Genomic DNA, 56,472 nt, shown 5'->3' with positions numbered 1-56,472 from the left:
GGTGCGGTGCTGCTGCTCGTGCTCGGGCAACTGGCGGTGTTGTCGCCGGCCTTGCGCGCTGCACGTGTGCCGCCGGTGGTGGCGACAAGGAGCGTGTAAGGCATGGCCAAGGCATGCTATGCACTGCATCTGGCCTGGCGCGGCATGCGCCGGCATCCGCGCACCAGCGTGATGGTGGTGGCCGTGATGGCACTGGGGCTGGCCGCATGCATGAGCGTGCTGGCGATCTTTCACGCCCTGACGGCCGACCCGGTGCCGGGGCGGAGCGGGCAGACCCAGACGATTATCTTTCCCGCCAAAGGTCAGAAGCTGGAGTCGATCGAGGCGCTGATGCCCGTTGGCCCGGTGCAGCAAGTCGTCGATCGCCTGCCGGATCTTCCGGTCGCGGCGGTGGCGAGCGGCACGACGCGCGTGCGACCGTCGTCCGATCCGTCCAGAAAGAGTGAGTCGGACACGGCCGTGATGTTCGCGACGGCGCGAATCCCGAAGGTCTTCGGCATCTCGTTGCTGCGTGGGCATTGGTGGACCGCCGCCGATGATCGCAATGGCGCGCCGGTGGCCGTGATCGGTATCGATACCGCGCGGCGTTTGTTCGGTACGGACGATGTGCTGGGCAAGAGCATCCGTCTCGACAAGAAGCGTTTCCGAGTGATCGGCGTGCATGCCGCGTGGCGACCTGCGCTGAAGTTCTACTCGCAGCGTGGCGGGCAATATGCGCGTGACATGGCGGGAGTAATGGTGCCGCTATTGTCCGGGGATGGCGTCGACGTGCAGATGTACGGGATGAGCTGCCCGCTGTCGCAGCTCACCGACAAGTGGAAACAGTGCCGTTTCAGTCAGCTGTGGTCGTACGGACTCGACGCCGGGCAGCGACAGCGATTTCTGAGTGTTGCCACGCAGGTCGTGCAGGGCTTCTACAAGCCGCCGCCGGGCGTGACGCCGATCGCGTATCAATCTCGTTTGCTGAATGTGCGTGAATGGTTGATCCTGCAGCACACGGTACCCGACAGCGTGCGCGCCTACGTCTGGGTGGCGCTCGCGTTCCTTGCGCTGTGCCTGCTCAATGCGGCCGGCGTGCTGGCTGCTCGATTCTTGCGTCGCGGTGCGGAGCTGGGCGTGCGGCGTGCGCTTGGCGCTTCGCGCCGCGACGTGTTCGTTCAGCACCTGATCGAGTCCGGCAGTCTGTCGATGGTGGCCGGGGTGATCGCGCTCCCGCTGATGCTGGGCGCGTTTTCGCTGATGCGCGCGCAGAACATCCCGTACGGCGATCTGATCCGTTTCAACGTGAGCACGTTCCTCGCGTTGTGCGTCGCCACGCTGGTCACCGGCCTGGCGGTCGGCGTGTACCCGGCATGGCGCGCCGCGGTGGTGCCGCCGGCGCTTCAGGTCAAGCAGAACTAGGAGGCGGTATGAGCGGAATGCTGATGCTCAAGACCATGAAACGTCATGGATTCATACCGCTGATCGTGATCGCGCAGGTGGCGTTCGCGCTGGTGGTTCTGGTCAATACGGGCAGCTTGCTGCGGCAGCAGTTCGCACCGATGCTGGCCGCTTCCGGCGTGCCGGCCGGCGAAGTGCTGATCACGCATCAGCTGAATGCGCATGACAGCGATCGATCTCACTGGTCGTATGCGGACCTGCGCACCGCCGAGCGTGCGATACGCGCGATGCCGGGTGTGATCGCCGTCAGTGGCGGCATGGGAACACCCATGACGGTCGATCGCATGTTCCTGCACAACACGCTCAGCAACGCCCGGACCGGCCAGAACGCGGGTGCGGACATGTTCGCGGGCGATCATCTGGTCGGCGCGCTGGGCCTGCGTGTCGTGCGAGGTCGGGATTTCGATGAGTCCGACTACGTGACCGGCGGATTCATGGATATTTATCGGCAAGTGCGCACTGTCGTGATCACGCAAACGCTGGCGCACCGGCTGTTTCCCGGAGGGCATGCGGTAGGCCAGGGGCTGTGGTTGTCGCGCAAGCCATCCAAGGACAGGGACCCTCTGCGCGTGGTCGGCGTCGTCAATGACACGTTGGACAGCAATATGGCTGGAGGCCATGCACATAATCTGCTGCTTCTGCCGTTCCGCATGAATGGATTCGGTCAGGTGAGTTTTCTGGTGCGCGCCAAGCCGGCGCAACGTGACGCCGTGATGAAGCGGCTGCCCGCCGTGCTCGGACAGGCGTTGGGCATGCACGGCGCGCAGGCCGTCAAGGTCGAGCGTTACGAGGACGCGCGCGCGGCGAGGTTGCATGGCAACGCGGTGACTTCCTGGCTGCTGTTGGCGGTGCTTGCGACAGTTTCCGTCGTGGTGGTGCTTGGCATCACTGGCCTCAGTGGTTTCTGGGTGCAAAAGCGCACGCGTGAGATCGGCATCCAGCGCGCGCTGGGCGCACGGCGCGGCGACATCCTGCGGCAGTACCAGTTCGAGAATCTGCTGGTGGTATGCGTCGGTGCGGCGCTGGGCGTGTTGTTGGGGCTGATCGTGGCCGAATGGCTGCGTATGCATTTCGAGCTGACCTCGCCGCCGTTGATGGCATGGACGGTCGGTGCGCTGGTGCTGGTGATGTTCGGTCAACTGGCCGTGCTCGGACCAGCGCTGCGTGCTTCGCGCGTGCCGCCGGTGGTGGCCACCCGAGGCGCGTGAGCCGTCTACGCTTTTTTCTCATGCTTTTGGAGCAACCATGAAAATCCTGATTGTCCTGCTTGCGGTCGTGACGACTCTGGCGTCCGGTACGACTGCATACGCCGCCAGCGCCGCGAACCAGGCGGAGGCGTCGACGATGACGCGAGCCAGGGCCGTCGCCATCATCGCCGCCAATCAGAAAATCGTGTCGCCGCGCGGTATCGATGAAACCGTGAAGGTGCACATCGGCGGTATCGATCAGTGGCTGTCGATTCACGGTCGTGACACCCGCAACCCGGTGCTGCTGTTCCTGCATGGCGGGCCGGCGTCGCCGGACATGCCGCTGGCGTGGACGTATCAGTCGCCGTGGTGGGACTACTTCACCGTGGTGGACTGGGATCAGCGTGGGACGGGCAAGACCTATGCCTCCAACAGCGAGGCGAAGATGGCGCTGGGCATGAACATCCAGGATATGACCGACGATGCCGCGCAGGTGGTGCAGTACCTGCGCAAGCGGTTCGGCAAGCGCAAGATTTTCCTTCTGGGGCACTCGTGGGGCACGGTGCTGGGCGTGCGTCTCGCGCAGCGACATCCGGATTGGTTTTACGCGTACATCGGCGTCAGTCAGGTCGTCAATGCCCGCTCCAACGAGCGCGAAGGCTATGCATTCGCGCTGCGCGAGGCGAAGAAGCACGGCAATGCCGAGGCGGTGAAGGCGCTGCAGGCCATCGCACCGTATCCGGGGCCGGAGCTGACGCTCCAGCGGGTCGCGCTGCGCAGCAAGTGGGAGTCGTATTACGGCGGCATGGCCTGGGGACGGAAGAATTTCGCCTATGACGCGAATGCCTGGCAGTTGTCGCCGGACTACAGCGAGAAGGATCTGGCCGCGATCGGAAAAGGCAGCATGTTTTCGCTGAAATACCTGCTCAAGCCATTGCTGGGTGTGAATTTCGACGCAGTCACGCAGTTCCGCTGCCCGGTGATCCTGTTCGTCGGCGCGCACGACGAGACCACCTCGCACATACTGGCCGAGCAGTGGTTCGCCAAGCTGCATGCGCCGTACAAGCGCATGGTGATCTTTGCCGATTCGGCGCACATGGTGATGGAGGAGCAGCCGGGACGATTTCTGGTGCATTTGGTCGACGATGCTTTACCGCTGGCGCGGAAAGCCGGTGACGCCGCGCCGGCGGAAGTCGAGACGGGAACGGGTGTGTCGGCTCGATGACGCGAATCCGGGTGCGATTGCGCGGTAAGATGGCAACGCTTTCGCGCTTTGGCGCATCCAACCAGGTATGCATCGGAGCAAAATGAGAACTGTCCTTATCATTGACGACAATCCGGCCGTCGGCGAGGCGCTGTCGCTGCTATTGTCGCTGCACGATATCCGCCCGCTGACCGCGCTCAATCAGCGTGAAGGACTGGCTGTGCTGGCCCGCGATCGCGTGGATGTGGTCATCCAGGACATGAATTTCAGCGCCGACACGACCTCCGGCGAGGAGGGGGTGGTGCTGTTCCGCTCCATTCGCGAGCAGCACCCGGATCTGCCGGTGATCCTGCTTACGGCCTGGACGCACCTTGAGACCGCCGTCGAGCTGGTGAAGGCCGGCGCGGCCGATTACATCGCCAAGCCGTGGGATGACAGCAAATTGCTGACCACGGTCGAGAATCTCCTGGAATTGTCCGAATCCACGCGTGAGGTCAAGCGCACGCGTCATGAGCGACGTCGCCACCAGGCGCAACTGCTGGATCGCTACGACCTGGATGGCATGGTGTTCGCTTCCGAGACCACCGGGCGTACGGTCGAACTGGCCTGTCAGGTGGCGCGCTCGGATGTGCCGGTGCTGGTGACTGGCCCCAACGGCGCCGGCAAGGAGCGCATCGCGCGTATCGTGCATTTGAATTCCCCGGTGCGCGAAGGTCCGTTCGTGGCGGTCAATTGCGGTGCGCTGCCGGGCGAGCTGATCGAGGCCGAGCTGTTCGGTGCGGATGCCGGGGCCTATACCGGCGCGACCAAGGCGCGCGAGGGCCGCTTCGAGATGGCGGACGGCGGCACGCTGTTCCTCGATGAAATCGGAAACCTGCCGCTTTCGGGACAGGTCAAGCTGCTGCGCGTGCTGGAAACCGGGCAGTTCGAGCGGCTGGGGTCGGGCCGCACGCGAAGTGCACAGGTACGCGTCATCAGCGCCACCAACGCCGACCTGAAATCGATGATCGCCGAAGGTCGTTTCCGCGAGGATCTGTACTACCGCCTCAATGTGATCGAAGTGAATCTGCCACCGCTGTGCGAGCGCAGTGACGACATCCTTCCGCTCGCCGAGCATTTCCTCGACGGTCGTGCCGAGTTGTCCGACGAAGCACGCGAAGCGCTGACTCTGCACAGCTGGCCGGGCAATGTGCGCGAACTCAAGAACGCGATCGATCGCGCCTGTCTGTTGGTGCATGACGAACCGATCACCCCCGGGCACTTGAATTTGCCCGAGATGGATGATGCGGTACCGACGTGGCGCAATCTCGACGAACCCAGCCGCGACGCTGTCAAGGACGCGCTGGTTCAGCATGCCGGCGTGATCAGCCGCGCGGCGCAGACGCTGGGTCTTTCCCGTCAGGCGCTGTATCGACGCATGCAGCGCTACGGAATCGAGACGTGATGGCGCGCTTCATTCAGAGCACATGCGCATGCAGATGAAGTCGCTGCAGGGTCGAATGGCGTTGCTGGCCGGCCTTGCCACGCTGACGGGAGCACTGGTGTACGCGGGGGTGACGCATTGGCCGTTGCCGCAGTTGATCGGCGCCGCGGCCGCATTGCTACAGGTGCAGATCGAAACAGGTTGGCTGCGTACGCCCTGGGGCGGTTTGCTGGCGACGCTGCTGCTGCTGGTGCCGATCGCGGTATGGCTGGGCAGTCGTCTGACGCGCCCTTTCCTGCGGCTTCTGCGCGCTCTGGAGGGAGCAGTGGTCAGTTACCGCGACGGTGATTTCGGTTTCTCCATCGCCACGCGCCGCCAAGACGAGATCGGCGACCTCATCCGCATGCACAATCAACTGGGGCAGACGCTGCGTGAGCAGCGCCAGCATCTGGTGCAACGGGAGCTGTTGCTTGACACAGTGGTGCAGAAGACACCGGTGGCGTTGATTCTCACCGACAATCATCGGCATGTGACGTACGCCAACATCGCTGCACGGCAACTCTTCAACGAGGGAAAGTCGCTGGAGGGCGAGCATTTCGACAGTCTGCTCGATAGCGGCTCGGAGGTCTTGCGCGAAATCGTGCAGAGCGGTCGCGATGCCTTGTTCCCGATCGAGATGGACGGGGCCGAGGAGACCTTTCACGTCTCGCAGCGCGCGTTCCGTCTTCAAGGGCGACCGCATCATCTGTATCTTTTTCGCCGCATGACACGCGAACTTTCGCGGCAGGAAGTGGCGACCTGGAAGCGCGTCATCCGCGTCATCAGCCATGAGTTGAACAATTCGCTGGCGCCGATTTCCTCGCTGGCGCACTCCGGTGCCGAGCTGGCTCGCCGTGGCGATCATGGGCGTTTGCCGGGCGTGTTCTCGAGCATCTCCGAACGTGCCAAGCATCTTCATCATTTCATCAGCGGATATGCCGACGTGGCGAAGCTGCCGGCACCGCGCATCGAGTCTGTGGCCTGGGCCGGTTTCATCGAAGCGCTGGCGTTGCACTGCACTTTTCGTTTGCGCGGCGAACTGCCCGAGCGAGATGGATATTTCGATGCGGGGCAGGTCGAGCAGGCGCTGATCAATCTGATCAAGAACGCACACGAGTCGGGTACGGATGAAGATGAAGTGACGTTGTCCATCGCTGAGGTCGGTTCTTACTGGCGCATCGAGGTGGCCGACCGAGGTCCGGGCATGAGTGAGGCCGTGCTGTCTCAGGCGTTGTTGCCGTTCTATTCGACCAAACGTTCCGGGACCGGCCTGGGACTGGCACTGGCTCGTGAGATCGCAGAGGCCCATGGTGGGCGATTGAGCCTGAATAATCGACGTCGGGGCGGTTTGCGGGTCACGCTATCGTTGCCGATGAACGAGACCTGAGGCGGTATCCGCGACGACGGATTCCATACCCGGTCGCGTGACACGATCCCCTATACTCCGCCAATTACGGGGTCGATCCGAAGGTGCAGTGATGGCACAGCCGAGCGTGCCCAAAGGGGCGGTGATGTCTTGCCGAGTGCAGAGATGGAGTGTCGTGGCCACACTTCGGTCCGGATGGAGGTATGCATGACGGGGCCGGAGCTTCCCGCCTTCACCACGACGGCGCTCAATACGCGCATCGCGTTCGTGATCGAGCTGACTCGGCGCCTGCACCAATACGGTACGGCTGCACCACGTCTGGAAGACGCCGTCAGCAGTGCGGCGTTGCGGCTTGGTCTGCGTGCGGAGGTCTGGTCCAGTCCGACGGCCATCATTCTCTCTTTTGCCGATCAGGCGCAGGGCGACGATGCCATCGCACAGGTGACACAGGTCATCCGGATGCCACCGGGTGACGTCAATCTGGCGCGGCTGTGCGAAGTGGACGCGATCGCCGACGGGGTGACCGAAGGGCGCATCGATCTCGAAGAGGGCGCGCGACAGTTGCGGCAAATGTCCAAGCCGCTTTCGCGCGCGCAGAAACTGGGTATGGTGTTCGGTTTTGCGCTGTCGGTGTTTGGCTTCGCGGTACTGATGCGTGGCTCCTGGGCCGATGCTGTGACCGCTTCCGTGCTGGGGGGGATGATCGGTGCAGTGATGCTCATGGCTGCACGCCACCCACGTGTCGCGTTGGCTGGAGAGGCGCTGTCCGCATTGCTGGCGGCTCTAGGTGCGAGTCTGGTGAGCGCGTGGCTCGTGCCGTTACGGGTCAATGTGGTGGTGTTGTCGGCGCTGATTGTTCTGGTGCCGGGCATGATGCTGACGGCTGCCGTGCGCGAACTCTCCGCGCAGCATCTGGCGTCGGGCGTTTCCCGCCTGTTCGGCGCATTGGCGTCGATGTTGAAATTGATTTTCGGTGCGATGGTGATTTTCGCCGGCAGTGCATGGTTCGGTCTGAAATTGCCTCTGCCGGAACTGCCTCCGTTACCTGCCTGGGTGCAATGGCCCGCCTTGGTGGCGGGCACGTTCGGTTTCGCGCTGGTCTTTCTCGCGTCGCGTCGCGATTGGATTCTGGTGGCCCTGTCGGCCATGCTGGGCTATGTCGTCGCACGCGAGGCCGGCGCCCAATTCGGTCCGGGATTCGGCGTTTTCATGGGTGGTCTGGTGCTGGGCGCAATGGGAAACCTGTACGCGCGTTTCGCACAACGACCGGGTTCACTGGTGCGGGAGCCCGGCATTATTCTTCTGGTTCCGGGAAGTGTCGGTTATCAGACGTTGGCGTACCTGGCGCAGAGGAATGTGCATAGCGGCACCGAAACCGCGATTTTGCTCGTCACGCTGCTGGTGGCGCTGGTTGCCGGTTTGTTGTTCGGCGATTTGCTGGTCGCGCCGCGCCGTTCACTGTAGCGGAGACAAAAAGAAAGCGCCGGCATGTTGCCGGCGCTTTCTAGAGCGTCCCTGACATCGGAATCCGATCATGCTGTATTACTTGATCAGCAGATCCTTTTCCTTCTTGCCGGCCTTGAGGGCGGCGTTGAACCAGCGCGGGCGCTTGCCACGGCCGGACCAGGTCTGGGTCGGGTCGTCCGGGTTGCTGTACTTCGGCGGCACCTTGCCAGTGCTGCGACGGCCACGGCGGGCGGCACCGCGTGCACCGAACACTTCTTCGAACGTGAAACCTTCGTCCTTGAGAAGCTTGGTGACTTTGTCACGTACCTTTACCAGCTTTTCCTTTTCCAGCTCCTGCTTACGCTGTTCGGCCTTGTTGATCAGGTCGTTTAGCTGGTTCTGGTTGAGCTTCTTGATATCGACGGCCATAAATAACTCCGATTTCAGTGGGGGGGCAGTTAACGTTGCAGAACATAAGCCGTTGTGCAGGCGAATTCTGCCGTATTTAATGGGTTATTGCAAAAATGCTTCAGGGTCAGGTGCGTCTTGTGGGCAATTATTTGAAACTCCTCACGTTGGGGATTTTCAAATAATTGCCCTTCGTGTCGACTCATGGAGTCGATGGATGCATCCACGCGGATTAATCGCCACGCGCAAAAACCAAAGGCTTGATCTTTGCAGGAGGTCTCGGGCGGCGATTCGATTATGCGTCGCTTTGGCCGCAAAATACCTGTAGTAATTCGGCATGACTCAGTGCGCGATTTTCGGTGTCGCGACGATGGCGATATTCGTACGTGCCCGCCTCGAGTCCGCGCTCGCTGACCACCACGCGATGCGGAATACCGATTAGTTCCATGTCGGCGAACATCGGTCCGGGGCGCAGACCGCGATCATCCAGCAGTACGTCGATACCGTGACTGCGGAGTTCGTCGTAGAGCGCTTTCGCCGCATCCTGCGCCTTCGTCCCATTACGCGATCCGATGACGCAGATCGCGACTTGCCACGGCGCCATCGGTTCCGGCCAGACGATGCCGCGTTCGTCGTGATTCTGTTCGATGGCGGCCGCGACGATGCGGCTGACACCGATGCCGTAGCAGCCCATGAGCATGGCGCGCGCCTTGCCGTTCTCGTCGAGAACGGTGGCGTTCATGGCTTCGGCGTAACGTCCGCCGAGCTGGAAAACATGACCGACTTCAATGCCGCGCGCGATGTGCAGGGTGCCCTCGCCATCCGGAGACGGATCGCCGTCGACGACCTTGCGCAGATCGGCGATCCGCGTGATGCGTGCGTCGCGGACCCAGTTGGCGCCGGTGTAGTGCGTATCGACGGCATTGCCGCCACAGACGAAATCGGCCAGCACGGCAGCACTGCGGTCGACGATCACGGGGATGTCGTCGGGTAGCCCGACAGGACCAATGAAGCCGGGACGCGTGCCCGTGGCCTTGAGGATCTCGGCCTCGTCGGCGAGCACGGCGGCGCCGGGAAGCTCTTCCAGCTTGGCGGCCTTGATCTCGTTGATCTCGTGGTCGCCGCGCACGCACAACGCGACCAGCCCTTCTTCGCCGCGCACCAGGATGGTCTTCACGCACTGATCCGGTGACACGGACAGAAAGGTGGCGACTTCATCCATCGTCTTGCGTTCGGGGGTGTCCACGCGCGCGAGGTCCGCGGTCGCAGCGGGGCGTTCGGCCTCGGGGGGCATGGCTTCGGCCAATTCGACGTTGGCCGCGTAATCGGATCCGTCACTCCAGGCGATGGCGTCCTCACCGGATTCCGCCAGGACCTGGAACTCGTGACTGGCGTTGCCGCCGATGGCGCCGGTGTCGGCCTGCACCGCACGGAAACGCAGGCCCAGGCGCTCGAAGATCCGCACGTAGGCGCTGTACATGACCTTGTAGGTCTCGGCCAGCGACTCTGGCGTGATATGGAAGGAGTAGGCGTCCTTCATCATGAATTCGCGTGCGCGCATGACGCCGAAACGCGGGCGGATCTCGTCGCGGAACTTGGTCTGGATCTGGTAGAAATTGATCGGAAGCTGCTTGTAGCTCTTCAGTTCCTGGCGCGCGAAGTCGGTGATGACTTCCTCGTGCGTGGGGCCGTAGCAGTATTCCTGCTCGCGACGGTCCTTCAGCTTCAGCAGCTGGCCGCCGAACTTCTCCCAGCGCTGGGTTTCTTCCCACAGCTCTCGCGGTTGGATCGAGGGCATCAGCATCTCGATGGCGCCGGCGCGGTTCATTTCCTCGCGCACCACGGTTTCGACCTTGCGCAGTACGCGCAGGCCCAGCGGAGTCCAGGTGTAGATGCCGGCCGCAAGCTTGCGCACCATGCCGGCGCGAAGCATCAGGCGATGGCTGGCGACTTCGGCGTCGGCCGGAACTTCCTTGACGGTAGCGAGGTGAAACGTGCTCAGGCGCATGCAATCGGTCCGTATCGAGTTTGGCCCGGCTGCTCACGCTTTACACGATCATCGGAATTTTCCGACCACGATCACGGGCTTGCGCGGCGAGGCGCCGGGACAGGCTGAACGGTCGATTATAGCTTCGCGCCCTCTTCCGCGATACGGGGCGGAAACCTACTTGTTGCAATAGGCGTCGTAGCGCTGCTGCTGCTGCTTGAGTTGTTGCGCGCGGAGCTTGTCGTTCACCGGGGTCGTCTTGCCATCGCTGCCCATGCGCTGAAGATTCTGGGAAGATTTCAGCAGTGTGATGTTCGAACTGAGCTGTGCGCAGAAACGTTGCAGCTGTGCGGATTTTCCGTCTTTCGCGGGACTCGGCGAAGCGGATGCATCGTTGCCGTGATCCATATTGTTCTGGGTGCGCGGCTGATCCGCATCGGCGCGCGTCTTGATGTTCTGGTACTTGACGCCCTGCGGTGGCGGGGCGTCGGAGAAATGCTGGGTCCCGTTCGCGTCCGTCCACTTGTAGACCTGGGCGCTGGCGACCAGGGGCAATGCCAGAAGCATCGTGGTGAGCAGAGTGGTCAGCGTGCCTCGCATATTGAATCTCCGTACCGGAACGATGGCGGCACGCAGGCGTGCCCCAGATACCGCAATGCATGGTACGCACAGTGTGCGGTCGGAGGGAAGTATAAACGGCGATGGACCTCTCGCGATTGTGAGCGGGCGCACCCTAGCGTGGGACCTGCGGGCCCGCAGCGTGCGCCGGCGCACGGATGCCGGCGCGAAGGCCGGTGCGGACGACGGAGCAGGGCGGCAGTCGAGGCTGCAGTCGCGAACAGGCGATGGTTTACACTGTGCGGACGCCCTATTGGAGTCGACACAAGCGCATGAGCGACACCCCTACCGTCCGCCCGCCGCGCCATCGCGGTATCTACCTGCTGCCGAACCTGTTCACGACCGGGGCGATGTTTTCCGGTTTCTTCGCCATCGTGTCCGGTATCGGGGGGCATTTCGTTTCGGCCTGCGTGGCCGTGTTCGTGGCGGCGCTGCTGGACAGCATGGACGGCCGCGTGGCGCGCATGACCGGTACGCAGAGCGATTTCGGCGTGCAGTACGATTCGTTGTCTGACCTGGTCAGCTTCGGGTTGGCTCCGGCGCTGGTGATGTACACCTGGTCGCTGTCCGAACTGCGTGCCTACGGTCCCGTCTGGGGCAAGATCGGCTGGGCGGCAGCCTTCATCTATGCCGCGTGCGGCGCATTGCGGCTGGCGCGTTTCAACACCCAGGTCGGCGTGGCCGACAAGCGCTATTTCCAGGGGCTGGCCAGTCCCGCGGCAGCCGCGCTGTGCATGTCCTTCATCTGGAGCATGGAGAAGGATGGCGTCAGCGGTTCGCAGGTCTGCTTCATCACTCCCTTCCTGATCGTGATCGCCGGTTTGCTGATGGTCAGCAATGTGCGCTACTTCAGCTTCAAGGCCTGGCCGAAACAGGACCGCGTGCCGTTTCTGTGGGTGATCGCGGCGCTGCTGATTCTGGTGCTTCTGGCGATCGACCCGCCGCATGTCCTGCTGGCGGTGTTCGGCCTGTATGTGATTTCCGGGCCGGTCATGACGCTGTGGGGCCGGGTCACCACACGTCGTCGTCGCAGCACGCGGCGCGGCGATCCGCCGGCGGCCTGAGTCGGAATAGGTGGCTGCGATGACGTCCCGTCACGAACGTCTGCGCGCGTTGGGCGTGACGCCGTATCGTCTGCGTTCATCACGCGACGCTGCGGCTGCACCGGAGTCGGCGCTGGTCGCTGCGGAGCCGGTGGCCGTCGGGACTGCGGCGACAAATTCATCAAATGCGGTCGTGCCCTGCGTGCTGCTGCTTCCGTCCGCGTGCTCGCCACGCACGCTGGATCTGATCGGTCGCTGCATGCATGCCTTCGGCGCCGATTTCGCGCGTGCCCCGCGCCTTGCCGTGGGCGAGTCCGGAACACTGGATACGCCGCCCGTTGCGCGCGCCTATCTGGCGTTTGGCGATGCGCAGGCCCGTGCGCTGGGCCACGTTCTTGATGCAGAGGTCATGCGCGCCGCCGAGATCGTGCTGCTCGATGCGCCGGATGCCTTGCATGCGGGCGGGGCGAAACAGCGATTGTGGCAGGCGCTGAAGGCGTTGCGCCGGCGTTTGCGCATGTACTGAGCGTTGCCCGTTCGGTTTTTTTCTGGGCAGGCGGCGTCCGGCGTCGCATAATCGCCGCATGGCCGCCGTCGTCGCTCCTAATCTCCCGCGCATCCGCATGATGCGGCGCGAGGACCTTCCCCAGGTTTCCCTGATCGAACGGGAGGCTTATGAATTCCCCTGGAGTCCGGGGATCTTCCGCGATTGCATGAAGGCCGGTCACGCCTGTTGGGTGCTGGCCTGGCCGGGAGAAGTGGTGGGTTACGGCATTCTCTCTGCTGCCGCCGGGGAAGCGCACGTGCTCAACCTGTGTGTCGATCCGCAGCATCAGGGCATGGGCCACGGGCGGCGCATGCTGCGGCGCTTGCTGGATCTGGCGCGCTGGCATGGCGCGTCGCGGGTGTTCCTGGAAGTGCGGCCTTCGAATGAAGCGGCGCACAGGTTGTATCTCGACCACGATTTCGTCGAAATCGGTCGCCGGCCGCGTTATTACCCCGCGGAGAAGGGGCGCGAGGATGCCATCGTGATGATGCACAAGCTGGCGCCCGACCAGCCCGACCAGCCCGACCAGCCCGACCAGCCCGGTTGAGCGCGTGCCGCGGTGCCGCATCCGGCTACAGAGCGGGGCGGATCTTGAACCGAATTCGGCAATCGATGCGGATTCAGCCGCGACGTGGTCCGGCGGCTTCCTGGGCCGATGCGCAGTCCAGGCACAGCGCGATGACCGGGTCCATGCGCAGGCGGGCCTCGGCGATGCATTCACCGCAGACGGCGCATTCGCCATAGCGACCCTCTTCGACACGGCGCAGCGCGGCTTCGATGCGTTGCAGGGTCTGTTGGCGCCGGCGTTGTTCGGCCAGCGCCATCTGTTGTTGTTGCAGGGCGTCCATGCGCGAAAGACGGCCGACGGCGGCCTGGTCGAGTTCAACCGTGGCGCGTGCGTCGGCCGCGCCGGCATCCTCTGCGAGCAAGCGCTGACGCAGCTCGAGCAGTTGCCGACGGGCCGCGGCGGCGTCCATCAGGCGCCCAGGCGTTGCGCCTGTTCGCGCAGGGCGTCGCGCTGCGCGCTCCAGTCGGCCAGACGCTGGCGTTCCTGCTCGACGACCTCGGCCGGTGCGTTGTCGACGAAGCGGGCGTTGCCCAGCTTGCCTTCGCACTTGGCGATTTCCTTGCCGATGCGGGCGATCTCTTTTTCCAGGCGCGCCTTTTCGGCGTCCAGATCGATCAGCCCGGCCAGCGGAATCAGCACACGCAGGTTGCCGACCACGGCTACGGCGGCCGCCGGTTCCTCTGCATTGGCGTCCAGCCACGTCGGCGTCTCGGCGCGGCCGAGGAAGGCAATCTGCGTCGCGAACTTGGCCGCACGGGCGCGATCATTGGCGTCGCCGTCGGCCAGCAGCAGCGGAATCGTCTTGCCCGGCGCGATGTTCATTTCCGCGCGGATCTTGCGCATGCCCGACAGCACGGATTTGAACCACTCGATCTCGGCGCGGGCCTCGGCATCGGCGGCGATGGCTTCCGCATCGGGCCACGGGCGATCCATCAGATGCTTCTCGTCCAGTCCCAGGCGCGGCGCGACCGACTGCCAGATTTCCTCGGTGATGAACGGAATGACCGGATGCAGCGCGCGCAGCACGGACTCGAGCACCACCAGCAGCGTGTGGCGGGTCGAGGCTGCGGCAGCCTCGTCGTCGCCCTGCAGCGCCGGCTTGGCCAGTTCCAGGAACCAGTCGCAGTACTCGTTCCAGACAAAGGCGTACAGGCTCTGTGCCAGGTGGTCGAAGCGGTAGTTGGCGAAGTGCTGTTCGGCCTCGGTCAAGGTCTGCTTCAGACGCGTGAGAATCCAGCGCTCGGCCTCGGTGACCGGTACGCCGGCGGGCGCGGCGATCTCGCCTTCGGGCAGGTTCATCAGCACGAAGCGGGCGGCGTTCCACAGCTTGTTGCAGAACGCCTTGTAGCCTTCGGCGCGACTGATGTCGAAGTTGATGGTGCGGCTGTAGCTGGCCAGCGCGGCGAAGGTGAAGCGCAGCGCGTCGGTGCCGATGGCCGGGATGCCGTCGGGGTAGTCCTTGCGGATGCGCTTCTCGACCTTGGCGCGCACCTGCGGGATCAGCAGCGACTTGGTGGACTTGGCCACCAGCGGTTCCAGTTCGATGCCGTCGATCAGGTCCAGCGGGTCCAGGGTGTTGCCCTTGGACTTGGACATCTTCTGGCCTTCGGCGTCGCGCACGATGGCGTTGATGTAGACGGTGCGGAACGGCGCCTCGCCGACGAAGTACTTGGTCGCCATCACCATGCGCGCGACCCAGAAGAAGATGATGTCGAAGCCGGTGACCAGCACCGCGCTGGGCAGGAAGATCTTGTCCTGTTCCCAGTTCGCGACGACTTCGCCGCGCTCGTTCTTCACCGGCCCGTCGGCCGGCCAGCCGAGGGTCGAGAACGGCCACAGGGCGGAGCTGAACCAAGTGTCCAGTACGTCCTCGTCCTGGCGCAGCGCGCCGACCGGCGCGGTCTGGGCGTTGGCGCGCGCATCGGCCTCGTCCTCGCCGACGAAGATGTGGCCGGCCTCGTCATACCAGGCCGGAATGCGATGGCCCCACCACAGCTGGCGGCTGATGCACCAGTCCTGGATGTTCTCCAGCCACTGGGTGTAGGTGGTGGTCCAGTTCTCGGGCACGAAGTTGATCTGACCCGAGGTGACCGCTTCCAGCGCCGGTTCAGTGATGGCCTTGCGACCGCCCGGACGGCCGTCGGGCAGCGTGTCGGAGGTCAGGTCGACGAACCACTGATCGGTCAGCATCGGCTCGATCACGGCATCCGAGCGCTGGCTGACCGGAACCTGCAGCTTGTGCGGCTTGGTTTCGACCAGCGCGCCCTCGGCCTCCAGGTCGGTCAGCACCGCCTTGCGCGCCTCGAAGCGATCCAGGCCGCGGTACTTCTCGGGCGCGCTGTCGTTCACCTTCGCGTCCAGGGTGAAGATGTTCAGCGGCTCCAGCCCGTGGCGCTTGCCGATGTCGTAGTCGTTGAAGTCGTGCGCCGGGGTGATCTTCACGCAGCCGGTGCCGAACTCGCGGTCGACGTAGTCGTCGGCGATGACCGGGATCTCGCGCCCGACCAGTGGCAGCGTCAGCGTCTTGCCGACCAGGTGCGCGTAGCGCTCGTCCTCGGGGTGCACGGCCACGGCGACGTCGCCGAGCATGGTCTCCGGACGTGTGGTGGCGATGGTCACCGTCTCGTCGCTGCCGGACACCGGGTAGCGGATCGACCACATGTGGCCGTCGCGCTCGACGTTGTTGACCTCCAGGTCCGACACCGCCGTGCCCAGCGCCGGGTCCCAGTTGACCAGGCGATTGCCGCGGTAGATCAGGCCGGCGCGGTACCACTCGATGAACACCTTGCGCACCGCGGCCGAGAGTCCCTCGTCCATGGTGAAGCGCTCGCGCGACCAGTCGGCGGCCACGCCCAGACGGCGCATCTGATTCGTGATCGTGGACCCGGACTGCTCCTTCCACTGCCACACGCGCTCGACGAAGGCCTCGCGGCCCAGTGCGTGCTTGTCGGTGTCTTCCGCCGCCAGCTGATTCTCGACGATCTTCTGCGTGGCGATGCCTGCGTGGTCGCTGCCGACCTGCCACAGCGTGTTGTCGCCGCGCATGCGCCGGTAGCGGATCAGCATGTCCATCACCGTCTGCTGGAACGCGTGACCCATGTGCAGCGTGCCGGTGACATTGGGCGGCGGCAGCAGGATGCAGTACGGATCGCCGTGACCGGTCGGCTTGAAGCAGCCGTCGGCTTCCCAGCGGTCATACCACTTTGACTCGATCTGCGCGGGTTCGAAACTCTTTTCCATGGGCGGACTCGGGCGGGCGCCGGAAGTCCGGCGCGACGAAAGCGGGAAAAGTCCGTGATTGTACGGGGCTGGGCGCGCTGGCCCAAGCGGCGGATCTCAGCCGGGTTGCATGTCCGGCAGGGCGGCTTCATCCACGCGCATGGGTGGAGTCAGGTAATGCGAGCGCTGCACCGTGCTGATGCGCCAGACGATGCGGATATACATGCCTGCAGCCAACATGGAGAGTGCCATCCCGACCATTTCGATGTTGCTGGCGATCAACAGAGCCTGCATGTCCGTGCCGACTCCTTTCAGCATGGTCGATGCGATGCGGCTGGTTGCGCTGGCGGCGATATACGTGACCCACCAGGCCAGCAGGAGTGGCGGATTCTTGATTTGAGACCAGTTTTCGGGAGCGTGGCTGGCTTTCCAGACTTCGCGCATGCACTGATACCCGAGAACCAGGTTGGCGATTGGCACGAAAAAATAGCCAACCGTCCATCCGGGCGAATAATCGAGCCCCTGAGCGCCCAGCGCGCGGGTATTGCAGGCTGAACGGTAGAGCCAGACGCAGAACAGCACGACATTCACGACCCAGAGCAGGATCAGCGTTCCGTTGAGCGTAGTTTGCAGGGTGATGAGCGCGTGTACATGCGTGCGAAGCGTCATGGTTCGCGCCGCGTCGTGTTCGAGGACACCTCGAAACAGATGCGTCGTGTACAGATCGTCGCAGAGATTGACCAGCGTCAGAACGATGGCGGCCGCGGCCAGCACGCAGGTCCAGATAGTCAGTCCACGCGTGTCCTTGAAATGGTAGTCCGTCATGCATATCCCCCTATCCTCAAGGGGATCATAGCGGAGCGCGGGTTCAGGCGCGGATGCGGCGTCCCGCTTCGTGCACGGTATCGACCAGCACCTTCACGTGTTCCGGGTCCACACCCGGCGTGACGCCGTGGCCGAGGTTGAACACATGGCCCGGATGCGGGCCGAAGGCGGTGATGGCGGCTTCGACCTCGCGGCGAATGATCTCCGGCGTGGCGTACAGGGCCGACGGGTCGAGGTTGCCCTGCAGCGCGACGTGTTCGCCGACGCGGCGACGGGCTTCGTCCAGACTGATCGTCCAGTCCAGCCCCAATCCCGCGCAGCCGGTGCCGGCCAGCGCTTCCAGATGGCCGCTGGCGCCCTTGGAGAACAGCACGACGGGCAGGTCGGCGGCGTGCGCATCGTTTTTCAGCTGCTCGACGATGCGGGCCAGATAGCGCAGGGAGCATTCATGGAACATGCCCGGCGACAGCAGGCCGCCCCAGGTGTCGAACACCATCAGCGCCTGCGCGCCGGCCTCGGCCTGGGCGGCGAGGTAGGCGGCGACGGACTGCGCCAGTGTATCCAGCAACTGGTGCATCGCATCCGGATCGTTCCAGGCCAGTGCCTTCACGCGGGCGAAATCGCGCGAGCCCTGACCCTCGACCATGTAGCAGGCCAGCGTCCAGGGGCTGCCGGAGAAGCCGATCAGCGGCACGCGACCGTCGAGTTCGCGACGGATCAGGCGCACGGCGTCCATCACGTAGCGCAGTTCGCCATCCATGTCGGGCACGGTCAGGTTCGCGATTTCGGCGGCGCTGCGCAGCGGGCGCTCGAACTTCGGACCTTCGCCGGCGACGAAGGTCAGACCCAGCCCCATCGCGTCCGGGATGGTGAGGATGTCGGAGAACAGGATCGCCGCGTCCAGCTCGAAACGATCGAGCGGCTGCAGGGTGACCTCGCAAGCCAGCTCCGGGTTCTGCGCCAGGGCCATGAAGCTGCCGGCCTTCTCGCGCGTGGCGCGGTACTCCGGCAGGTAACGGCCCGCCTGGCGCATGATCCAAACGGGGGTGGTGTCGGTCGGTTGGCGGCGCAGAGCGCGCAGGAAGCGGTCGTTTTTCAGTTCGGTCATGCGCAACAGTCCGTGCGGCGGCGCGTCAGGCCGCGCCCTGGGTGAAGACCACGCGGAAACCGCGCTTGATCTGATTGTCGCGCGCCTTCTCGAAGGCGGCGATGGCTTCCTGATCGTCGAGGAAGACTTCGCGGCGCAGCGTGGAGCGGCCGCCTTGCTTGCCCGATTCGCGCAAAAGGATCCACCCGCCGAGCAGGTCCTGGTCCAGCGTCAGCTGCACGTAGCGCGGCGTTTCGCCGGATTCCGCATTGGTCTGCATGTAGATGCGCATGAACGACAGTCTGGACGGAGCGTGGGATGTAGCCGGTCATTGTAGAGCATGGCGCGACGGCCAGCGATCCGTGCGTGCGCACCGGCTTCGTCAGGGGTGACGCGTCACCCGCGATGGTCGAGCACGGCGTGCACGTCGGCCTCCGCCACGTCCGCGACGATCTCGGCGCGACCGATGCCGCGCCACAGGACCAGGCGCAGCCGGCCGCCGAGATTCTTCTTGTCCAGGCGCATGTGTGCGAGCAGCGCATCGCTGTCGACTCCAGCAGGCGGCGTGACCGGAAGCTGCAGTGTTTGCAGCAGGTGCGCCAGACGCTCGCCGTCGGCCGCGTCGGCCATGCCCAGCCGCGCCGACAGCGCGGCCGCCTGGCACATGCCGATGGCCACGGCCTCGCCGTGCAGCAGCGTGCCGTAGCCGCACTCGGTCTCCAACGCGTGGCCGAAGGTGTGGCCGAGGTTGAGCAGCGCGCGCTCGCCGCGCTCGGTCTCGTCGCGGGCGACGATGGCGGCCTTGTGCGCGCAGCAGCGGGCGATGGCCTTGGCGATGATGGCGTCGTCGCGCGCATTCAGGGCGTCGACATGTGCTTCCAGCCAGGTCAGGAAATCCGCATCGCCGAGCGCGCCGTACTTGACCACCTCGGCCAGTCCGGCTCGGTATTCCCGGTCGGGCAGGGTGGCCAGTGTGTCGGTGTCGGCGACCACGGCGCAGGGCTGATGGAAGGCGCCTACCAGATTCTTGCCGGCTTTCAGGTTGACGCCGGTCTTGCCGCCGACCGAGGAGTCGACCATGGCCAGCAGGGTGGTCGGCATCTGCAGGAAGTCGATGCCGCGCATCCAGCAGGCCGCGGCGAAGCCGGCGAGGTCGCCGATCACGCCACCGCCGAGCGCGATCACGCAGGCGTCGCGCGAGGCGCCCATGTCGGCCAGCGCCTCGAACACGCGCTCGACGTGCGCCAGGTTCTTGAAGGATTCGCCGTCCGGAAGCGTCAGGGTTTGCGCGTGCAGGCCGTCGAGCTGCGTCATCACGCGCTGCAGATACAGCGGGGCCACGGTTTCGTTGCTGACCACCAGCGCATGGCGGCCGTGGATGCGCGGTCGCCAGGCCTCGCCGGCGTCGAGCAGGCCGGGGCCGATGAGGATCGGATAGCTGCGGTCGCCGAGACCGACTTCCAGAGTGTGAGGAGCGTTCATGTAGGTAGCGGTTGCAGGCGTTGCCAGTGTTCGTCGATGCGCGTGCGACAGCGGGTGAAGGCGCGCTGCACGCGTTCGTTGTGGCCGGGAATCGCCAGTTCGGCAATCTCGGCGTAGAGCGGATTGCGGCGTTCGGCCATGTCCTGGAGGCGTTGCAGTCGGTCGACGCCGGCCAGCAGCGGCCGCGCGCGGTCGTACTGCAGGCGCTTGAGTTGCTGGTCGACGCTGGCCTGCAGCCAGATCACGAAGCCGCGGCGGCGCAGGTGCTCGCGGCTTTCCGCGGACAGGATCGCACCGGCGCCGGTGGCCAGCACCACGCCCGTGCGGCGGCTACACTCGTCGAGAATGATGGCTTCGCGATGTCGGAAGCCGGCCTCGCCCTCGATCTCGAAGATGGTGGAGACATCGACGCCGGTGTGTTCCTCGATCTCGCGGTCCAGGTCCAGGAAGGGCAGGCCATAATGGTCCGCAAGACGCCGCCCGATGGACGTCTTTCCGGCACCGGACGGGCCGATCAGGAACAGGTTCGACGAAGGGTTCATGTGACGATGCTAGCAGCCTCCGGAAAGGGACAGGATAGCCGTTCCGCGCGTGTGCTGATCGCCGGCTGCGGCGATGTCGGCAGCCGCGCGGCGTGTGTGTTGCGGGAGGCCGGGGCGGAGGTATTCGGTCTGCGGCGTTCGTCGAAACCGTTGCCCGCGGGTGTCGAGGCGATTCGCGCGGATCTGTCCGATCCGGCCAGCCTGGCCGCGTTGCCGGAGAACATCGATCGACTGGTGTATCTCCCCACGCCGGACAGCCGCACGCCGGAGGCCTACCGGCGCGTGTTCGTTGACGGTCTGGAACGGCTGCTCGACGCGCTCGACACGGCGACGCTGCAGCGCATCGTGTTCGTGTCCTCCAGCGCCGTCTACGGCGATCACGGCGGCGATTGGGTCGACGAGAAAACGCTGCCGCAGCCACCGGGCTTCAACGGTGAGATTTTGCTGGAGGCAGAGCGTCGACTTGCGGCGCGTGGACTTCCTGCGACGGTGTTGCGTCTGGCGGGCCTGTACGGGCCGGGGCGTGACGGGTTGCTGCGCCGATTGCGTGCGGGCACGGCGCGGGTGCCGACCACGCCGTTCTGGGCCAATCGCATCCATGTCGAGGATGCGGCGGCGGCGATCGTTCATCTGCTTTCGCTGGATACGCCCGAAGCGCTGTATCTCGGCGTCGACGACACGCCGCTCACGCTGGACGTGCTGTACGGCTTTCTTGCCGAGCAGCTCGGTGCACCGCCGCCGCCGACCGGCGATGCGCCTGCGGGCATCGGCAACAAGCGGCTCTCCAACGCGCGCTTGCGCGCCAGCGGTTTTGTGCCATGCTGGCCCGACGCGCGCCGGGGCTACTCGACGCTCATCTAGGCGCGCGGGCAGACGTTCCACGGAGCGGGGGGATTCCGGCGGCTCGCCTTATCGCGCGGGCCGTTCCGCACGGGTAGGAGCATCGCCATGCAAGTCGCCAAGATCATCGAGTTGAGCGCATCCTCGCCGAACGGCATCGAGGATGCCGTGCAGAGCGGGTTGAAGAAGGCTTCCGAGTCGGTCAAGGGCATCCAGGGTGCCTGGGTGAACGACATCAAGTGTGTCACTGACTCGGGCGGAACGATCAAGGAGTGGCGCGTGAACATGCGCGTCACCTTCGTCGTCGACTGACCGCTTTTTCCCGGAACGAGATCACGCGGCGCGCAGCATCCAGAGCGATCACGATGTCCGCGCGCGGCGGCAGCGTGCGCAGAGCGTGTCGGCTGAGGCGTTCGTAGTGCTGCATGAAACGCCGCAGCGCTGTCGTGTTCATGGCTTGCGGCGCGCCTCGCGCGCGCAGCGGCGCTTCGGCCTGGGCGCGCCAGCGGCAGACTGTGGGCCAGTCGGGTGCCTGCAGAAGGATCAGAGCGTCCAAACGCTTCCACAGATCCTGCATGGCTTCGAGCGAATCGTTCGCGTAGCGACGCCAGCGACCATCGGCATCTTCGTCGCGTTCCAGCGCGTTCATGGACGTGCGCAGTGCCGCGTCCGATTGCGCGGGCACGCCGATGCACCAGCCTTCCAGCACGATCAGGCGAGGCGGCACGCGCACGCGAGGCCAGCGCGAGGGAGGGCGGCGCGTGTCGCGGCCCTTGTCGAAGCGGGGCAGCGCCACCGGGCGGTTCGCCGACGCCTCGGCCAAGGCATCCAGGGTGGTCCGCAGCAGGTCGAGGTCGTGGGTGCCGGGAACGCCGCGCGTGCGCAGCAGCGAGTGCACCCGCGCGGCCCGTTCCCGGCGTGCGCGACGTCCCAGGTAGACGTCGTCGAGCGAGAGGGTCTGTGCCGGCCAGCCGCGACCGCGGGCCTGACGCACCAGCGCGGCGGCGAGCATGCTCTTGCCGCTGCCCTGCAGGCCGGAGAGACCGAGCAGAAAGGGATGCCGCGCGGCAAGAATGCGGCTGGACAAGGATTTCAGCAGCCGCTGCGCGAGGGCATCGGTCGCCGTGCTAGCATCTCGCTTTGGCATCGATCCCTTCCGATGGCTGCGCGTGCTTGCCAGCATAGCCGCGCCACGTTCTCAACGATATTCGCCACTCATGCTCAACGAAGAAATTCTCGCCACCTTCCGCGGTCTGCTCGAGGAAGCGCGTGGTTCGACCGACCCCGAACCGACCGCGATGAACCTGTCCACGGCCACGCCGGACGGGCGCGTGCACGGGCGCATCGTGCTGCTCAAGAGCGTGGACGAGCGTGGTTTCCGCTTCTACACGAACTACGAGAGTGCCAAGGCCGAGCAGATCGCCGAGCACCCGCAGGTGGCGTTGACGTTCCACTGGAAGCACGTGCGCGATGGCGTGCAGGTGCGCGTGCAGGGGCGCGCCGAACGACTGCCCGAGGCCGAGTCGGACGCCTATTTTGCCGGTCGTCCGCGCGGCAGCCAGATTGGCGCGTGGGCGTCGCTGCAGTCGCGTCCGCTGCCCGATCGCGCGACCTTCGAGGCGCGGGTGGCCCAGTACGAACAGGAATTCGAGGGCCGCGACGTGCCGCGTCCGCCGCACTGGGGCGGCTACCTCGTGGTCGCCGACAGCATCGAGTTCTGGTACGCCGGCGAGTTCCGTCTGCACGAACGCGTGCGCTGGCAGCGCATGGGCAAGACCTGGACATCCAGCCTGCTGTATCCGTGAGCGACCCGTTCCCGCAACGCATCGTCTGCCTGACCGAGGAACCGACCGAGACGCTGTACGCGCTCGGCGAACAGGCGCGCATCGTGGGCATTTCCGGGTTCACCGTGCGCCCGCCGGAGGCGCGCAAGGAGAAACCCAAGGTCTCGGCGTTCACCAGCGCCAAGGTGGATCGCATTCTGGCGCTGGAGCCGGATCTGGCGATCGGCTTCTCCGACATTCAGGCTGACATCGCGCAGGCGCTCATCAAGGCCGGTGTCGAGGTGTGGATCAGCAATCACCGCAGCGTCGAGGGCATTCTCGGCTACATCCGGCGTCTCGGCGGGATGGTCGGCGTGTCCGGCAAGGCCGATGCCTACGCGGCGCGCGCCGAGGCCCACATCGCTTCCGTGCGCGAGGCTGCGGCGGCGCTGCCGCGACGGCCCCGGGTCTATTTCGAGGAATGGGACGATCCGGCCATCAGCGGCATCCGCTGGGTCGCCGAATTGATCCGGATCGCCGGCGGCGACGACATCTTTCCCGAACTCGCCGCCGAGTCGCTGGCGAAGCACCGCATCCTGGCCGATTCCGCCGAGGCGGCGCGCCGCGCGCCGGACATCGTTATCGGGTCGTGGTGCGGCAAGCGTTTCCGCCCGGAGAAGGTCGCGCAGCGGCCGGGCTGGGCGGACGTGCCGGCGGTGCGTGCCGGCGAACTCCACGAAGTGAAGTCGCCGATCATCCTGCAGCCGGGGCCGGCAGCCTTGTTCGACGGTCTGGACGCGCTGCACGCGATCATCCGGCGCTGGGCCGAGCGCAACGCCTGACGCGCCGGTTGGCGAACTCAGTCGACCGCGAACGTATGCTGGAACTGGATGTGCTGCGAAGCCGCGCCGCGCGGCGTGACGTCCAGATCGAAGCGCAGCGTGCCGCTGTGGCGGATCGTGAACGTGCCCAGATAGGAAATGCCGTTGTCGTCCTTCACTTCGCGCATCCGGATGCGCACGGGTGAACCGTTCTCGGTCATGGCCCGTGCCGTGATGTCGGCGGGCAGGCTGGTTTCCGTACCGTCCTTGCCGCGCGTGACCAGCACGTTCAGCAAACCCTGTCGGCGGTCGTGCGCGACGCCGAGCTGCTTCGCCGAAGCTGCCGGCAGGGCTGTTGCCGGCAGCGCGTTGTAGCGGATCTTCAGGTCGCCCTTCGTCCATACGCCCTTCCCGGCGATGGCTGCGAGGGGCAGCAGGCCGAGGGCGATCAGGGCCAGCGTGTTGCGTAGGCGGATGGGGCGCATGGGTGCATTCCGGTTTGCGGACGAGGCTTCATGGTACGCCGATGCGACGCGTCGGGGCGTTCAGCCGCCGAGCACCATGCGGCCGGCAAGGCCGATCAGCGGGCCGGCGACGAGGATGCGCAGCAGCATCAGGATCAGGATCGCCACCATCGGCGAGAAATCCAGGCCACCCAGTGTGGGCATGCGCCGACGCAACGGACGCATCGGAGGTTCCACCAGCTGCGCCACGAAACGCAGCAGCGGGTGGCCCGGGTCGCCGCCGAGCAGGCTGGCCAGCGACCACACGAAGATCAGCACGATATAGATCAGCAGGAACAGATCGAGCAGCTGACCGAAGCCCAGCAGCAACCAGCCTGCCGGGTTGGGCAGGCCACCGGCGAGCAGGAATTCCAGGCCCAGCTTGACCAGTTCCGCCAGCCAGGCCACCGCGATGGCCGCGAAATTGATGCGACGCCAATTGCGCAGCACGCGGCGCGCCGGCGCCAGTACCGGGTTGGTGCTGCGGTAGACGAACTGGCTGATCGGGTTGTGGAACTGCACGCCCCAGGCTTCGGCCAGCAGGCGCAGCAGGAACAGCGTGGCCACGGCCCCGAAGGCGAATTCGAGGATCAGTTGGGCGGCCTGCAGAAAGTAGCTCATGGGCGTGCGTTTCCGGAGTCAGTCAGTCGTTTTCTCGGGCCAGCGCCGCGCCGCGCTCGGCGCAGGCGTCCACGGCGCGCGCCACGATCTGGCGGATGCCGTCGCCATTGAGGCTTTCCAGCGCGGCCTGCGTGGTGCCGTTGGGCGAGGTCACGCGCTTGCGCAGTGCATCGGGCGATTCGCCGCTCTCGACCATCATGCGCCCCGCCCCCATGCAGGTTTGTGCCGCCAGCTTGCGCGCGGTCTCGCGCGGCAGACCGCGGGCCACGGCGGCGTCTTCCAGCGCCTCGACCAGCAGGAAGTAGTAGGCCGGCGCGGAGCCGGCGATGCCGGTGACGGTATCGATCTGGGCTTCGTCCTCGACCCAGGCCGTGACGCCGGCGGTCTGCAGCAGGGTTTCGGCCTGCTCGCGCTGCGTGGCGTCGACCTTTTCCGTGGCGTACAGGCCGGTCGCGCCCGCGCCGATCAGTGATGGCGTGTTGGGCATGCAGCGCACCACGGCGGTGCCCTCGCCGAGCCAGCGCTGCAGCTGGTCGGTGCGGATGCCCGCGGCGATGGAGACGATCAGCGGCTTCGCGGCGGCGACCGCCTCGGCCAGTTCCTTGCACACGCCGGGCAGGATCTGCGGCTTGACCGCCAGCACCACGATCTCGGCGTCGGCGACCGCGTCCTTGCCGTCAGCGAAGGTGCGCACACCGAAGTCGCGTTCCAGTTCCTCGCGGGCTTCCTCGCGTGGTTCGGCGATGGCGATCTGCTTCGGTTCGACGCCGGTGCCGATCAATCCTCCGACCAGGCTTCGTGCCATGTTGCCGCCGCCGATGAAGGTGATGTTCTGCATGCCGTGACTCCTCGTGTGACCGTGTTTCGACCGCCGTCGCCGCACGCATCGCCGAAGCCTTCAGGATGAGGTCGGCATGCTGCGCGACAGCGTGGAATACACCAGAGTATCTGGATTGGGGACGAGGTCCCAAATCGCATGTTGCGCTGCGGTACATCCGCGCACACACGCATCGTGCCCGTGGTTATACTGAACACATGATTCAGACCGTCGGCGTGACCGCCGGTCGACCGCCAAGAAATGTCTCCGCTAGGGGGAGTCTGCATGGACATTGCCGAACTGCTGGCCTTTTCGGTCAAGAACAAGGCCTCGGACTTGCATCTGTCCGCCGGTCTGCCGCCGATGATCCGCGTCGACGGCGACGTACGCCGCATCAACACGCCGGCCTTCGACCACAAGCAAGTGCACGCGCTGATGTACGACATCATGTCGGACAAGCAGCGTCGCGATTACGAGGAATTCCTCGAGGTCGACTTCTCGTTCGAGATCCCCGGCCTGGCGCGTTTCCGCGTCAACGCCTTCAACCAGCAGCGCGGCGCGGCGGCGGTGTTCCGTACCATTCCGTCGGAAGTGCTGACGCTGGAGGATCTGGGCTGTCCGCCGATTTTCCGCGAACTGATCGAGCAGCCGCAGGGCCTGATCCTGGTCACCGGCCCGACCGGTTCGGGCAAGTCGACCACGCTGGCGGCGATGATCGACCACATCAACAAGAACGAATACGGTCACGTGCTCTCGGTCGAGGACCCGATCGAATTCGTGCACACCTCGCAGAAGTGCCTGATCAACCAGCGCGAAGTGCATCGCGACACGCATGGCTTCAACGAGGCGCTGCGTTCGGCGCTGCGCGAGGATCCGGACTTCATCCTGGTCGGCGAGCTGCGCGATCTGGAGACCATTCGTCTGGCGTTGACCGCCGCGGAGACGGGCCACTTGGTGTTCGCCACGCTGCATACCAGTTCGGCGGCCAAGACCATCGACCGCATCATCGACGTGTTCCCGTCGGGCGAGAAGCCGATGGTGCGCTCGATGCTGTCCGAGTCGCTGCGCGCGGTCATCGCGCAGTCGCTGTTGAAGAAGGTCGGCGGCGGTCGTATCGCGGCGCACGAGATCATGGTCGGCATTCCCGCCATCCGCAACCTGATCCGCGAGGACAAGGTCGCGCAGATGTACTCGGCGATCCAGACCGGACAGCAGCATGGCATGCAGACGCTGGACCAGTGCCTGCAGGATCTGGTCAAGCGCGGCGTGGTTACGCGCGAGAACGCCCGCAGCTACGCCAAGAACAAGGAAATCTTCCGCTGATTCCACGCGTGGCCGGTGTCCCGAATCCGGCCACGTGAACGCACTACACTCGGGGCACAATCCAAGCGAGCGGGGCGCCGGCCTCGCCGCGCGGCGCAGCGACCCGCAAGGGAGCGGCGTCGAACGGCAAACCGGTTCTCGCGGGAGCCTTCATCATGGCCGAAATCGACTTTTCCTCCTTCCTCAAGCTGATGGTGCACAAGAAGGCCTCGGACCTTTTCATCACCGCCGGCGTATCGCCCTCCATCAAGGTCAACGGACGCATCGTGCCGGTGACCCAGCAGCCGCTCACCGCGCAGCAGTCGCGCGACATGGTGCTCAACATCATGACGCCCAACCAGCGCGAGGAGTTCGAGAAGACCCACGAGTGCCAGTTCGCGATCTCCGCGCAGGGCGTGGGCCGTTTCCGTGTGTCGTGCTTCTACCAGCGCAACTGCGTGGGCATGGTGCTGCGCCGCATCGAGAGCAAGATTCCGACCACCGAAGAGCTGGGTTTGCCGCCGATCATCAAGCAGCTGGCGATGACCAAGCGCGGCATCATCATCTTTGTCGGTGCGACCGGCACTGGTAAGTCGACTTCGCTGGCGGCGATGGTCGGCCACCGCAACCAGAATTCGACCGGGCACATCATCACCATCGAGGACCCGATCGAATACGTGCACAAGCACGAGGGCTGCATCATCACGCAGCGCGAGGTCGGTATCGACACCGAATCCTGGGGCAACGCGCTGAAGAACACGCTGCGCCAGGCGCCGGACGTGATCCTGATCGGCGAGGTGCGTACCCGCGAGACGATGGAACACGCGATCAACTTCGCCGAGACCGGCCACCTGTGCCTGTGCACCCTGCATGCCAACAACGCCAACCAGGCCATCGACCGTATCATCCACTTCTTCCCCGAGGATCGTCGCCAGCAGCTGTTCATGGATCTGTCGCTGAACCTCAAGGGCATCGTTGCGCAGCAGCTGATCCCGACGCCGGATGGCAAGGCGCGTCGGGTGGCGATGGAAGTCCTGCTTGGCACGCCGCTGGTGCAGGATTTCATCCGTCAGGGCGATGTGCACAAGCTCAAGGACGTGATGAAGGAGTCGAACAACCTGGGCATGAAGACCTTCGATCAGGCCCTGGTGGAGCTGTATCACGCCGGCGAGATCAGCTACGAGGACGCGCTGCGTCACGCCGACAGCGCCAACGAGGTGCGTCTGAAGATCAAGCTGTCGCAGGGCGGCGACGCCAACAGCCTCAGTCAGGGCATGGACGGCGTGGAGTTGGTCGAGTCCGAAGAAGACCGCGTGCATCGTTTCTGAGTGGCGTCGCGGACGCGCGGCCAGCCGCCGCGGAACATGAAAAAGGGCGCCTAGGCGCCCTTTTTCATGTCGAACGTGCAGCGAGATTCAGTGGCGTTGCACGTCCACATCGACGGTGATGCCCTTGTCGTCCGCATGGAACTTCTCGGCGATGTTGTCGATGTGCTCGGCCTGCTCCTTCAGCTGCTGCATGCGCTGGGCCATCTCCTGGGCCTGCTTGGCCGCGTTCGGATCCTTGTTCTGGGCGGCCGCGTGCTGCATCGGCCCAATGACCTTGTCGGTCATCGCGTCGACCCACTTGCGATACATGTCGCCGTTCAAGCGGAACGCAGCGAGTGCGCCGGCAGCTTTGCCGGAGGCCTTCATGTCGCGGGTCAGATGCTGGTCTTCACCCGTGCCGACGGCGATTGCGAGCAGATGGTCGGTCATGGCGACCCAGGCGGGTTCGCCGCCAGCCTTCTGGGTCAGGTCGGCGGGCAGCGCGACGGGCTTGCCGTCCTTCTCCAGCTTCATCTGACTCAACGGCGGCGCGGCCATCTGTGCCATGGCCAGTATGCCTTCCGGGTTGTCCGAGGCGATCAGCAGGCGTCCGGCGATCTTCGGCATCTTGCTGTCGCTGTCCGAGGTCGGCATGTCGAAACGGTCGATCATCACGCGCAGACCGCGCAGATCGTTGACCGGCGGCACGGCCGTCTTCTGCACGGCCATGCGCAGTTTGGCGAAGCCGTCATTGAGCTTGGTCAGGGCCGGGCAGGTGAATGGTTTGGCGGATACCGCATCGGCCTGTGCCATCCAGAAGGCGCGGAATTCCTTGACGGGCAGGGCGATGGCCAGGTCGAGCGGTGCCGGCGCGTTGCCGCTCAGACCGGGAAGGCCGACGTCGATGCCCGCGAACGTCTTGGCAATGTCCGGCGCCAGCGCGACGTTGACGCGGTAGCCGATATGTTCCGGTTTCAGCTTGGTCAGGCCGAAGCTGATCATCGGCATGCGCGCCGCCATGCGGTCGAAATCGGCCTTGCAGCTGGCCGGAAGCTTGGTGGCCGCGTCCGGTGAGCTGGCCAGAAGCGCCTTGAGCATCGGGTCCTTCTCGCCTGCGATCAGGGCCGGGAGCTGACGGAAATCGACGTAGCTCGCGGCGTACGGCTGATAGCCCTCGGCGTCGATGAGCTTCTTCAGCTTGCCGCTGTCCTCGATGCTCCGGGCGGGGTGCTTGAGGCCCAGCGCCAGGCGTATCATGGCTTCATCGGCGTTGGCCGGGAGCAGGGCGAGCACCGCCTGCTTGTTGCGCTCGGCGGTCAGGAACCGCAGTTTCGCGTTCTTGTCGAAGTCGGCGTACTGATAGGTGACGTTGTCCAGCGTGGCTTTCGACAACGAGGTGCCCAGCGCCTTCTCGATGCGACCGACGAATGCCTGGAACGCCGCCGGATCGCTGAGCTGGAAGCGCATGACGGGGCTCAGACCCAGGCCGTAGAACGCGGAGCGGCCATCCGGGTCCAGGCCCATGTGGCGAATGCTCTGTTCCATGGTGCGGCCGTCGAATTCATCCGCGAATACGTCGAGCAGCGCGGCGACTTTCGGGTCCTTCTCTTTCAGCTTGGCCGCAGTCTGGTGCATCTGTGCGACCTGCATCGGCAGTTGCTGATCGGCCTGCTTGTATATGGCCGCCCGTATGTCGGCATCCATGGGCTGGATGTTGGCGAGCAGATACGGCGTGTCGTTCGGCACGTACGAGAGTGGCGTGTCGGACGGCTTGTGACTGCATGCGGCGAGCGTGGCGACAAGCAGTGCGCCGCCGATCGCGAAGCGTTTCCCTTTCATGTGTTACCCCCATGGATCGAATGGTCCCTGCCCGCATTATGCATGCGGGTCATGGGACAAACAGTGACAGCCGTAATGGGCCATTCGGCCTAGCCAAGGCCCGGTGGATCAGCGTCCGAGCACCTCGGCCAGGACGGCCATGCGCACGAAGACGCCGTTGCCGACTTGTTCGAGGATGCGCGATTGGGCGCCGTCGGCCACCTCGGGTGCGATCTCAATGCCGCGGTTGATCGGGCCGGGATGCATGACCAGGCAGCCCGGCGCGGCGCGTCCGAGGCGAGCGCTGTCGAGGCCGTAGCGTTCGAAATAGGCGGCTTCATCCGGCAGCAGCGTGGCCGCCATGCGCTCCTTCTGCAGACGCAGCATGATGACCACGTCGGCGCCTTCGACGGCGGCGTCGAAATCCTCGGTGAAGTGTCCCTGCGGAACTTCGTGGGCATCCGGGAGCAGTGATTCCGGGCCGCACAAACGCAGTTCGCGCACACCCAGAGTGGTCAGTGCGTGGATGTCCGAGCGCGCCACGCGCGAGTGGCGGATGTCGCCGCAGATGGTGACGGTGAGTTGGCTGAAGTCCGGGCGATGCTGGCGGATGGTCAGTGCGTCGAGCAGGCCCTGGGTCGGATGCGCGTGGTTGCCGTCGCCCGCGTTCACCACGGACACGCCGCTCATGGCGTGACGCACCATGAATTCCGGCGTGCCGGTCTCGCGGTGGCGGACGATGATCGCGTCCAGATGCATCGCCTCCAGCGTGTGCAGGGTGTCGAGCAGGGTCTCGCCCTTGTTGGTCGACGAGCGGGCAATGTCGAAGTTGACCACGTCGGCGCCCAGCCGGCGTGCGGCGAGCTCGAACGAGGTGCGTGTGCGCGTGGACGGCTCGAAGAAGAGATTCAGCACGGTGCGGCCATGCAGCAGGTCCAGCTTGCGCGTGCCGTGCAGGCTGGCGTCGCGCATCCGGTCGGCGCGGTCGAGCAGGCGGGTGAGGCAGGCGCGGTCGAGGTGGGCCAGCGAGATCAGGTGGTGAAGACGCGTGCTCATGGGCATCCGGGCGGGCGAGGTCGGCACATTGTAGGCGTGTGCAGCGCGACTTGCAGCGTCGAGAGCGCGCTCAGTTCTCGTAGGCTCCGTGCAGCCAGTGTTCGAGGATGACCGCGGCGGCGTCGGCGTCGATACGCTGGCCGTCGCGACGGCGCCTGTGGCCGGCAGCGCGAGCATCGGCGAAGCGTCGTGCCGCCTCTTGCGAGCTGTTGCGCTCGTCGCACATGTGTGGCGTCAGGCCGTAGCGCTTGCGCAGGCGGTTGCCGAAATCGCGTGCGGTACGGGTCATCGGCTGTTCGCCGCCGTCCAGCGTGAGCGGAAGGCCGACGATCAGGTGATCGGGCTGCCATTCACGGACCAGGCGGTCGAGCTTGCTCCAGTCGGGATCGCCCTTGCGGACGTCGATCACGTCCAGCGGGCGTGCGGTGAGGGTGAGGAGATTGCCGACCGCGACGCCGATCATGCGCGTGCCGACATCGAAGCCCAGCACGCAGCTCATGCGTGGCCGGCGTAACCGGTGAGCTGCGTTGGATCGACGCCGACCAGACCGGCGGCGTCGATCCAACGTTCCTCCAGCGGCGCGTCGAAGACGATGCGCGCATCGGCCTCGACGGTCAGCCAGGCGTTCTCCATCAGTTCGTTCTCGAGCTGGCCGGGATCCCAGCCGGCGTAGCCGAGTGCGACCACGGCGCGGGACGGGCCTTCACCGGCGGCCATGGCGACCAGGATGTCGCGCGAGGTGGTCACCGACCAGGCGTCGTTGATGCGGTAGCTGGATTCCCAGTGTCCTTCGTCGGTATGCAGCACGAAGCCGCGCTCGGGCTGGACCGGTCCGCCGAGCAGAACCGGCATCTCGGCCACGCGCGGTTCGTCGCATTCCAGCTGCATCTGTGCCAGCACGTCGCCGAGGCTGAATTCGGACAGGCGATTGATCATCAGGCCGATGGCGCCATCCTCGCCGTGCTGGCAGACCATGGCCACCCCGCGCGTGAAATGCGGGTCGGTCAAGGCCGGCATGGCGATCAGGAACTGGCCGGCGAGGGTGTGTGGGCTTTCCATGGCTGCATTGTAGCGGGCACGAACATAAAGCGCGTCGATAAGACGCGTTCAATTTTCGTCGTCCGTGTCAGTGGGTCTGCAGCGTGCCGCCGTGCAGGAACTGGTAGGTGCGGGTGATGTTGAGCTCGTCGTAATGCTCGCCGGTACGTGGAATCGGTGGGAACGGCGCGGCCATACGCACAATGCGCATGGCGGCATCGTCGAGCACCTTGCGGCCGGAGCTTTCGATGACCGCAATGCGCTTGATCGAGCCGTCGCGGCGTAGCACCACAGTCAGGATCAGGCTGCCGCTGTAGCGCCCGGTGCGGGCGGCATCGGGGAAATTCAGGGTGCCGACGCGTTCGACGCGCGAGGCCCATGCCTGCATGTACGCGGCATAGGCGTACTGGCGCGTGCTGGAGTTGATGTATTTGATCTTCGGTCGTTTGGCCAGTTTCGAGCGTTCGGCCCGGATCTGCGCCGCCAGGCGCGCCATCTCCAGGCGGCGCTGGATGGCCACGCGATCGCGTTGCAGATCGGTCTGCGGGTGCGCATGCCGGTCGGTGCTGCTGGCTACGTGCTGCGGCGAGTTGCCGGTGGTGGTGATCCGGTGCGTCTGGCTGGCCTCGCTGGGTGCGGGCGCGGAGGGCTTGATCGGGCGTGGCGCGATGCCCGGGTCGGGCTTGGGCAGCGGCGTCGAGAACGGTTGCGAGGGGCGGTGCGCCTGGTCGCTCTCGCCGCCGCCCTGGTTGTTGGCCTGGGCCAGGAAGTCGGCCTTGTCCGGGGCTTTCTGGTTGGCGGTGTTGAGCAAGGTGACGTCCAGCGCCGGCAGTCGCGCCTTGGGTTTGGGGTAGGCGAAACTGATGCCGAGCACGACCAGACCGTGCAGCAACAGGGAGAACAGGAGCGTGGCGCCGAGCATGTCGGCGCTGCCGGGCCCGCGCGCTTGGGAACTCACGTAAGGGTTTTCTCGATGGCGTCGAACATCAGGCCTGCAATGGTAAGCCCGAACTGCGCGTCGAGTTCGCGGATGCAGGTGGGAGATGTGACGTTGATCTCGGTCAGGTAGTCGCCGATGACGTCGAGACCGACGAAAGTCAGGCCGCGACGGCGCAGGTCCGGTGCGACCTGTTCCACGATCCAGCGATCGCGATCGCTCAGCGGTACGCCTTCGCCGCGGCCGCCAGCGGCGAGGTTGCCGCGGAATTCGTCGCCCTGCGGAATGCGCGCCAGCGCATAGGGCACCGGTTCGCCGTCGATCACCAGAATGCGCTTGTCGCCGGCGGTGATCTCCGGAATGTAGCGCTGGGCGATGGCCAGGCGGGTGCCGTCCTCGGTCAGGGTCTCCAGGATCGAGTTCAGGTTGGGGTCGCCGCGATGGCTGCGGAAGATGCCGCGGCCGCCCATGCCGTCGAGCGGCTTGAGTACCACCTGGTCGTGCTCCGAGACGAACTCGCGCAGCGTATCGGGGTCGCGTGCCACCCGCGTCGGCGCGCAACACTGCGGGAACTGCAGGGCATAGAGCTTCTCGTTGCAGTCGCGCAGCGATTGCGGGCGGTTGACCACGCGGACGCCCTCGCGCTCGGCCAGTTCCAGGACCATGCTGTCGTAGATGAATTGCGCGTCGACCGGCGGGTCCTTGCGTTCCAGCACGATGTCGGCATCGTGCAGCGGACGCCAGTCGGCGTTGCCCAGCGTGCACCAGTCCTTCGGGTCGTCGCGCACTTGCAGCGGCGCCATGCGCGCCCAGGCCTTGCCGTCGCGCACGGCCAGATCGCCCTGTTCCATGTAGAGCAGAGTGTGTCCGCGACGTTGCGCCTCGAGCAGCATCGCCAGCGTCGAATCCTTGGCAACCTTGATGGACTGGATCGGATCCATGAGAACGGCGACGGCGAGTGACATGGCGATTCCTGCGGGGGATATTCGTTGGGGCGGGTAGCTTGCCGGTCCGTGGCGACAGCAGGCAAGTCCGATCCAGTGTCGCATGCCCGCGTCGGGCTGGCCCCGATCCTGCAAAGAGGTTTTGTTGGCTTCGCGCACGCAAGAGCGTGCCCGAAGTCGTGAAAGTCTGGTAACGTGATCGGGGGTGACTGAAGCCTGAAAAGGGGTGGATGCACGTAAGGCTTTGGGCAACAAACGCTTGCAGCTTCAACTTGACAATTTTCGTAAACAAGCGTTAAACAGCCTAAGATCTGGCTGCTTCGTACGTATGGCGCCGTGTGGGGAACGCGGATCAGCTCGCGCGCGGAATGCCGAATCAGGATTTCAGCTGACAATCATGACTACGAACATTCCCGAGCCCTCGATCGGGCCGCAGGGGGGCGGTAAGTGAACGACTCTGTCGAAAAAGGCAGTCTGGCAGGGCTGCGCGTTATGGTCATCGACGATTCCAAGACCATTCGCCGCACCGCGGAAACCTTGTTGAAGAAAGAGGGCTGCGACGTGCAGACCGCGGTGGACGGCTTCGAAGCGCTGTCGAAGATCTCCGATCTGAAACCGCAGATCATCTTCGTCGACATCATGATGCCGCGACTGGATGGCTACCAGACCTGCGCATTGATCAAGAACAATCGGCAGTTCCGCGGCACGCCGGTCATCATGCTGAGCTCGAAGGACGGCCTGTTCGACAAGGCACGCGGCCGTATCGTCGGCGCCGAGCAGTATCTGACCAAACCTTTTACACGCGACGAATTGCTCGAAGCCATTCGTCGTCACGCCATGGCGGCGTGAGAACGGCATAGAGAGCAGCAGGGGCTTTCATGGCAAACATACTCATCATCGACGATTCCCCGACCGACGTGCGCGTGTTCACGATGCAGCTGGAAAAGGCCGGGTACCAGGTCTCCAGCGCCAACAGCGCGGAGGAAGGTATCGACAAGGTCAAGCAGGACATGCCGGACATGGTGATCATGGACGTGATCATGCCGGGCATGAACGGTTTCCAGGCCACGCGCATGCTCAATCGCGACCCGGCGACCAAGGACATTCCGATTCTGATCATCACCACCAAGTCGATGGAAACCGATCGCGTCTGGGGACTACGCCAGGGTGCGCGTGATTTTCTGACGAAGCCGGTCAGCGAGAAAGAGCTGCTGACGCGGATCGAGAAGCTGCTGGCCGCATAAATGAGCGAGGCGATGAACAACGCTGCATTCACGCCCTTCGAACAGCTGGCCGACTATGAGCGCCGCAGCTTGGCGCACGTGGCCGGTGAGCCGGAGCAGATCGAGAATCCGGGCCAGTGGCGCGGCATCTGCTTCCGTGTGGGCAAGCATCTGTTCGCCAGCAGCATTGCCGAAATCAGCGAACTGCTGGTCGCGCAGCCGCTCACGCACGTGCCCGGCACGCGCGAGTGGATGCTCGGTATCGCCAACGTGCGCGGCAATCTGGTGCCGGTGATCGATCTGGCCCGTTTCCTGTTCGATCAGCGCACTCAGGTCACTGATCGCAGCCGCTTGCTGCTGGTGCGCCAGCACGGCGGCAATGTTGCGCTGCTGGTGGACGAGATCGTCGGCCAGCGCAGCATTGGCGACGAGCATCGCGATGAATCGTACGTAGAAGAAGATGAGCGTATCGCCCGTTTCGTGAGCGACAACGCAACCGTAGGCGAGCAACGCATCGGCATGTTCAGCATGAACCGGCTGACGCGGGCTCCGGACTTTTTGCAGGCAGCGCTGTGATGCGCAATTCCATGTCGATGGGTGAGGTAAGGCTATGAGTACGACAACGGGGGGTACTGGTAAGGAGCGCAGCAACATCGGCGTGATCATCCTGCTTGCACTGATGATCATCATCGCGGCTGGCAACTTCTACCTGTTGAACCGCAAGAACAGCGAAGAGCGCCAGGCGGTGGCCCTGACCACCCAGATCCAGGTGCTCTCGCAGCAGACGGCGAAATACGCACTCGAGGCCGCCAGCGGCAACATCGACTCGTTCAAGGAATTGCAGTCCACGCGCAACGCCATCGACGTCGACGTGCAGCACTTGCTGAAGGGCGATGCGCAGAACGGCCTACCGGCCTACGGCGAGAACGCCATCACCACCCGTCAGGTGAAGTCCCTGAACAATGCCTGGGGCCAGCTGGATGGCGACATCAGCAAGATCCTGTCGAACCGCGGCTTGGTCGTGGATTCGGCGCAGAAGGCTTCGACCTTCTCGCAGCAGATGCCGGTGCTCAACTCGAGCATGGAGCAGGTCGTCAACATCCTGCAGCAGGGCGGCAGCTCTTCGCAGACCTACACGGCCTCGCGCCAGTTGGTGCTGGCTGACCGCATGATCCGCCGCGTGCAGGAAATTCTGCAGGGTGGCGAGAATGCGCAGGGCGCGGCCGATGGCCTGTCGCGTGACGCGCAGCTGTACGGCGCCGTGCTCGATGGTCTGATCAAGGGCAACAGCGACGTCGGCGTGCGCGCCATGAGCAATGCCAATGCGCGCAAGATCCTCGATGGCATCGAGAAGAAATGGACGGCGCTGCAGGATCCGGTCAACAAGCTGGTGTCCGCGGCGACCAACCTGCAGGCCGTGAAGGGAGCGGGCAACCAGGCTTCGCTGGACTCGCAGACCGTGCTGCTGCGCGCCAACGACGTGTCCACCGCGATCGGCAAGCTGCCCACTGCGCGTCTGTTCCCGAACATCTGGCTGGGCCTGATCGCCGCCGCCGGCGCCGTGCTGTTCGCCATCCAGTTGGTGTTCTCGCAGGGCCGCGAACAGAAGCGCCGTCTGCAGGTCACCAACGAGCTGAACCAGCGTAACCAGGAGGCCATCATGCGCCTGCTGGACGAGATGGGCTCGCTGGCAGAAGGCGACCTGACCGTGAAGGCCACCGTGACCGAGGACATTACTGGCGCCATCGCCGACTCGGTCAATTTCGCCGTGGAAGCACTGCGATCACTGGTGACCACCATTAACGAGACTGCCGTGCAGGTCTCGGCTGCCGCCCAGGAGACGCAGGCCACCGCCATGCATCTGGCCGAGGCCGCCGAGCATCAGGCACAGCAGATCACGTCCGCATCGGCTGCCATTTCCGACATGGCAACGTCCATCGACCAGGTGTCGAAGAACTCCGCCGAGTCGGCCGACGTGGCACAGAAATCGGTGCAGATTGCATCGCGCGGTGCCGCCGTCGTGCGCGAGACCATCGAAGGCATGGACTCGATCCGCGACCAGATTCAGGAAACCTCGAAGCGAATCAAGCGACTGGGTGAGTCGTCGCAGGAAATCGGCTCGATCGTCGAACTGATCAACGACATTGCCGAACAGACCAACATTCTGGCTCTGAACGCCGCCATTCAGGCGGCCTCGGCAGGTGAGGCGGGCCGCGGTTTCGCGGTCGTGGCCGATGAAGTCCAGCGCCTCGCAGAACGTTCCGCCAACGCGACCAAGCGAATCGAAACGCTGGTGCAGACGATTCAGTCCGATACCAACGAGGCGGTCAGCTCCATGGAGCAGACCACCGCGGAGGTGGTGTCCGGTGCCCGCAAGGCCGAGGACGCCGGTACCGCACTGGGCGACATCGAACGCGTGTCGAACGATCTGGCCGAACTGATTAACGGCATCTCGGTGGCGGCGCGCCAGCAGTCCTCGGCGGCGACCAACATCACCTCGACCATGAACTCGATTCAGGAGATCACGTCGCAGACCTCGATGGGCGCGAGCCAGACAGCCGAATCGATCGGCAACCTGGCCCAGCTCGCCAACGACCTGCGTCGCTCGGTGGCCGACTTCAAGCTGCCCGCCTGATCGTCGCCGAAACTGCATTACGGAGGGGCTCGAACCAAGGCCGAACCCCCGCACAACATACGAACGAATTGCCGGGAACGTACCGGCGGTTCACGGAAACAAGCGTTGCGGAGGTGAAGGCATGTTCAAACACGTTGCAGGACCCAGTCCGGTGACCTGTCTGGAGCCTCGCCAAAGGGGGCGCGAGAGCGCATGAGACTAGAAGACGACATCGATTTCACCACGCTGAACTGGGTCAAGTCCGAGCTTGACGAAGCGCTGCAACGTGCGCGCGAGTCGCTCGAGGCCTATGTCGAGAACCCAGACAGCGGACTGATGCGCACCTGCGCCGAGGTCCTGCATCAGGTGCAGGGCACGCTGCGCATGGTCGAGCTGTACGGCGCGGCTATGGTGGTGCAGGAGATGGAGCAGCTGGTAGGTTCGCTGCTCGAAGACAAGGTCGAGAACCGTGACGACGCCTATGCGGCGTTGATGAGCGGTCTGGTGCAGCTGCCGGATTACCTGGAACGCCTGCAGAGCAGTCACCGCGACGTGTCCGTCGTGCTGCTGCCGCTGCTGAACGAGCTGCGCAGCAGTCGTGGCGCGGAATCGCTGCACGAGTCCGTCCTGTTCACGCCGAATTTGGATGCGCCGTTGCCATCCTCGGCGCCGGGCGTGCCGGTGCCGATGTCGCCGGAGGCGCAGAAACGCGCTGTGACCGAGTTGCGTCAGCAGTTCCAGCAGCCGTTGCTGGCCTGGTTCCGCGGCCAGGGCGGCAAGCAGAGTCTGGCGCAGATGCGCGACACCATGGATGCGCTGGCCGGCAAGTGCCACAGTGTGGCCGGTCGTCGTCTGTGGTGGATTACTGCCGGCGTGCTCGACGGCATGATCGAAGGCCATCTCGAGGAACACACGGCGGAGGTCAAGCAGCTGATCGGCCGCGTCGATCGTGCCATCCGCGTGCTCATCGACGAAGGTGAACTGGCGCTGGCCGATGGCCATCCCGTGGAACTGGCGCGCCAGCTGCTCTATTACGTGGCGCGCGCCACTCCGGGATCGCAACGCCTGGCCGCGATCGGCCAGACCTACGGTCTCAACCACCTGCTGCCGGATGCGGCAGAGGTCGAACACGCCCGCAGCTCGATGACCGGGCACAACCGTGTCCTGCTGGACACGGTCTCGCAGGCCATCAAGGAAGACCTGTTGCGCGTCAAGGACGCGCTGGATCTGTTTCTGCGCCAGCCCGGCGGCGATCCGTCGCAGTTCTCCGGGCAGGCCGATCTTCTCGATCGCGTGGCCGACACCCTCGGCATGCTGGGGCTGAACGTTCCGCGGCGTGTCATCGGCGAACAGCGCCGCATCGTGCAGGACATCGCGTCCGGTTCGCGTCCTGCCGATGAGGAGACGCTGCTGGATGTGGCCGGCGCGCTGCTCTACGTCGAAGCGTCGCTGGACGACCACATCGAGAGCCTCGGTGCGGACGGCGCCCAGGGCGAGGACGAGGCGGACGAAGGGGATGTCGTCGGGACCATGCTGCCGCGAAGCGAGGCGCGCCAGGTCCTGGGGACGCTGATGCGCGAATCCGTGGGCAGCCTGGGCAAGGTCAAGGACGCCATCGTCGCATTCATCGAGTCGCCGTGGGATCACCAGCACCTCGAGGGCACGCCGGACACGCTCAGCGAGATTGCCGGCGCCATGCGCATGCTGGGCGAATCGCGTCCGGGCGAGCTGCTGGACGGCGTGGGCCGCTTCATCGACAACGAACTGGTCATCGAGAAGCGCATACCGACCACCGAACAGATGGACAAGTTGGCCGACGCGCTGGCTTCGCTGGAGTATTACCTCGAGGCCGCGCGTGATCGTCAGGGCGGCCTGGATCACATCCTCGATGTCGCCGAACAGGCGTTGCGCGACCTGGGTTACTGGCCGGTCCCGCCGCGGCGAGCGCCGGAAGAAAGCGTCGAACCCGAGGCGGAGATCGTCGAAGCGCCGACCACCGAAGCGCCGGTTGCGGCAACCGATGCGCCGGAAAGCGCCATCGTGCAGGACGAGAGCGAGCCGGGTGAAGAGCTGACCGAATCGGTCAGTCTCGCGCCGGGCGCAGACCTGCATGACCTCGTGGTCGGCGAAGCTCTTCAGGAAGAATCGCCGGGCGTGGACGTCACCGGTCTGCACCTGACCGACACCGAAGCCACCGGCACGCCGGAGAGCCAGGATTGGGTCGAGATCGAGGAAGAGATCGAGGAAGACGGCTTCGCGCCCGACCCTCTGGCAGCCGAGGCCGGTTTCCAGGGGACGGCCGATGAAATCGATGCCGAGATCCGAGAAGTCTTCCTGGAAGAGGTCGAGGAAGAGATCGAGGGTCTGCAGCAGCGTCTCGGCGACTGGAAGCAGAAACCCGATGCGCAGGATCAGTTGACGCCGATTCGTCGCGCCTTCCATACGTTGAAGGGTTCCGGACGTTTGGTCGGTGCGCGTGTGCTGGGCGAGTTCAGCTGGAAGGTCGAGAACATGCTCAACCGCGTGCTCGACAACTCGATCCAGGCCAATGCCTCCGTGGTCGGGCTGGTCGATCACGCCGTGACCGCGCTGCCGCAATTGCTCGGGGCCTTGCGTGGCGAGGCTGCGCCGACCGCGCCGTTGTCAAAGATCATGGACATCGCCGACCGTCTGTCGGCCGGCGAGTCGCTGGATGTCGAGGCCGAATTGAAGCCGTCGGGCGAGCGGGTCAAGCGCATCGTCAAGCGCCGCGTGCCGCGTGTGGAGGCCGAGGTCGAGGACATTCCGACCGCCGCCTTCGTCGATGCGCCGAGCGAGGACGTCACCGACGAAGCGGCTCCGGACGAAGACGTCATCGCCGTGCCGGCGCTGCCGCCGATGGATCCGGTGTTGCTGGAGATTCTCCGAAGCGAGATCGCGCAGCACCTGGACACGGTGCGTGCGGCGCTCGAAGCGGCAGGCGAGGGCGAGCTGGTCGTCGATGAACCATTGCTGCGCGCCGTGCACACCATGCATGGCGCCATCGCCATGGTCGAGGTGCCGCTGCTGTCCGAGGTGCTGTCGCCGCTGGAAGGCTATCTGAAGCGTTTGCGCGCCAGCGAAACGCCGATGCCGCGCGACGGTTGCGATGCCATGCGCGAGGCCGTGCAGGTCACCGAGCAGGTTGCCGCGCAGTTTGATGCATCCGAACCGCATCTGCCGGAGACGCACGCCCTGGTCGAGCGTCTGTGCGCACTACGCGATGCCCTGGCCGAGCCGAACCTCGCGCACGTGGTCTACGGACTCGATCTGGAAGACGAAGTTCTGTCCGAGACCAGCGATGCGTCCGAGCGCGCCGCCGAGGAAGTCGCTCCGCCCGAAACGTCGGAGGAGGCCCGTGACGGGGCCACAGGCGAGACTGCGGACGAAACCACCGAGGAGGTGGCCCGCGAACCGACGACTGCCGGGACCGAGGAATCGGCCGCGGAGGTCTTCGACACGAGCGGCATCGAGGCCGAGATCGAATCCGCGCTCGCCGCGGAAGATTTCACGGGCATGATCGAGGCGGCGGAAGACGCGGATGCGACGTCCGCCGAAGAAGCGTCGGACGAGTCCGCAGACGAGCATGTGCTGTCGTTCGACGAGACGGACGCGATCACGCTGGAATCCGTGGACGAGCTGGATTCGTTGCCGGGTGACCACGTCGCCGAGTCCGCAGCGGAGGAAACCGCGAGCGAAGCCGCGCAGTCCGAGCCGGAGGCCGAGTCCGAATCTTTCGCCATCGACGACATTTCCGCCGAGGTAGGGGACGACGCTGCGGCTTCTGCCGAGTCGGCAGCGGATGCGCCGCCGGAAGGAGAACCCGAAGAAGCGGCATTCGAAGCAGAGTCCGAAACGGAATCCGAAACGGAATCCGAAACGGACCTGGTCTTCCAGGACAGCGAAGATGAGACGCCGGCTGTCGAGGCGTCCGAGTCCGATCGTGCGGAAACGGCCACGCCGGAACCCGCCGCAGCGACCGCCTCCGTTCTGGGTTCTCTGCCCGAGGACTATGCCTTCCCGGACGATCCGCAGCCCGAGGGCACGCTGGACAAGCCGGACCTCGACGCCGACCTGCTGGAAATCTTCATCGAGGAAGGACGCGACATCCTCGATCATTCCGACAGCGTCATGGCCAAGTTGCGTGAGGCGCCGCAGGCCCGCGAATACGTGGTCGACCTGAAGCGTGACCTGCATACGCTGAAGGGCGGTGCGCGCATGGCCAGCCTAGAGGAAATCGGCGGCCTGGGTCATGCCATGGAGACGCTGCTGGAAGCCGTCGATGCCGGACACGTCGACATGGACGCCGTCACCATCGAATCGCTCGAGCGCGGGTTCGATCGTCTGCATGCACTGGTGCAGCGTGTTGCCGGTGGCCAGGCCGTGGGCATGCCGAGTCGCGCCATTGCCTATTTCGAGGCCCTGGCCCGTGGTGAAAAAACGGTCACGACCGGCGACGAGGAGTCGGTCGAGGCTCCGAAGCCGTCCAGCGAGGAAATTTCCGCGCCGACGACCCCGAGCGAACCGGCCGAGACGCCGGTCCGCGACGAGAAGCCAGCACCGGCACCTAAGCCGCCGCCGCTGATCGAGGAAGAGGAGTTGTCGCGTGCGCCGCAGGAGATGATCCGCGTTCGCGCCGATCTGCTCGACTCGTTGGTCAACTACGCTGGCGAGGTGTCGATCTACCGCGCGCGTCTGGAACAGCAGGTCAGCAGCTACCGTTACAACCTGGTCGAGTTCGAACAGACCGTTGCGCGTCTGCGCGACCAGCTTCGCAAGCTGGAGATCGAGACCGAAGCGCAGATCATCGCGCGTTACCAGCGCGAGAACGAGGAAGCCGGTCAGGCCAGCTTCGATCCGCTGGAACTGGATCGCTTCTCGCAGCTGCAGCAGTACTCGCGCGCACTGGCCGAGTCCGTGGCCGATCTGGTCTCGCTGCAGACCATGCTCGACGACATTACGCGCCAGTCCGAGACGTTGCTGCTGCAGCAGTCGCGGGTGAGTTCGGAATTGCAGGAAGGCCTCATGCGCACGCGCATGGTGCCGTTCGATTCCATGGTGCCGACGCTGCGTCGCACGCTGCGTCAGGCATCGACCGAAGTGGGCAAGCGCGCGCAGCTGCGCGTGTCCGGCGCCCACGGTGAAATGGATCGCAACCTGCTCGAGCGCATGAAGGCGCCATTCGAGCACATGATGCGCAACGCGCTGGCGCACGGTATCGAGTCGCCGGACGAGCGCGCCAAGGTCGGCAAGCCGGCCGAGGGCACGGTGGCCATCGACGTGAGCCGCGATTCCACCGAGGTGCTGATCCGCGTGAAGGATGATGGAGCCGGTATCGATCGCGATGCGATCCGCCGCAAGGCCATCGAGCGAGGTCTGCTGCGTGAGGACGCCAAGCTGTCCGATCGCGACCTGTTCGGGTTCATCCTGGAAAGCGGCTTCTCCACCGCGCAGTCGGTGACCCAGCTGGCCGGCCGCGGCGTGGGCATGGACGTGGTCGCCAACGAGATCAAGCAGATGGGCGGTACGCTGACCATCGACTCGGAGCGCGGCACGGGCACGACCTTCAACATCCGCCTGCCGTTCACGCTGGCGGTGACCCAGGCCATCATGGTCAAGGTCGGCGAACTGACCTTCGCCTTGCCGATGACGTCCGTGCAGGGCGTGGCGCGCATCAGCCGCGAGGAACTGAAGCGCCGTCTGAGCGAAGAGAACCCGACCTTCACTTATGCGGGCGAGGACTACGGCATCCACGATCTGGCGCAGCTGCTGGATGTGCCGGCCGGCCACATCGGCGACGACATGCAGCCGCCGCTGCTGCTGGCGCGAAGCGGCGACCTGCGTGCCGCCGTGCGCATCGACAGCGTGATCGGCTCGCGCGAAATCGTGGTGAAATCGGTCGGTCCGCAGATCAGCTCGGTCCCGGGCATCTTCGGTGCCACCATCATGGGTGACGGTTCGGTCGTGATGATTCTGGATCTGGCGCCGCTGGTGCGTCACGGCGTGGCGCTCAAGCAGCACGCCGAGGACCAGGACGAGGAGACGATCCAGGCGCAGCTGCCCACGGCGCAGTCCGAGCAGCGCGAGCATCCGCTGGTCATGGTAGTCGACGACTCGATCACCATGCGCAAGGTCAGCGGACGCATCCTGGAGCGCCACGACTACGAGGTCACCACGGCGAAGGACGGCATGGATGCGGTCGAAAAACTGCAGGAGCGCGTGCCGGACGTGATGTTGCTCGATATCGAGATGCCGCGCATGGACGGTTACGAGTTGGCGACGTACATGAAGAATGATGCGCGCTTGCAGGGCGTGCCGATCATCATGATCACGTCGCGCACCGGCGAGAAGCATCGCCAGCGTGCGCTGGACATCGGCGTCGAGCGCTACCTGGGCAAGCCTTACCAGGAAGCCGATCTGATCGCGAACATTCGCGAACTGCTCGGCGAATCCACTGAGTGAGACCGGCATGAGCGATACGAACTCCGCGACCAGCGGCCCGGGCGTCGCCCTCCTGTTCGAGGATGCCGACCTCAGCGCACACCTGCGTGAAGCGCTGAGGAATGCTGGTGCGCGGATCGTGCACGAAGGGCCGGCGACGAAGGCGACGCGCGAGGATCTGGCCGGCAAGGGTGCCGAAGTCGTCGTGGTCAATCTCGATGCTGCAGTGGAAGAGCATTTGGATGCGCTGTACGAGATCTTCGACGAGGACCGCCAGCGCATCGTGTTCAACGAGGCCGAGACCTCCAGCGGGCTGTCCGGCTGGGATCAGGCGCGCTGGGCGCGTCATCTCGCCGCCAAGCTGCTGAACGCGCACGACGTCGATCCGCCGCGTCCGGCCGAGGCACGGACGATCGAGGCGCATCCGACCGAGATGCTGTTGCCCGATGAAGCCATGCCCGAGGCGCCGCCGGCCGATGACGAGCTCCGTGATGAGGCCGCCGTGTCGGAAGCGCCCAGTGAAGCCGATTCCGAAGCATTGACTGCCGAACTCGAAGCCCTGTTGGCCGAGGATGGCGATCTGCTGGGTCAGCCCGACGGCGAATCCGGCAGCGTTGCCACGCCACAGTCCGGTATCCACCTGCAACTGGACGAGGAGGACGTCAGTCAGGCGGATCTGGAGGCCATCCAGGCGATTCCCGACGCCCAGCCCGCTGCGAGGACTTCGGCGGACGATGTCGAGACGCCGGATGCCGGCGCGGAGTCCGGCGTGACCGAGACCGTGGACATGAGCGGCGGCGTGGACTTCGATGTCAGCGTGGACGACGGTCTCGAGGATGCGTTGCGTGTATTCGACGAGGCGATGGCGGCGAGTGAGGAAGCGCCGGCACCTTCGTTCGATCCGGCCGAGCTGGGGGATGTCTCCGCAGCGCCGGAAGACGATGCGGGTTCCGTGGCGGGTGAGGACGCGTCCATGCCTCCGACTGAGCGCGATGCGCCGAAGGACATTGTCGTCGAGGACCGTCATGTCCAGGAAAAGGGCAGCCCCTATACGCTGCTCGATCTGGACGATCATCCCTCATCGGAAACCGTGTCGGTCGAAGCCTCCCGGGTCGAGCCGCCGAAGGCGCCGGACTGGGATCTGGTCGACTTCGACATGGACACATCCGCGACGCCTTCCGCCGCGTCGCCGTCCGGCAAGACGGACACGGTCGATCCGTCAGAGTTCGGTATCGAGAAAATGTCGGCGTCGGATTATCTGGCGCCGGAATTGGAGTCGAATTCGAGCGAGGGAGTAGCGGACTTCGAGCCACGTTTCAGCCTCGAACTGGAACCGATCGAGCAGGCCATCGCGCCGAAGATGGCCGAAACCAGCGGGCACGAGATGATGCTGGATTCGCAGGGTGGAGACCTTCGTCGCGCCGTGGTGCTCGCTGCAGGCAGCAGCCCGGAGGCGCGCGAAAGCCTGCGCGAATTCGTCGTGGCGCTGAATCGCATGCCGGAGGCGGCGCTGATCGGCGTCGTGCATCAGCTGGCGGGTGACGATCTGCATGCGCTGGCGAGCGAACTCGATGGCGTCAGTCCGTTCCTGAAGGTGCGCGTGCCCGACAGTGTCAGCAAGGTGCGCCACGGTGAACTGCTGCTGGTGCCGGCTGGCAAGCAAGCTGCGTTGGAGCGGCATGGGCGCCTGCAGTTGCTCGATACCGCCGATCAACCGCTGGCCAACCCGTCGATCGATCTCAGCATGACCCTGGTGGCCCAGGAAATGGGCGCCGATGCATGGGCGGTGGTTCTTGCCGGCGACGCCATCGACGCGCTGGCCGGCGCGCAGGCCATCAATGATTGCGGCGGCCACGTGTGGGCGCTGGACCCGGCCGATTGCAACGACAACACCATGGTTTCGGTCATTTGCGAAGAGCAGCTGGCGGAATACACCGGCACGCCTGCCGGGCTGGCTGCACGACTGCTCGAGGAATTGTCATGAATCAAGCGCTGCCACGCGAAATCCGGGGCGTTCTGATCACCGTCCGCGGTGGCCGACTGCTGTTGCCCAACGCCAGCGTCAGCGAGGTCATCACCATGTCCACTCCGGACGCGGTGGAGAATACGCCCGACTGGCTGCTTGGACGCGTCAGCTGGCGCGGCTGGCGCGTGCCGCTGGTGTCGTTCCCGGGTCTGGTCGGTTGGCCGGAGACCGAGGGCGCGCTGAACTCGCGCGTGGCCATCATCAAGGCGTTGGGTGGAAACCCGCGTATGCCGTTCTTCGCCATGGTCACACAGGGCTTTCCCCGTCTGACCGCGCTCAGTGACGACGTCATTGTGCCAACGGGCGATCCGGACACCTTGCCCGAGGGCATCAGCACCCAGGTCATGGTGCGCGACGACGAAGCCTTCATTCCCGATCTGGAGTCGATTGAGCGCACGATCGCCGAAGCGCTCGAAGCCGACGAGTGATCCATCCGCGCGGGCGCAGCCGCGCGGATGCCCTACAGATCGCCGAAGTGCGCCTGCAAGGCCGTCAGGCCGACTAGGCCGGCCGTTTCCGTGCGCAGAACGCGCGGCCCCAGTTGCAATGCCTGGAATCCAGCGCTGCGCAGTGCCTCCAGGTCACGCTCGCCCCAGCCGCCTTCCGGGCCGACGGCCAGTATCGCTCCAGCGCCGGGGGGCTCCAGATCACGAGCACGCCGCCCGCGTTCGGGCAGCAGCGCCAGCCGCAGTGCGGCGACATCGGACAGCGATGCCAGCCATTGCGTCAGCGATTGCGCGGGTGCGATGTGCGGTAGCCGTGCGCGGCCGGACTGTTCGCAGGCGCTGACCGCGACAGACTGCCAATGCGAAAGGCGCTTCGCGGCCCGGCGCTCGTCCAGGCGCACCTCGCTGCGCTCGGTATGCAACGGCACGATATTCGTGACACCCAGTTCGGTCGCCTTCTGCACGACCCAATCCATCTTCTCGCCGCGCGCGATAGCCTGGGCAAGAGTCAGCGGGAGCGGCGCCTCGTTGGCGATCGGGTGGGCTGCATGTACCCGCACATCGGCGGTGCGCTTGCCGACGTTTTCCAGTACGCCTTCGTAGTCGTGCCCGTCGCCGTTGAACAGGGTCACGGCATCGCCGTCGCGCATGCGCAGCACGCGCACGGCGTGCTCGGCGGCGCCGTCGGGAAGCGCGAGGCTTTCGCTGACGGTCAGCGGTATGTCGACATGTAGGCGTATGCGTCGCATGGCGAAGACGGAACGAGTGGTCGGGCTAAGCTAGCGCGTTTGACGCACCGGGAAAAGCGGGCGTCAGTTCAGCACGCGGCGCAGCGTTTCGGCGGCGGCCTCGGGTGAGAAATGCCGGCGCACATTTTCGAGTCCGCCATCGGACAGGCGCAGCCACAGCGCTTCGTCATCGTAGAGCGCCAGCACGGCCGCGGCGAAAGCTTCGGCATCCTCGGCGATGGATACATCGACACCGTCGCGTAGTTGCATGCCCTCGGCGGCAATGGGCGTGGCGACGACCGGAAGTCCATAGCTCATCGCCATGTTCACTTTGCCCTTGACCCCGGCGCCGAACCGCAGGGGCGCGATCGACAGTCGGCATCGGTCCATGAAGGGCGAAAGATTGTCGACGCGACCATGCAAGGTGACCTGCGGACCGGAAAGTTCGCGACGCGCATCCTCGGGTGCATCGCCCAGCACATGCAGGTGCAGAGCGGGATTGTGCCGTTGCAGGCGAGGCAGGATCTCACGCACGAACCAGCGCACTGCGTCGGCGTTGGGCAGATGGCCGAAGCCGCCAAGGAACACAAGGTCTCGTCGCGCGGCGAAATCGCTGCGGCGGCCATGCACGTCGTGAATGTTGGAGAGCAGCTCGACGTGTGCCTCCGGCGCGGCTTCAGCCAGCAGGGCACGCTCGACGGGGCTGACCACGAAGGTCACGTCGCTGGATGCGATCAGGCCCAGTTCCCTGCGGCGGGAGGCTTCGGCCTGACGTTGGAGTCCAGCGCTGCCGGCCACCGCTGCCGCACGTTCCTCGCGCAGGAAATGCAGGTCGACGGTATCGAACAGTACCTTCGCCTGCGGGGCGACGCGGCGCAGCAACGGCAGATAGGTGGCTGCGGTTCCGGCGCGACACAGCATGATTGCGTCGAGTTCTGCGCCATGGCGCTGCAGCCATTCGGGCAGGTGGCGCACCCAGGGGCGGCACAGCACCTGTACCCCCAGCGCGCCCAGCGCATCGATCCGGTCCGCGGCAGCGTGACCATCGTCCGGGGCGAAGAGCGTCTGCCAGCCCATCGTGTGTAAAAGTCCGAATACGGCCGTGAGTCGCAATGAGCCGGAATCGCGCGCAGGGTCGGGCGTCATGGCGTCGATGACGAGCATTCGACCGCGCGCGTAACGGCGCAGGGCCGCATCGACACGCGTATGCGCGGTCGGGAAATCCTGCAGCGCCTCGCGATGGCGTTGCACGAATCGTTCGCGGTTGCGCACCTGATAACGCTTGATGCCGCTCTCGGTGTCCGTGCCCGCAGTCACACCCTCGAAATGCACTACCAGGCTGGCCGGTTCGTATACGACACGCCGACCGGCCGCGCGTACCGCGAAGGCCAGGTCGGTGTCTTCGTAGTAGGCCGGCGCGTAGTCGCGTGCGAATCCGCCGACCTGCGTGAACAGGGCGCGCGGAATCAGCAGGCTGGCGCCGGACACATAGTCGACTTCGCGCCGGTAACGGAAGCGCGGATCGTCGCGGGATTCGAAACGACCGATGTTGTGGCAGCTGCCATCGGCGAAGACCAGTCCGCCGGCTTCCTGCAGGCGGCCATCCGGGTAGACCAGCCGGCTGCCGACGATGCCGCAGTCGGGTTCTTCGCGCATGCACGCCAGCATCGCGTCGAGCCAGCCGGGCGTGACCTGGGTGTCGTTGTTCAGGAACAGCAGAAAATCGCCGCGCGCGGCCTCGGCACCGTCGTTGCAGCTGTCGACAAAGCCCTTGTTCTGGGCGTGCGTGACGATGCGAAGGCCGTCGATCTGCGGCAGGATCGACGCGGTGTCGTCGGGTGAGGCATCGTCGACGACGATCACCTCGAAGGGCGCCTCCGCGCCATGGCGGGCGAGCGAGCGCAGACAGGCCACGGTATGCGCGCACTTGCCGTGCACCGGAATGACGACCGAGACGCGGGGCGCCGTGGCGTCCACGGGCAGCGCGAATGGCGCGAACGGCGTGTCCAGCGGCGCGATGGGCAGCGTGTCGTCGCGTTCGGGGCGGCGGCGGAATTCCTGCGCGATACGCGCCACCGTGCCGTGCCAGCCGCGCTGGCCCAGACTCAGGCGCAGGCGCTGCAGCGTCTGCCGCCAGCGGCGCACTCGCCAGCCCAGCATCGCCGCCAGATTCCGGCCATGTTGTTGCCCGCGCATTGCCTCTCCATGCCTTTGCCGATCAGGCATTGTACGGGCAAATGGTCCGGCGTCCGTGTGTCGCCCAGCTGAACGGGCGTCGCGCAGAGTGCGACGCGGCCACGTACACTTGCGGAAACCGTTTCATTCCACCGATCACGAATCGCGCCTTGACTGCCTTCAAACGTACCCGATCCTTTTTTCGCGTCACCTGGCCCTGGTTGCGCGTTCCGTTCTGGCTCGGCCTGGGCGTCGGGATCGGCTTCCTGCTGCCCTACACCCTGATCCTGAGCGCACGGGTGCAGGCGCGGTTCAACGACCTAGTGTTCTCGGTGCCCACGCGCGTCTATGCGCGACCGCTACCGCTGGCCGTCGGCGAGCCGATGAAGCCGGACGCGCTGAAACTGGAATTGACCTTCGCCGGTTACACCCACGACAAGCGGGGCCGAGTGCCGGGCACCTGGACCGGCGGCGGCGATCATTTCGTGATCTCCTCGCGAGGCTACGCCGGACCCGAAGGCGGCGAGCTGCCGCAGCGGCTCCGCGTGACGTTGTCGGGCGACACCATCCGTGCACTGACCCGCGTCGACAACGGGCGGTCCGTGAAGCTGGCGCATCTGGACCCGGCGCGCATCGCGACCCTGTACGGTGCGGAGCAGGAAGAGCGTCGCATCGTGCAATTGAAGCAGGTGCCGGGGCTGCTCGTCGCCGGCTTGCAGGCGGTCGAGGATCGCGACTTCAAGCATCACTTCGGCATCGACTTCAGTGCCATCGCGCGCGCGATGTGGGCCAACCTGCGCGCCGGCCAAGTCGTGCAGGGCGGCTCGACGCTGACCCAGCAGCTGGTCCGCAATCTGTTCCTGACCCGCAACCGCAACCTCGTGCGCAAGGTCAACGAAGCGCTGCTGTCGATGCTGATCGAGGCGCACTACAGCAAGGGGCGCATCCTGCAGGCGTACATCAACGAAGTCTTTCTCGGTCAGCGCGGCAACCAGGCCGTGCACGGCTTCGCCGCCGCCAGCGAGTTCTATTTCGGTCGTCGACTGCAGACCCTGCGACCGCAGGAGATCGCATTGCTGGTCGGACTGGTGCGCGGCCCGAGCTACTACGACCCGCGGCGTTTCCCGAAGCGCGCGCTGACCCGGCGCAACCTGGTCCTGCGCGAATTCCATACCACCGGTCTCATCAGCGAGGCGGTGATGAAGCACGCCCAGGCGCAGCCGCTGGGCGTGGTCGCCAAGCCGCAGCTGGCACGCGACCGCTTCCCGGCGTTCATGGATCTGGTGCGTGCGCAGATCACCACCGATTTCGACGAGGAGACCCTGCGCAAGGACGGACTGTCGATCTTCACCACGCTCGATCCGGCTGCGCAGATCTACACCGAGAAGGCCATCGAACGCACGCTGGACGGCATGGGCAAGCGCGGCGACGATCTGCAGGCCGCGGCCGTCGTGACCGATGCGCACAACGGCCAGGTGCTGGCCATGGTCGGCGGACGCGATCCGGGACAGCCGGGCTTCAATCGCGCGCTGGACGCACGGCGTCCGGTGGGTTCGGTCATCAAGCCGTTCGTCTACCTGGTCGCGCTCGCGCAGCCGCGGAATTGGTCGCTGGCGACGCCGTTGCAGGACGAGCCGGTCAATCTGCGGCAACCCAACGGCAAGGTCTGGTCGCCGCGGAACGACGATCATGTCGCCCACGGCGAAGTGCCGCTGGTCGACGCGCTGGTCAATTCCTGGAACCTCGCCACGGTGCATCTGGGCATGCAGGTCGGCGTCGACAAGATCCGGCGTTTTCTGGAGTCGTTCGGACTCAGTGGCGTGAACCCGAATCCGTCGCTGCTGCTGGGCGCCGTGGATCTTTCGCCGGCGCAGGTGGCGCACCTGTACCAGTACCTGGCCTCGGGCGGTCACGCGCTGCCGCTGCTGGCCGTACGCGGCGTGCTGAACGCACACGGCAAGACCATCAAACGCTACGAAGTGCGATCGGGGCAGGGCGAGTATCACGCGGCGGTGCAACTGATCACCTACGCCATGCAGCAGGTCGCCGTGCGCGGCACCGCGCATTCCATCACCGACAGCGGCCTCGGCTGGCTGCATGCCGCGGGCAAGACCGGAACCAGCGACAAGCAGCGCGACAGCTGGTTCGCCGGGTTCACCGGCGACCGCCTGGCCGTGGTCTGGGTCGGTCGCGACGACAACAAGCGCACCGGACTGTGGGGATCGTCGGGCGCGCTCAAGGTGTGGCGCGAGCTGTTCCGCAAGCTGCCCACCGAGCCCCTGCAACTGGATGACGGCAGTCAGCTGCAGTACGCCTGGATCAATCCGCAGACCGGACACCAGACCGATGCGCAGTGCGACGATGCGCGGCGGCTGCCCTTCATCTCCGGTTACGCTCCGACCGAACACGATGGATGCTTCTGGCAGCGTGTCCGGGATGCGTTCCATCACGACGACGCGCGCAACTCCTCCGCCAACGGAACGCCGTGATGTCGAAGTCTGTCCGCCCCGTTCTCGCTTCTACCGTCGCCGCATGCCTGCTCGCCGCATGCGCGAGTGCGCCGCCCGCTCCGCCGCCGCCCTCGCCACAGGCCATCGTGGCTTCGATCCAGGCGGCGGGACGTCACGATGATTCGGCCCTGCGCGTCACGCCCCTGCGCGACGCGGGCACCGAGGCACTGGTCGATCAGGCGCACAAGGACGCTGCATCCGGCCAGTACCCCGCGGCAGCGGCGCAGCTGGACAAGGCGCTGCAGGACGAACCGCATGCGCCGGACATCCTGCAGGATCGCGCCGAGATCGCCGTTCGACTGCAGCACTATGCCCATGCCGAAAAGCTGGCGCAGGCGTCGTGGAACTACGGCCCCAAGCTGGGCGCCCTCTGCGCGCGCAATTGGCAGACCGTACTGGAAATGCGCAAGCTGGCCCGCGACAGCGCGGGTGTCGCCAGCGCGCGTCAGCATCGCGATGCCTGCCGGGTGAAAGGCGTGGTCCGCATGTAACGCGGGCGATTCACGGCGCGTCGCCCGACATTCCTCGCAACGCCGTCGTCAGCTCATCGTTCGGATTGCCTCTTCGCTGAGCACGCGATGCGCCGAAGCCTCAACCCGGCAGCCCCTCGAAAGCGGGCACATGCTCCAACTCCATGTCCCAGTTGGCCCGGCTACCCATCAAGATGTGGCCCTGGGGCCGAATCGGAACATCCGTCTCCAGGCTGCCAGCCGGGACAACGAGGAGCGTCTCGCGGCCATGCGTCTGCATGGTCGGCAACGCCGACCCGCATTGGCTGCAGAAGCTTCGGACGTGACGTGTCTCCGGAAGATGGAAGACCACTACGTTTTCCTCCCCGTTCAGCCAGCGCAGCGTTGCCGTGCGCGAGAACAGATTGGCCGCGTGGGAAGAGCCCGTGTCCCGGCGACAACGGGAGCAGTGGCAGAGGAAGAAGTTCTCGAAAGATCCCGTGACTTCGTAGCGCACGTCGCCGCACAGGCAGCCGCCGTAGTGTTTCATGTTCAGTCATGCTCCGAGTTCGTGGATGGATGATATGTCCCGTCCGGGATCTTTCGAGCAAGGTGCTCGATCTCGTTCGGCAGGTCGACCCACCGAAGGATGTGCTCCTTGCGGACAGGCCGGTTGGAAGCAGGAAGCCCGAACTCCGCGCCCACGTAGAACTGGATGGCGCCGCCGCTGGGTGGCTCGTCCGTGGTGGAGCAGGCCGTCGCTCCGCAAGTCGCATGGAACCGGAATCGGGCGTGAGAACCTCATGAAGATCGAGTTCCAGGAAGCGAAGCGTACCTTGTGCCCGCGTCCCGTTGCGCGAGGCACTTTGCGTACAGGCTCAGCCACCGGTTCGTGCACGACCGATGCGGCCCGGGTGCGTCAAAGCGAACCCGTCCGGATACTTCAGGCCGTAGCCGAGTGCACGGTCGAAGCCGATGTGCGCGACCCAGATCAGGCCCGCCGTCACGAGCACGGATAGCGACAGCAGCGCGCCTGCGGCCAGCGTCGTCAACGCGCCGACGAATGAATGCGCGAAGTTGTACGAAACCGCGCCCGTCTCCGGACCGGCCAGATAACCGAGAAAGGACAAGTCCGGGGTGAGGAAGAACAAGGCAAACATGCCCCATCCGTGGCCGAAGCGGGCATAGGCCAGCACTGCGGCAGCAAGCGCGCATGCGCCTTCCGCACGGAGCAGGATTCGAACGCCACCGGATACAGCACCATTCACCACGTTTCTCCCGAGGTTCGGCGTTCGCGCATTCTCGGGCGCAGCCGTCATGGCAGCAACCCTCTGAATCGAGCCGCGAGATAGGGCGCGGCGGCCGTGATCAGCAGAACCACAGGCCAGATATTGCCGTCCTTGAACGTGTACGCCTCGAGAAGGGCCGACCATGACTTGCCTTGAAGGCGTCCGAATGCGAACTCGAAAGTGAGCGTCAGGGCAAGCCATCCGAGTCCGACGCCGACAGCTTGCGGCCACCGAGTGATCTGCAGCCACGGTACGGCGAGCAGCGTGACAAGAAGGATCAGTACGGACAGCAGCAGACCGCTCAGGACAAGCCCTGGTGTCCTGCTGAGTCCGGGAACGAGGAGCGCTTCGCGGAGCATGCCGTTGGCGACCGCGAGGACCAGAATCATGAACCATATGGCCAGGGCCTTGATTGCGAGAATCATGGTCTCTCCTGTGATGGTCGTTGCGTGGAGGCTTGAGTCAGCCTACCCGGACCCGGCGTCAGTCCTCGGCCTCGTGGCACACCACTTCGATGTTGTGCCCGTCCGGTCCGATGACGAACGCGGCATAGTATTTCCCGCTGTACTCCGGGCGGAGTCCAGCGGGCCATGGTCCCTGGCGCCCGCTTCCAGTGCGGCGCGATGGAATGCTTCGACTTGCTGGCGATTCTTTGCCGTGAACGCCAGGTGCAGGTGCGCAGGCCGCTCTTCGATTCGGCGGATGCACAGCGAGGACTTTCCGTCCGTGCTGAGCTCGATGCCGAGCGGCCCTTCCGAAACGATGGCGATGCCGATCGGTTCGAGTGCCTTGAGGAAGAACGCCCTGCTCGTCGCATAGTCGCTGGTCCCGAATACGACGTGATCGAACATGCGTCCTCCTGAAGCGCACGAACACTTTGCGGGTCGAGTCAGCGGCCCGCTTTGGGAAGCGTTTCAGCGCCATGTTGGGCAACGTGCAGAGGCCGATGCCCAAGGGAAAGGTCCCCGGTACGCTAAACGCCCACTTCCAGATACTGGCTGAGTGCCTGCATCGCCTCGATGCCGTACACGACCGACGGGCCGCCTCCCATCAAAATGGAGACCGAGACTGTCTCGGCGATTTCCTCCTTCGTCGCGCCCGCTTTCAGGGCGTCATGGACATGGTAGGAAATGCACCCGTCGCAACGAACGGTGATCGCGATACCCAAGGCAATCAGTTCCTTGGTTTTCGGGTCGAGTGCCCCTTGCGCCAGGCTGGCGTCGTGCAAGGCACCGAATGCTTTCATCGAATCGGGGATGGCAAGGCTGAGCGTTTCCATCCAGCGATTGAGTTCCTCATAGTGCGCAGGAAAGTTCTTCACTTGATCCTCCGGGTTGTGAGGTGAGTCCATCCGTCAGGACAGGGGTATCTCGATGGTGCTCAAAATTCGCAGTTCATGCAGAGTATCGACAGAAATCCTGTCTATTGCCACATGTGGCCGCACATGGACGGATGTGGGAGCTCCGCATGTCAGCGCACCCGATTGAGCGGGCAGTTAGGCCGTGCTCGCTGTGCTAGGGGGGCTGTTGTACTGGAGGAGATCTCAGCGAGTGCCGTAGAGATCCTCGAACAATGAGGTCGCCGGGTGCGGTTTATACCCTGGTCCGCACCGGCCGTATCGGTGCAACAAGACCGTCTAAGGAAATGCAGTCTGGCATCTGAGATGTCTAGGAAACCCTGGGCGATTCAGACTGAAGGAGGATCTAGCGTTCATTCGCTTGGAACTCCCGAAACCAGCCTGCGATCTGTTCATTTGAGTGTAGGTAGGGTGCGTCTGGCCCATGTTTGAGTTCGCAGCCACACAACTGTTCAAGTGCTTCCCAATGCGCATCAGGCATATCTGGTGGATCAGCCATTGCGACCCATTGAGTGGCCCAGTGATCTGCGTCTTCGCGGGTGCAGCGGCCTGAGAGGACGTTTTCGAACATTGTCGCAATTTCTTCGGCTGATGGAGGCTTCATCGGTTTTGCTGCCTAACGCTTGAATTAAGCCGCCGGCCGCTGGCCGCTGGCGTAGTCAGTGGGCGGTCGGCTTGAATGAGTAAAAAGAGACTTCCCCTCCCTTCGGCCTCGAAGGCCATGATGGTGTTGCGACACAACCGTCAGCAGAAGAGGAAGTCTCCATGAACACTATAATCCTTGGCGTGGACTTGGCGAAGACCGCTTTTTCGGTGTGCGAGATGGACGCGGCCGGGCATGTGCGGCGGCGGCTGGACCTCAAGCGCGATGCGTTTTCCCTGTGGCTGGCCCAGCAGCCGGCTGGGACCGTGGTCGCGATGGAAGCGTGCAGCGGGGCGCACCACTGGGCCAGGCGCTGTCACGAGTACGGCCTGCAACCGCGGATCATCGCCGCGCA

Annotated in this window: 52 protein-coding genes and 1 pseudogene (1 of these 53 only partly in view); 27 read left to right on the top strand and 26 right to left on the bottom strand. The window is 65.1% G+C overall.

Going from position 1 to position 56,472, the window contains the following annotated elements:
- The 7 genes from HF690_RS04245 to HF690_RS04215 all read left to right on the top strand — a co-directional run.
- Window positions 1–99, top strand: the 3' portion of a protein-coding gene (locus tag HF690_RS04245; protein ID WP_338042871.1) for an ABC transporter permease. 1,080 nt of this gene lie to the left of the window's left edge; 99 of the gene's 1,179 nt are visible here — the last part of the coding sequence; the start codon falls outside the window, past its left edge; its stop codon occupies window positions 97–99.
- Window positions 100–102: 3 nt separating this feature from the next.
- The gene (locus tag HF690_RS04240) at window positions 103–1,401 is read left to right on the top strand and encodes an ABC transporter permease (protein WP_168608576.1); all 1,299 of its coding nucleotides are present in this window, start codon (window positions 103–105) and stop codon (window positions 1,399–1,401) included.
- An 8-nt stretch (window positions 1,402–1,409) separates the two neighbouring features.
- Entirely contained in the window at window positions 1,410–2,648 is a 1,239-nt protein-coding gene (locus HF690_RS04235) for an ABC transporter permease (protein ID WP_168608575.1), read from the top strand.
- A gap of 37 nt (window positions 2,649–2,685) precedes the next feature.
- Window positions 2,686–3,852, top strand: coding sequence for an alpha/beta fold hydrolase (locus HF690_RS04230; protein WP_168608574.1), 1,167 nt, complete (start codon window positions 2,686–2,688; stop codon window positions 3,850–3,852).
- An 82-nt stretch (window positions 3,853–3,934) separates the two neighbouring features.
- The gene (locus HF690_RS04225) at window positions 3,935–5,275 is read left to right on the top strand and encodes a sigma-54-dependent transcriptional regulator (protein WP_168608573.1); all 1,341 of its coding nucleotides are present in this window, start codon (window positions 3,935–3,937) and stop codon (window positions 5,273–5,275) included.
- 22 nt (window positions 5,276–5,297) lie between these two features.
- Window positions 5,298–6,680 carry a sensor histidine kinase gene (locus HF690_RS04220; RefSeq protein WP_168608572.1) on the top strand — a complete coding sequence of 461 codons (1,383 nt, stop codon included), beginning with the start codon at window positions 5,298–5,300 and terminating at the stop codon, window positions 6,678–6,680.
- Window positions 6,681–6,866: 186 nt separating this feature from the next.
- On the top strand, window positions 6,867–8,123 hold the full coding sequence (locus HF690_RS04215) for a threonine/serine exporter family protein (protein ID WP_240151582.1): 1,257 nt from the start codon (window positions 6,867–6,869) through the stop codon (window positions 8,121–8,123).
- Between the two features lie 78 nt (window positions 8,124–8,201).
- On the opposite strand, the gene HF690_RS04210 is transcribed toward HF690_RS04215, so the two are convergent.
- The 3 genes from HF690_RS04210 to HF690_RS04200 all read right to left on the bottom strand — a co-directional run bounded on the left by HF690_RS04210 (window position 8,202) and on the right by HF690_RS04200 (window position 11,100).
- Window positions 8,202–8,534 (bottom strand): H-NS histone family protein, encoded by a 333-nt coding sequence (locus HF690_RS04210; RefSeq protein ID WP_113064478.1) that lies wholly within the window; start codon window positions 8,532–8,534, stop codon window positions 8,202–8,204.
- Between the two features lie 274 nt (window positions 8,535–8,808).
- Complete coding sequence (locus HF690_RS04205) at window positions 8,809–10,521, bottom strand: proline--tRNA ligase (RefSeq protein ID WP_168608571.1); 1,713 nt, start codon at window positions 10,519–10,521, stop codon at window positions 8,809–8,811.
- Window positions 10,522–10,677: 156 nt separating this feature from the next.
- Window positions 10,678–11,100: a DUF4124 domain-containing protein gene (locus HF690_RS04200; protein ID WP_168608570.1), complete on the bottom strand. Its 423-nt coding sequence runs from the start codon at window positions 11,098–11,100 to the stop codon at window positions 10,678–10,680.
- Window positions 11,101–11,390: 290 nt separating this feature from the next.
- Here HF690_RS04200 and pssA point away from each other — a divergent pair, with 290 nt between their 5' ends.
- Genes pssA through rimI form a run of 3 tightly spaced genes read left to right on the top strand, consistent with a single transcriptional unit; the run spans window position 11,391 to window position 13,255 of the window.
- A complete protein-coding gene (pssA, locus tag HF690_RS04195) occupies window positions 11,391–12,182 on the top strand; it encodes a CDP-diacylglycerol--serine O-phosphatidyltransferase (RefSeq protein ID WP_113064481.1) in 792 nt (263 codons plus the stop codon).
- Between the two features lie 19 nt (window positions 12,183–12,201).
- On the top strand, window positions 12,202–12,687 hold the full coding sequence (locus HF690_RS04190) for a hypothetical protein (protein ID WP_168608569.1): 486 nt from the start codon (window positions 12,202–12,204) through the stop codon (window positions 12,685–12,687).
- Between the two features lie 58 nt (window positions 12,688–12,745).
- Window positions 12,746–13,255: a ribosomal protein S18-alanine N-acetyltransferase gene (rimI, locus tag HF690_RS04185; protein WP_168608568.1), complete on the top strand. Its 510-nt coding sequence runs from the start codon at window positions 12,746–12,748 to the stop codon at window positions 13,253–13,255.
- Window positions 13,256–13,328: 73 nt separating this feature from the next.
- Here rimI and HF690_RS04180 read toward each other — a convergent pair whose 3' ends face one another.
- The 7 genes from HF690_RS04180 to HF690_RS04150 form a co-directional block, all read right to left on the bottom strand.
- Window positions 13,329–13,685: a TraR/DksA family transcriptional regulator gene (locus HF690_RS04180; protein ID WP_113064484.1), complete on the bottom strand. Its 357-nt coding sequence runs from the start codon at window positions 13,683–13,685 to the stop codon at window positions 13,329–13,331.
- A complete protein-coding gene (locus HF690_RS04175) occupies window positions 13,685–16,516 on the bottom strand; it encodes a valine--tRNA ligase (protein WP_168608567.1) in 2,832 nt (943 codons plus the stop codon). Before HF690_RS04175 ends, HF690_RS04180 begins: the two co-directional genes overlap by 1 nt.
- A 96-nt stretch (window positions 16,517–16,612) precedes the next feature.
- The gene (locus HF690_RS04170) at window positions 16,613–17,320 is read right to left on the bottom strand and encodes a DUF4328 domain-containing protein (RefSeq protein WP_168608566.1); all 708 of its coding nucleotides are present in this window, start codon (window positions 17,318–17,320) and stop codon (window positions 16,613–16,615) included.
- Between the two features lie 43 nt (window positions 17,321–17,363).
- Window positions 17,364–18,428 (bottom strand): uroporphyrinogen decarboxylase, encoded by a 1,065-nt coding sequence (hemE, locus tag HF690_RS04165; protein WP_168608565.1) that lies wholly within the window; start codon window positions 18,426–18,428, stop codon window positions 17,364–17,366.
- Between the two features lie 25 nt (window positions 18,429–18,453).
- Window positions 18,454–18,699 carry a WGR domain-containing protein gene (locus tag HF690_RS04160; protein ID WP_113064488.1) on the bottom strand — a complete coding sequence of 82 codons (246 nt, stop codon included), beginning with the start codon at window positions 18,697–18,699 and terminating at the stop codon, window positions 18,454–18,456.
- A 104-nt stretch (window positions 18,700–18,803) separates the two neighbouring features.
- Window positions 18,804–19,889, bottom strand: a complete 1,086-nt coding sequence (aroB, locus tag HF690_RS04155) for a 3-dehydroquinate synthase (protein ID WP_168608564.1) — start codon at window positions 19,887–19,889, stop codon at window positions 18,804–18,806.
- Entirely contained in the window at window positions 19,886–20,431 is a 546-nt protein-coding gene (locus HF690_RS04150; RefSeq protein WP_168608563.1) for a shikimate kinase, read from the bottom strand. The genes aroB and HF690_RS04150 overlap by 4 nt, the downstream gene beginning before the upstream one ends.
- 6 nt (window positions 20,432–20,437) lie before the next feature.
- Here HF690_RS04150 and HF690_RS04145 point away from each other — a divergent pair, with 6 nt between their 5' ends.
- Together HF690_RS04145 and HF690_RS04140 are read left to right on the top strand one after the other, a co-directional pair.
- Window positions 20,438–21,292 carry an SDR family oxidoreductase gene (locus HF690_RS04145; protein WP_168608562.1) on the top strand — a complete coding sequence of 285 codons (855 nt, stop codon included), beginning with the start codon at window positions 20,438–20,440 and terminating at the stop codon, window positions 21,290–21,292.
- Between the two features lie 87 nt (window positions 21,293–21,379).
- Complete coding sequence (locus HF690_RS04140) at window positions 21,380–21,583, top strand: dodecin family protein (RefSeq protein ID WP_113064491.1); 204 nt, start codon at window positions 21,380–21,382, stop codon at window positions 21,581–21,583.
- Here the strand turns inward: HF690_RS04140 and HF690_RS04135 are convergent.
- Complete coding sequence (locus tag HF690_RS04135; RefSeq protein ID WP_168608561.1) at window positions 21,564–22,418, bottom strand: kinase; 855 nt, start codon at window positions 22,416–22,418, stop codon at window positions 21,564–21,566. The genes HF690_RS04140 and HF690_RS04135 overlap by 20 nt on opposite strands.
- 70 nt (window positions 22,419–22,488) lie before the next feature.
- On the opposite strand from HF690_RS04135, the gene pdxH reads away from it, so the two are divergent.
- Both pdxH and HF690_RS04125 read left to right on the top strand, forming a co-directional pair.
- Complete coding sequence (gene pdxH, locus HF690_RS04130) at window positions 22,489–23,076, top strand: pyridoxamine 5'-phosphate oxidase (RefSeq protein ID WP_113064492.1); 588 nt, start codon at window positions 22,489–22,491, stop codon at window positions 23,074–23,076.
- The gene (locus HF690_RS04125; RefSeq protein ID WP_168608560.1) at window positions 23,073–23,876 is read left to right on the top strand and encodes an ABC transporter substrate-binding protein; all 804 of its coding nucleotides are present in this window, start codon (window positions 23,073–23,075) and stop codon (window positions 23,874–23,876) included. Before pdxH ends, HF690_RS04125 begins: the two co-directional genes overlap by 4 nt.
- Before the next feature lie 17 nt (window positions 23,877–23,893).
- On the opposite strand, the gene HF690_RS04120 is transcribed toward HF690_RS04125, so the two are convergent.
- From HF690_RS04120 to proC, 3 genes are read right to left on the bottom strand one after another with little or no spacing between them, the layout of a single operon-like run.
- The gene (locus tag HF690_RS04120; RefSeq protein WP_168608559.1) at window positions 23,894–24,340 is read right to left on the bottom strand and encodes a DUF4426 domain-containing protein; all 447 of its coding nucleotides are present in this window, start codon (window positions 24,338–24,340) and stop codon (window positions 23,894–23,896) included.
- A gap of 60 nt (window positions 24,341–24,400) precedes the next feature.
- Window positions 24,401–24,979, bottom strand: coding sequence for a YggT family protein (locus tag HF690_RS04115; RefSeq protein WP_113064495.1), 579 nt, complete (start codon window positions 24,977–24,979; stop codon window positions 24,401–24,403).
- Between the two features lie 22 nt (window positions 24,980–25,001).
- Window positions 25,002–25,817: a pyrroline-5-carboxylate reductase gene (proC, locus tag HF690_RS04110; protein WP_113064496.1), complete on the bottom strand. Its 816-nt coding sequence runs from the start codon at window positions 25,815–25,817 to the stop codon at window positions 25,002–25,004.
- 264 nt (window positions 25,818–26,081) lie between these two features.
- On the opposite strand from proC, the gene HF690_RS04105 reads away from it, so the two are divergent.
- Entirely contained in the window at window positions 26,082–27,119 is a 1,038-nt protein-coding gene (locus HF690_RS04105; protein ID WP_113064497.1) for a type IV pilus twitching motility protein PilT, read from the top strand.
- Window positions 27,120–27,274: 155 nt separating this feature from the next.
- Window positions 27,275–28,426 carry a PilT/PilU family type 4a pilus ATPase gene (locus HF690_RS04100; RefSeq protein ID WP_168608558.1) on the top strand — a complete coding sequence of 384 codons (1,152 nt, stop codon included), beginning with the start codon at window positions 27,275–27,277 and terminating at the stop codon, window positions 28,424–28,426.
- An 87-nt stretch (window positions 28,427–28,513) separates the two neighbouring features.
- Here HF690_RS04100 and HF690_RS04095 read toward each other — a convergent pair whose 3' ends face one another.
- The 6 genes from HF690_RS04095 to gshB form a co-directional block, all read right to left on the bottom strand.
- The gene (locus HF690_RS04095) at window positions 28,514–30,244 is read right to left on the bottom strand and encodes a hypothetical protein (protein ID WP_168608557.1); all 1,731 of its coding nucleotides are present in this window, start codon (window positions 30,242–30,244) and stop codon (window positions 28,514–28,516) included.
- 108 nt (window positions 30,245–30,352) lie between these two features.
- Complete coding sequence (locus HF690_RS04090; RefSeq protein ID WP_113064500.1) at window positions 30,353–31,279, bottom strand: aspartate carbamoyltransferase catalytic subunit; 927 nt, start codon at window positions 31,277–31,279, stop codon at window positions 30,353–30,355.
- A 70-nt stretch (window positions 31,280–31,349) separates the two neighbouring features.
- On the bottom strand, window positions 31,350–31,778 hold the full coding sequence (ruvX, locus tag HF690_RS04085) for a Holliday junction resolvase RuvX (protein ID WP_168608556.1): 429 nt from the start codon (window positions 31,776–31,778) through the stop codon (window positions 31,350–31,352).
- On the bottom strand, window positions 31,775–32,338 hold the full coding sequence (locus HF690_RS04080; RefSeq protein ID WP_113064502.1) for a YqgE/AlgH family protein: 564 nt from the start codon (window positions 32,336–32,338) through the stop codon (window positions 31,775–31,777). Before HF690_RS04080 ends, ruvX begins: the two co-directional genes overlap by 4 nt.
- 67 nt (window positions 32,339–32,405) lie before the next feature.
- Window positions 32,406–33,275: a TonB family protein gene (locus HF690_RS04075; RefSeq protein WP_240601750.1), complete on the bottom strand. Its 870-nt coding sequence runs from the start codon at window positions 33,273–33,275 to the stop codon at window positions 32,406–32,408.
- A complete protein-coding gene (gene gshB / locus HF690_RS04070; RefSeq protein ID WP_168608555.1) occupies window positions 33,272–34,219 on the bottom strand; it encodes a glutathione synthase in 948 nt (315 codons plus the stop codon). The genes HF690_RS04075 and gshB overlap by 4 nt, the downstream gene beginning before the upstream one ends.
- A 471-nt stretch (window positions 34,220–34,690) precedes the next feature.
- Here gshB and pilG point away from each other — a divergent pair, with 471 nt between their 5' ends.
- From pilG to HF690_RS04035, 7 genes are all read left to right on the top strand, one after another.
- A complete protein-coding gene (gene pilG, locus HF690_RS04065; RefSeq protein WP_113064504.1) occupies window positions 34,691–35,047 on the top strand; it encodes a twitching motility response regulator PilG in 357 nt (118 codons plus the stop codon).
- Between the two features lie 29 nt (window positions 35,048–35,076).
- Window positions 35,077–35,442 carry a response regulator gene (locus HF690_RS04060; RefSeq protein ID WP_113064505.1) on the top strand — a complete coding sequence of 122 codons (366 nt, stop codon included), beginning with the start codon at window positions 35,077–35,079 and terminating at the stop codon, window positions 35,440–35,442.
- 12 nt (window positions 35,443–35,454) lie between these two features.
- The gene (locus HF690_RS04055) at window positions 35,455–35,997 is read left to right on the top strand and encodes a chemotaxis protein CheW (protein ID WP_240151581.1); all 543 of its coding nucleotides are present in this window, start codon (window positions 35,455–35,457) and stop codon (window positions 35,995–35,997) included.
- Window positions 35,998–36,031: 34 nt separating this feature from the next.
- Window positions 36,032–38,056, top strand: coding sequence for a methyl-accepting chemotaxis protein (locus HF690_RS04050; RefSeq protein ID WP_113064507.1), 2,025 nt, complete (start codon window positions 36,032–36,034; stop codon window positions 38,054–38,056).
- 192 nt (window positions 38,057–38,248) lie between these two features.
- Complete coding sequence (locus HF690_RS04045) at window positions 38,249–44,515, top strand: hybrid sensor histidine kinase/response regulator (protein ID WP_168608554.1); 6,267 nt, start codon at window positions 38,249–38,251, stop codon at window positions 44,513–44,515.
- Window positions 44,516–44,522: 7 nt separating this feature from the next.
- A complete protein-coding gene (locus tag HF690_RS04040) occupies window positions 44,523–46,478 on the top strand; it encodes a chemotaxis protein CheB (protein WP_168608553.1) in 1,956 nt (651 codons plus the stop codon).
- Window positions 46,475–46,948, top strand: a complete 474-nt coding sequence (locus tag HF690_RS04035; protein ID WP_113064510.1) for a chemotaxis protein CheW — start codon at window positions 46,475–46,477, stop codon at window positions 46,946–46,948. Before HF690_RS04040 ends, HF690_RS04035 begins: the two co-directional genes overlap by 4 nt.
- Before the next feature lie 32 nt (window positions 46,949–46,980).
- On the opposite strand, the gene HF690_RS04030 is transcribed toward HF690_RS04035, so the two are convergent.
- Together HF690_RS04030 and HF690_RS04025 are read right to left on the bottom strand one after the other, a co-directional pair.
- On the bottom strand, window positions 46,981–47,715 hold the full coding sequence (locus HF690_RS04030; RefSeq protein WP_168608552.1) for a 16S rRNA (uracil(1498)-N(3))-methyltransferase: 735 nt from the start codon (window positions 47,713–47,715) through the stop codon (window positions 46,981–46,983).
- A gap of 63 nt (window positions 47,716–47,778) precedes the next feature.
- Window positions 47,779–49,890 carry a glycosyltransferase gene (locus HF690_RS04025; protein ID WP_240151580.1) on the bottom strand — a complete coding sequence of 704 codons (2,112 nt, stop codon included), beginning with the start codon at window positions 49,888–49,890 and terminating at the stop codon, window positions 47,779–47,781.
- A gap of 149 nt (window positions 49,891–50,039) precedes the next feature.
- Here HF690_RS04025 and mrcB point away from each other — a divergent pair, with 149 nt between their 5' ends.
- Together mrcB and HF690_RS04015 are read left to right on the top strand one after the other, a co-directional pair.
- Complete coding sequence (gene mrcB, locus HF690_RS04020) at window positions 50,040–52,358, top strand: penicillin-binding protein 1B (protein ID WP_240151579.1); 2,319 nt, start codon at window positions 50,040–50,042, stop codon at window positions 52,356–52,358.
- A complete protein-coding gene (locus tag HF690_RS04015) occupies window positions 52,358–52,870 on the top strand; it encodes a tetratricopeptide repeat protein (protein WP_168608550.1) in 513 nt (170 codons plus the stop codon). The genes mrcB and HF690_RS04015 overlap by 1 nt, the downstream gene beginning before the upstream one ends.
- Before the next feature lie 100 nt (window positions 52,871–52,970).
- Here the strand turns inward: HF690_RS04015 and HF690_RS04010 are convergent, their stop codons facing one another.
- The 3 genes from HF690_RS04010 to HF690_RS04000 all read right to left on the bottom strand — a co-directional run bounded on the left by HF690_RS04010 (window position 52,971) and on the right by HF690_RS04000 (window position 54,542).
- Window positions 52,971–53,378, bottom strand: coding sequence for a GFA family protein (locus HF690_RS04010; RefSeq protein WP_168608549.1), 408 nt, complete (start codon window positions 53,376–53,378; stop codon window positions 52,971–52,973).
- A gap of 328 nt (window positions 53,379–53,706) precedes the next feature.
- Window positions 53,707–54,147, bottom strand: a complete 441-nt coding sequence (locus HF690_RS04005) for a DUF4260 domain-containing protein (protein ID WP_168608548.1) — start codon at window positions 54,145–54,147, stop codon at window positions 53,707–53,709.
- Window positions 54,144–54,542 carry a hypothetical protein gene (locus HF690_RS04000; protein WP_168608547.1) on the bottom strand — a complete coding sequence of 133 codons (399 nt, stop codon included), beginning with the start codon at window positions 54,540–54,542 and terminating at the stop codon, window positions 54,144–54,146. The genes HF690_RS04005 and HF690_RS04000 overlap by 4 nt, the downstream gene beginning before the upstream one ends.
- 165 nt (window positions 54,543–54,707) lie before the next feature.
- Here HF690_RS04000 and HF690_RS15210 point away from each other — a divergent pair, with 165 nt between their 5' ends.
- Window positions 54,708–54,980 (top strand): hypothetical protein, encoded by a 273-nt coding sequence (locus HF690_RS15210; RefSeq protein ID WP_205300795.1) that lies wholly within the window; start codon window positions 54,708–54,710, stop codon window positions 54,978–54,980.
- Between the two features lie 110 nt (window positions 54,981–55,090).
- On the opposite strand, the gene HF690_RS03990 is transcribed toward HF690_RS15210, so the two are convergent.
- Window positions 55,091–55,438 carry a carboxymuconolactone decarboxylase family protein gene (locus HF690_RS03990; protein WP_205300794.1) on the bottom strand — a complete coding sequence of 116 codons (348 nt, stop codon included), beginning with the start codon at window positions 55,436–55,438 and terminating at the stop codon, window positions 55,091–55,093.
- A gap of 801 nt (window positions 55,439–56,239) precedes the next feature.
- Here HF690_RS03990 and HF690_RS03985 point away from each other — a divergent pair.
- Window positions 56,240–56,472: pseudogene (locus HF690_RS03985) on the top strand (IS110 family transposase); the annotation flags it as partial.

It is taken from the genome of Oleiagrimonas citrea, from assembly GCF_012395255.1.
GTDB lineage: Bacteria > Pseudomonadota > Gammaproteobacteria > Xanthomonadales > Rhodanobacteraceae > Oleiagrimonas > Oleiagrimonas citrea.
The sequence above is the reverse complement of the archived record's forward strand: the minus strand, read 5'-3'. Positions and strand labels throughout refer to the sequence as shown.

Bases quoted from the DNA above. Each gene is read 5' to 3' on its own strand.
- HF690_RS04095 (WP_168608557.1), bottom strand. From the start codon at position 30,244: ATGAAAGGGAAACGCTTCGCGATCGGCGGCGCACTGCTTGTCGCCACG.
- HF690_RS04180 (WP_113064484.1), bottom strand. From the start codon at position 13,685: ATGGACGCCGCCGCGGCCCGTCGGCAACTGCTCGAGCTGCGTCAGCGC.
- HF690_RS04220 (WP_168608572.1), top strand. From the start codon at position 5,298: ATGCGCATGCAGATGAAGTCGCTGCAGGGTCGAATGGCGTTGCTGGCC.
- HF690_RS04215 (WP_240151582.1), top strand. From the start codon at position 6,867: ATGACGGGGCCGGAGCTTCCCGCCTTCACCACGACGGCGCTCAATACG.
- HF690_RS04140 (WP_113064491.1), top strand. From the start codon at position 21,380: ATGCAAGTCGCCAAGATCATCGAGTTGAGCGCATCCTCGCCGAACGGC.
- HF690_RS04100 (WP_168608558.1), top strand. From the start codon at position 27,275: ATGGCCGAAATCGACTTTTCCTCCTTCCTCAAGCTGATGGTGCACAAG.
- pilG (WP_113064504.1), top strand. From the start codon at position 34,691: ATGGTCATCGACGATTCCAAGACCATTCGCCGCACCGCGGAAACCTTG.
- HF690_RS04060 (WP_113064505.1), top strand. From the start codon at position 35,077: ATGGCAAACATACTCATCATCGACGATTCCCCGACCGACGTGCGCGTG.
- HF690_RS04235 (WP_168608575.1), top strand. From the start codon at position 1,410: ATGAGCGGAATGCTGATGCTCAAGACCATGAAACGTCATGGATTCATA.
- HF690_RS04120 (WP_168608559.1), bottom strand. From the start codon at position 24,340: ATGCGCCCCATCCGCCTACGCAACACGCTGGCCCTGATCGCCCTCGGC.
- HF690_RS04205 (WP_168608571.1), bottom strand. From the start codon at position 10,521: ATGCGCCTGAGCACGTTTCACCTCGCTACCGTCAAGGAAGTTCCGGCC.
- HF690_RS04080 (WP_113064502.1), bottom strand. From the start codon at position 32,338: ATGGAAAGCCCACACACCCTCGCCGGCCAGTTCCTGATCGCCATGCCG.
- HF690_RS04230 (WP_168608574.1), top strand. From the start codon at position 2,686: ATGAAAATCCTGATTGTCCTGCTTGCGGTCGTGACGACTCTGGCGTCC.
- HF690_RS04045 (WP_168608554.1), top strand. From the start codon at position 38,249: ATGAGACTAGAAGACGACATCGATTTCACCACGCTGAACTGGGTCAAG.
- HF690_RS04240 (WP_168608576.1), top strand. From the start codon at position 103: ATGGCCAAGGCATGCTATGCACTGCATCTGGCCTGGCGCGGCATGCGC.
- HF690_RS04015 (WP_168608550.1), top strand. From the start codon at position 52,358: ATGTCGAAGTCTGTCCGCCCCGTTCTCGCTTCTACCGTCGCCGCATGC.
- HF690_RS04200 (WP_168608570.1), bottom strand. From the start codon at position 11,100: ATGCGAGGCACGCTGACCACTCTGCTCACCACGATGCTTCTGGCATTG.
- HF690_RS04090 (WP_113064500.1), bottom strand. From the start codon at position 31,279: ATGAGCACGCGTCTTCACCACCTGATCTCGCTGGCCCACCTCGACCGC.
- HF690_RS04115 (WP_113064495.1), bottom strand. From the start codon at position 24,979: ATGAGCTACTTTCTGCAGGCCGCCCAACTGATCCTCGAATTCGCCTTC.
- HF690_RS04170 (WP_168608566.1), bottom strand. From the start codon at position 17,320: ATGACGGACTACCATTTCAAGGACACGCGTGGACTGACTATCTGGACC.
- HF690_RS04030 (WP_168608552.1), bottom strand. From the start codon at position 47,715: ATGCGACGCATACGCCTACATGTCGACATACCGCTGACCGTCAGCGAA.
- HF690_RS04190 (WP_168608569.1), top strand. From the start codon at position 12,202: ATGACGTCCCGTCACGAACGTCTGCGCGCGTTGGGCGTGACGCCGTAT.
- HF690_RS04040 (WP_168608553.1), top strand. From the start codon at position 44,523: ATGAGCGATACGAACTCCGCGACCAGCGGCCCGGGCGTCGCCCTCCTG.
- rimI (WP_168608568.1), top strand. From the start codon at position 12,746: ATGGCCGCCGTCGTCGCTCCTAATCTCCCGCGCATCCGCATGATGCGG.
- hemE (WP_168608565.1), bottom strand. From the start codon at position 18,428: ATGACCGAACTGAAAAACGACCGCTTCCTGCGCGCTCTGCGCCGCCAA.
- HF690_RS04210 (WP_113064478.1), bottom strand. From the start codon at position 8,534: ATGGCCGTCGATATCAAGAAGCTCAACCAGAACCAGCTAAACGACCTG.
- proC (WP_113064496.1), bottom strand. From the start codon at position 25,817: ATGCAGAACATCACCTTCATCGGCGGCGGCAACATGGCACGAAGCCTG.
- aroB (WP_168608564.1), bottom strand. From the start codon at position 19,889: ATGAACGCTCCTCACACTCTGGAAGTCGGTCTCGGCGACCGCAGCTAT.
- pssA (WP_113064481.1), top strand. From the start codon at position 11,391: ATGAGCGACACCCCTACCGTCCGCCCGCCGCGCCATCGCGGTATCTAC.
- ruvX (WP_168608556.1), bottom strand. From the start codon at position 31,778: ATGAGCTGCGTGCTGGGCTTCGATGTCGGCACGCGCATGATCGGCGTC.
- HF690_RS04025 (WP_240151580.1), bottom strand. From the start codon at position 49,890: ATGCGCGGGCAACAACATGGCCGGAATCTGGCGGCGATGCTGGGCTGG.
- HF690_RS04105 (WP_113064497.1), top strand. From the start codon at position 26,082: ATGGACATTGCCGAACTGCTGGCCTTTTCGGTCAAGAACAAGGCCTCG.
- HF690_RS04175 (WP_168608567.1), bottom strand. From the start codon at position 16,516: ATGGAAAAGAGTTTCGAACCCGCGCAGATCGAGTCAAAGTGGTATGAC.
- HF690_RS04145 (WP_168608562.1), top strand. From the start codon at position 20,438: ATGCTAGCAGCCTCCGGAAAGGGACAGGATAGCCGTTCCGCGCGTGTG.
- HF690_RS04055 (WP_240151581.1), top strand. From the start codon at position 35,455: ATGAACAACGCTGCATTCACGCCCTTCGAACAGCTGGCCGACTATGAG.
- HF690_RS04225 (WP_168608573.1), top strand. From the start codon at position 3,935: ATGAGAACTGTCCTTATCATTGACGACAATCCGGCCGTCGGCGAGGCG.
- HF690_RS04035 (WP_113064510.1), top strand. From the start codon at position 46,475: ATGAATCAAGCGCTGCCACGCGAAATCCGGGGCGTTCTGATCACCGTC.
- HF690_RS04050 (WP_113064507.1), top strand. From the start codon at position 36,032: ATGAGTACGACAACGGGGGGTACTGGTAAGGAGCGCAGCAACATCGGC.
- HF690_RS15210 (WP_205300795.1), top strand. From the start codon at position 54,708: ATGGTCCCTGGCGCCCGCTTCCAGTGCGGCGCGATGGAATGCTTCGAC.
- HF690_RS04005 (WP_168608548.1), bottom strand. From the start codon at position 54,147: ATGACGGCTGCGCCCGAGAATGCGCGAACGCCGAACCTCGGGAGAAAC.
- HF690_RS04135 (WP_168608561.1), bottom strand. From the start codon at position 22,418: ATGCCAAAGCGAGATGCTAGCACGGCGACCGATGCCCTCGCGCAGCGG.
- pdxH (WP_113064492.1), top strand. From the start codon at position 22,489: ATGCTCAACGAAGAAATTCTCGCCACCTTCCGCGGTCTGCTCGAGGAA.
- HF690_RS04010 (WP_168608549.1), bottom strand. From the start codon at position 53,378: ATGAAACACTACGGCGGCTGCCTGTGCGGCGACGTGCGCTACGAAGTC.
- gshB (WP_168608555.1), bottom strand. From the start codon at position 34,219: ATGTCACTCGCCGTCGCCGTTCTCATGGATCCGATCCAGTCCATCAAG.
- HF690_RS04160 (WP_113064488.1), bottom strand. From the start codon at position 18,699: ATGCGCATCTACATGCAGACCAATGCGGAATCCGGCGAAACGCCGCGC.
- HF690_RS04150 (WP_168608563.1), bottom strand. From the start codon at position 20,431: ATGAACCCTTCGTCGAACCTGTTCCTGATCGGCCCGTCCGGTGCCGGA.
- HF690_RS04000 (WP_168608547.1), bottom strand. From the start codon at position 54,542: ATGATTCTCGCAATCAAGGCCCTGGCCATATGGTTCATGATTCTGGTC.